This window comes from Kitasatospora sp. NPDC001603 (assembly GCF_040298365.1).
GTDB lineage: Bacteria > Actinomycetota > Actinomycetes > Streptomycetales > Streptomycetaceae > Kitasatospora.
On sequence record NZ_JBEPAA010000018.1, the window covers coordinates 55,742 to 112,924 of the forward strand.

General features: G+C 75.2%; 48 protein-coding genes and 1 riboswitch (2 of these 49 only partly in view). Of the genes, 30 read left to right on the plus strand and 18 right to left on the minus strand.

The annotated features are described in order from the left end of the window. Positions 1-844, minus strand: partial view of a helix-turn-helix domain-containing protein gene (locus tag ABT263_RS14455; protein WP_352290803.1) — the 5' portion only. 17 nt of this gene lie to the left of the window's left edge; 844 of the gene's 861 nt are visible here — the first part of the coding sequence; it begins with the start codon at positions 842-844; the stop codon falls past the left edge of the window. A 185-nt stretch (positions 845-1,029) separates the two neighbouring features. On the opposite strand from ABT263_RS14455, the gene ABT263_RS14460 reads away from it, so the two are divergent. The 4 genes from ABT263_RS14460 to ABT263_RS14475 all read left to right on the plus strand — a co-directional run bounded on the left by ABT263_RS14460 (position 1,030) and on the right by ABT263_RS14475 (position 3,277). After that, positions 1,030-1,473 (plus strand): ATP-binding protein, encoded by a 444-nt coding sequence (locus ABT263_RS14460; RefSeq protein WP_352290804.1) that lies wholly within the window; start codon positions 1,030-1,032, stop codon positions 1,471-1,473. A 5-nt stretch (positions 1,474-1,478) separates the two neighbouring features. After that, entirely contained in the window at positions 1,479-1,808 is a 330-nt protein-coding gene (locus tag ABT263_RS14465) for a hypothetical protein (protein WP_352290805.1), read from the plus strand. 248 nt (positions 1,809-2,056) lie between these two features. Then, positions 2,057-2,320, plus strand: coding sequence for a hypothetical protein (locus ABT263_RS14470; protein WP_352290806.1), 264 nt, complete (start codon positions 2,057-2,059; stop codon positions 2,318-2,320). 147 nt (positions 2,321-2,467) lie between these two features. After that, the gene (locus ABT263_RS14475; protein ID WP_352290807.1) at positions 2,468-3,277 is read left to right on the plus strand and encodes an alpha/beta fold hydrolase; all 810 of its coding nucleotides are present in this window, start codon (positions 2,468-2,470) and stop codon (positions 3,275-3,277) included. 98 nt (positions 3,278-3,375) lie between these two features. Here the strand turns inward: ABT263_RS14475 and ABT263_RS14480 are convergent, their stop codons facing one another. Further along, the gene (locus ABT263_RS14480; RefSeq protein WP_352290808.1) at positions 3,376-3,828 is read right to left on the minus strand and encodes a carboxymuconolactone decarboxylase family protein; all 453 of its coding nucleotides are present in this window, start codon (positions 3,826-3,828) and stop codon (positions 3,376-3,378) included. A 63-nt stretch (positions 3,829-3,891) separates the two neighbouring features. Continuing rightward, positions 3,892-4,542 (minus strand): sigma-70 family RNA polymerase sigma factor, encoded by a 651-nt coding sequence (locus tag ABT263_RS14485; protein ID WP_352290809.1) that lies wholly within the window; start codon positions 4,540-4,542, stop codon positions 3,892-3,894. Positions 4,543-4,619: 77 nt separating this feature from the next. Between ABT263_RS14485 and ABT263_RS14490 the strand changes: the two genes are divergently transcribed. Then, positions 4,620-5,447 carry an alpha/beta fold hydrolase gene (locus ABT263_RS14490; RefSeq protein WP_352290810.1) on the plus strand — a complete coding sequence of 276 codons (828 nt, stop codon included), beginning with the start codon at positions 4,620-4,622 and terminating at the stop codon, positions 5,445-5,447. A gap of 81 nt (positions 5,448-5,528) precedes the next feature. Here the strand turns inward: ABT263_RS14490 and ABT263_RS14495 are convergent, their stop codons facing one another. From ABT263_RS14495 to ABT263_RS14505, 3 genes are all read right to left on the minus strand, one after another. Further along, positions 5,529-6,743, minus strand: coding sequence for a serine hydrolase domain-containing protein (locus tag ABT263_RS14495; protein ID WP_352290811.1), 1,215 nt, complete (start codon positions 6,741-6,743; stop codon positions 5,529-5,531). Between the two features lie 453 nt (positions 6,744-7,196). Then, entirely contained in the window at positions 7,197-8,387 is a 1,191-nt protein-coding gene (locus ABT263_RS14500) for a serine hydrolase domain-containing protein (RefSeq protein ID WP_352290812.1), read from the minus strand. Positions 8,388-8,616: 229 nt separating this feature from the next. Beyond that, positions 8,617-9,024, minus strand: coding sequence for a RidA family protein (locus ABT263_RS14505; RefSeq protein ID WP_352290813.1), 408 nt, complete (start codon positions 9,022-9,024; stop codon positions 8,617-8,619). Between the two features lie 153 nt (positions 9,025-9,177). On the opposite strand from ABT263_RS14505, the gene ABT263_RS14510 reads away from it, so the two are divergent. The 5 genes from ABT263_RS14510 (at position 9,178) to ABT263_RS14530 (ending at position 13,033) form a co-directional block, all read left to right on the plus strand. Further along, entirely contained in the window at positions 9,178-9,558 is a 381-nt protein-coding gene (locus tag ABT263_RS14510) for a winged helix-turn-helix transcriptional regulator (protein ID WP_352290814.1), read from the plus strand. A 180-nt stretch (positions 9,559-9,738) separates the two neighbouring features. Then, positions 9,739-10,725: an aldo/keto reductase gene (locus tag ABT263_RS14515; RefSeq protein ID WP_352290815.1), complete on the plus strand. Its 987-nt coding sequence runs from the start codon at positions 9,739-9,741 to the stop codon at positions 10,723-10,725. Between the two features lie 198 nt (positions 10,726-10,923). Continuing rightward, complete coding sequence (locus ABT263_RS14520) at positions 10,924-11,526, plus strand: TetR/AcrR family transcriptional regulator (RefSeq protein WP_352290816.1); 603 nt, start codon at positions 10,924-10,926, stop codon at positions 11,524-11,526. A 131-nt stretch (positions 11,527-11,657) separates the two neighbouring features. Beyond that, positions 11,658-12,221 carry a DUF4188 domain-containing protein gene (locus ABT263_RS14525; RefSeq protein ID WP_352290817.1) on the plus strand — a complete coding sequence of 188 codons (564 nt, stop codon included), beginning with the start codon at positions 11,658-11,660 and terminating at the stop codon, positions 12,219-12,221. Positions 12,222-12,325: 104 nt separating this feature from the next. After that, positions 12,326-13,033, plus strand: coding sequence for a C39 family peptidase (locus ABT263_RS14530; RefSeq protein ID WP_352290818.1), 708 nt, complete (start codon positions 12,326-12,328; stop codon positions 13,031-13,033). A 127-nt stretch (positions 13,034-13,160) separates the two neighbouring features. Here ABT263_RS14530 and ABT263_RS14535 read toward each other — a convergent pair whose 3' ends face one another. Next, positions 13,161-14,018 (minus strand): SCO6745 family protein, encoded by an 858-nt coding sequence (locus tag ABT263_RS14535; RefSeq protein WP_329486721.1) that lies wholly within the window; start codon positions 14,016-14,018, stop codon positions 13,161-13,163. Between the two features lie 395 nt (positions 14,019-14,413). On the opposite strand from ABT263_RS14535, the gene rpe reads away from it, so the two are divergent. The 15 genes from rpe to ABT263_RS14610 all read left to right on the plus strand — a co-directional run bounded on the left by rpe (position 14,414) and on the right by ABT263_RS14610 (position 37,213). Continuing rightward, entirely contained in the window at positions 14,414-15,097 is a 684-nt protein-coding gene (gene rpe, locus ABT263_RS14540) for a ribulose-phosphate 3-epimerase (RefSeq protein WP_352290819.1), read from the plus strand. A gap of 121 nt (positions 15,098-15,218) precedes the next feature. Then, positions 15,219-16,364: an alpha/beta hydrolase gene (locus ABT263_RS14545; protein ID WP_352290820.1), complete on the plus strand. Its 1,146-nt coding sequence runs from the start codon at positions 15,219-15,221 to the stop codon at positions 16,362-16,364. 161 nt (positions 16,365-16,525) lie between these two features. Beyond that, positions 16,526-17,485, plus strand: a complete 960-nt coding sequence (locus ABT263_RS14550; RefSeq protein WP_352290821.1) for a pirin family protein — start codon at positions 16,526-16,528, stop codon at positions 17,483-17,485. Between the two features lie 261 nt (positions 17,486-17,746). Beyond that, positions 17,747-18,847, plus strand: a complete 1,101-nt coding sequence (locus tag ABT263_RS14555; protein ID WP_352290822.1) for a PP2C family protein-serine/threonine phosphatase — start codon at positions 17,747-17,749, stop codon at positions 18,845-18,847. A 426-nt stretch (positions 18,848-19,273) separates the two neighbouring features. Then, positions 19,274-20,641 carry an MFS transporter gene (locus tag ABT263_RS14560; RefSeq protein WP_352290823.1) on the plus strand — a complete coding sequence of 456 codons (1,368 nt, stop codon included), beginning with the start codon at positions 19,274-19,276 and terminating at the stop codon, positions 20,639-20,641. Between the two features lie 51 nt (positions 20,642-20,692). Continuing rightward, positions 20,693-21,979: an amino acid adenylation domain-containing protein gene (locus ABT263_RS14565; protein ID WP_352290824.1), complete on the plus strand. Its 1,287-nt coding sequence runs from the start codon at positions 20,693-20,695 to the stop codon at positions 21,977-21,979. A gap of 495 nt (positions 21,980-22,474) precedes the next feature. Further along, positions 22,475-25,591: a non-ribosomal peptide synthetase gene (locus tag ABT263_RS14570; protein WP_352290825.1), complete on the plus strand. Its 3,117-nt coding sequence runs from the start codon at positions 22,475-22,477 to the stop codon at positions 25,589-25,591. Positions 25,592-25,605: 14 nt separating this feature from the next. Continuing rightward, a complete protein-coding gene (locus ABT263_RS14575) occupies positions 25,606-26,781 on the plus strand; it encodes an acyl-CoA dehydrogenase family protein (RefSeq protein ID WP_352290826.1) in 1,176 nt (391 codons plus the stop codon). Between the two features lie 24 nt (positions 26,782-26,805). Next, the gene (locus tag ABT263_RS14580) at positions 26,806-28,620 is read left to right on the plus strand and encodes an amino acid adenylation domain-containing protein (RefSeq protein WP_352290827.1); all 1,815 of its coding nucleotides are present in this window, start codon (positions 26,806-26,808) and stop codon (positions 28,618-28,620) included. 64 nt (positions 28,621-28,684) lie between these two features. Further along, positions 28,685-30,508, plus strand: a complete 1,824-nt coding sequence (locus ABT263_RS14585; RefSeq protein WP_352290828.1) for a non-ribosomal peptide synthetase — start codon at positions 28,685-28,687, stop codon at positions 30,506-30,508. After that, positions 30,505-33,327, plus strand: a complete 2,823-nt coding sequence (locus ABT263_RS14590) for a condensation domain-containing protein (RefSeq protein ID WP_352290829.1) — start codon at positions 30,505-30,507, stop codon at positions 33,325-33,327. The genes ABT263_RS14585 and ABT263_RS14590 overlap by 4 nt, the downstream gene beginning before the upstream one ends. A gap of 325 nt (positions 33,328-33,652) precedes the next feature. Beyond that, the gene (locus ABT263_RS14595) at positions 33,653-34,411 is read left to right on the plus strand and encodes a phytanoyl-CoA dioxygenase family protein (protein ID WP_352290830.1); all 759 of its coding nucleotides are present in this window, start codon (positions 33,653-33,655) and stop codon (positions 34,409-34,411) included. Further along, positions 34,408-35,313 carry a helix-turn-helix domain-containing protein gene (locus ABT263_RS14600; protein ID WP_352290831.1) on the plus strand — a complete coding sequence of 302 codons (906 nt, stop codon included), beginning with the start codon at positions 34,408-34,410 and terminating at the stop codon, positions 35,311-35,313. Before ABT263_RS14595 ends, ABT263_RS14600 begins: the two co-directional genes overlap by 4 nt. A gap of 265 nt (positions 35,314-35,578) precedes the next feature. After that, positions 35,579-35,716: a hypothetical protein gene (locus ABT263_RS14605; RefSeq protein ID WP_352290832.1), complete on the plus strand. Its 138-nt coding sequence runs from the start codon at positions 35,579-35,581 to the stop codon at positions 35,714-35,716. A 471-nt stretch (positions 35,717-36,187) separates the two neighbouring features. Further along, a complete protein-coding gene (locus ABT263_RS14610; protein WP_352290833.1) occupies positions 36,188-37,213 on the plus strand; it encodes a chitinase in 1,026 nt (341 codons plus the stop codon). A gap of 22 nt (positions 37,214-37,235) precedes the next feature. Here ABT263_RS14610 and ABT263_RS14615 read toward each other — a convergent pair whose 3' ends face one another. Next, positions 37,236-37,814 carry a flavoprotein gene (locus ABT263_RS14615; protein ID WP_352290834.1) on the minus strand — a complete coding sequence of 193 codons (579 nt, stop codon included), beginning with the start codon at positions 37,812-37,814 and terminating at the stop codon, positions 37,236-37,238. Between the two features lie 188 nt (positions 37,815-38,002). Here ABT263_RS14615 and ABT263_RS14620 point away from each other — a divergent pair, with 188 nt between their 5' ends. The 3 genes from ABT263_RS14620 (at position 38,003) to ABT263_RS14630 (ending at position 40,210) form a co-directional block, all read left to right on the plus strand. Then, positions 38,003-38,392: a BlaI/MecI/CopY family transcriptional regulator gene (locus tag ABT263_RS14620; protein WP_352290835.1), complete on the plus strand. Its 390-nt coding sequence runs from the start codon at positions 38,003-38,005 to the stop codon at positions 38,390-38,392. Next, on the plus strand, positions 38,389-39,333 hold the full coding sequence (locus tag ABT263_RS14625; protein WP_352290836.1) for a M56 family metallopeptidase: 945 nt from the start codon (positions 38,389-38,391) through the stop codon (positions 39,331-39,333). Before ABT263_RS14620 ends, ABT263_RS14625 begins: the two co-directional genes overlap by 4 nt. Before the next feature lie 259 nt (positions 39,334-39,592). Further along, positions 39,593-40,210 carry a winged helix DNA-binding protein gene (locus ABT263_RS14630; RefSeq protein ID WP_352290837.1) on the plus strand — a complete coding sequence of 206 codons (618 nt, stop codon included), beginning with the start codon at positions 39,593-39,595 and terminating at the stop codon, positions 40,208-40,210. 146 nt (positions 40,211-40,356) lie between these two features. Here ABT263_RS14630 and cobF read toward each other — a convergent pair whose 3' ends face one another. Together cobF and ABT263_RS14640 are read right to left on the minus strand one after the other, a co-directional pair. After that, positions 40,357-41,115, minus strand: coding sequence for a precorrin-6A synthase (deacetylating) (cobF, locus tag ABT263_RS14635; RefSeq protein WP_352290838.1), 759 nt, complete (start codon positions 41,113-41,115; stop codon positions 40,357-40,359). A 151-nt stretch (positions 41,116-41,266) separates the two neighbouring features. Continuing rightward, positions 41,267-41,434: a hypothetical protein gene (locus ABT263_RS14640; protein WP_352290839.1), complete on the minus strand. Its 168-nt coding sequence runs from the start codon at positions 41,432-41,434 to the stop codon at positions 41,267-41,269. Positions 41,435-41,476: 42 nt separating this feature from the next. Beyond that, positions 41,477-41,700: riboswitch (cobalamin riboswitch) on the plus strand. A gap of 138 nt (positions 41,701-41,838) precedes the next feature. Here ABT263_RS14640 and metE point away from each other — a divergent pair. Further along, positions 41,839-44,148, plus strand: coding sequence for a 5-methyltetrahydropteroyltriglutamate--homocysteine S-methyltransferase (gene metE / locus ABT263_RS14645; protein ID WP_352290840.1), 2,310 nt, complete (start codon positions 41,839-41,841; stop codon positions 44,146-44,148). Here the strand turns inward: metE and ABT263_RS14650 are convergent. The 8 genes from ABT263_RS14650 to ABT263_RS14685 form a co-directional block, all read right to left on the minus strand. Next, positions 44,042-44,695, minus strand: coding sequence for an SDR family NAD(P)-dependent oxidoreductase (locus ABT263_RS14650; RefSeq protein WP_352290841.1), 654 nt, complete (start codon positions 44,693-44,695; stop codon positions 44,042-44,044). The two genes, metE and ABT263_RS14650, sit on opposite strands and share 107 nt — an antisense overlap. An 18-nt stretch (positions 44,696-44,713) precedes the next feature. Beyond that, the gene (locus tag ABT263_RS14655) at positions 44,714-45,271 is read right to left on the minus strand and encodes a GNAT family N-acetyltransferase (RefSeq protein WP_352290842.1); all 558 of its coding nucleotides are present in this window, start codon (positions 45,269-45,271) and stop codon (positions 44,714-44,716) included. A gap of 159 nt (positions 45,272-45,430) precedes the next feature. After that, positions 45,431-47,131, minus strand: a complete 1,701-nt coding sequence (locus ABT263_RS14660; protein WP_352290843.1) for a peptide-N4-asparagine amidase — start codon at positions 47,129-47,131, stop codon at positions 45,431-45,433. Positions 47,132-47,294: 163 nt separating this feature from the next. Beyond that, complete coding sequence (locus ABT263_RS14665; RefSeq protein WP_352290844.1) at positions 47,295-51,170, minus strand: amino acid adenylation domain-containing protein; 3,876 nt, start codon at positions 51,168-51,170, stop codon at positions 47,295-47,297. 199 nt (positions 51,171-51,369) lie between these two features. Next, positions 51,370-52,128 carry an SOS response-associated peptidase gene (locus ABT263_RS14670; protein WP_352290845.1) on the minus strand — a complete coding sequence of 253 codons (759 nt, stop codon included), beginning with the start codon at positions 52,126-52,128 and terminating at the stop codon, positions 51,370-51,372. Positions 52,129-52,287: 159 nt separating this feature from the next. Continuing rightward, a complete protein-coding gene (locus tag ABT263_RS14675; RefSeq protein ID WP_352290846.1) occupies positions 52,288-52,902 on the minus strand; it encodes a GNAT family N-acetyltransferase in 615 nt (204 codons plus the stop codon). Positions 52,903-53,042: 140 nt separating this feature from the next. Then, positions 53,043-55,784 (minus strand): FtsX-like permease family protein, encoded by a 2,742-nt coding sequence (locus ABT263_RS14680; protein WP_352290847.1) that lies wholly within the window; start codon positions 55,782-55,784, stop codon positions 53,043-53,045. Next, positions 55,781-56,557, minus strand: a complete 777-nt coding sequence (locus ABT263_RS14685) for an ABC transporter ATP-binding protein (protein WP_352290848.1) — start codon at positions 56,555-56,557, stop codon at positions 55,781-55,783. Before ABT263_RS14685 ends, ABT263_RS14680 begins: the two co-directional genes overlap by 4 nt. 440 nt (positions 56,558-56,997) lie before the next feature. Between ABT263_RS14685 and ABT263_RS14690 the strand changes: the two genes are divergently transcribed. Continuing rightward, positions 56,998-57,183 carry the 5' portion of a hypothetical protein gene (locus ABT263_RS14690; RefSeq protein ID WP_352290849.1) on the plus strand. 51 nt of this gene lie beyond the right edge of the window, so 186 of the gene's 237 nt are visible here — the first part of the coding sequence; its start codon is at positions 56,998-57,000; the stop codon falls past the right edge of the window.

Sequence of the window (57,183 nt, forward strand, 5' to 3'; positions counted from 1 at the left end):
ACTTACGTTCAAGGGCGGCGATGGTGTCCTCCGGAGACAACGCGTGGCGCTTGACCCGGGCGAAGGCCCGTTCGGCTCGCCGTACGTCGCGTCCCGTTCTACGCGGGAGCATACCGCCGACGGCTTCGATGAATACGAATCCGTTTTCGGGATCGTCGGGGAAGCGCATCAGAGTGATTCCAGACGACAGGATGCCGGGACGTCCGGCACTCAGAGGCACCATGCGCAGTGTGACGTTCGGGTACTGAGCCACTTGGATGGCGTGCTTGACCTGTTCGGCCAGTACGGCCCGGTCGCCGGCCACGAGCAGGGCGACCTCCCCGAAGTAAGCCTCGAACGTCAGTAGTGGATCTCGTGTCAGTCGTCGCTGGCGCAGGATCCGAACCTCGGCTCCGGCCTCGACACTCTCCTCGTTCGGCGAGTCGAGACCGGCTGCGATCATTTCTTTCGCGTAGGACTCGGTCTGAACCAGGCCGGGGAAGCCGGACGCGAAGTAGTCCAGCATGTGTGAGGCGTCGGCTTCGAGCGCGAGGTACTCGGCGAACGCCGGCGTGATCGCCTCGGCGTAATCGAGGTTGCGCCACCACTGTTTGGGCGGGCCGCTCCCGAGAAGGTTCTCGAAGTAGTCGCGATCCGCCCCGGTGACTCCGTAGTAGTCCAGGAGCGTGGCCAGATCGGCCGAGCCGACCGATTGCTCGGCGCGTTCCATCTTGCTGAGACGAGCCGGACTCCAGCCCTCCAGGTCGTTCGTCACCTGAAGGAGCTTCTTGTTCTGATCCAGCCGCAGGGCGCGCAGCTCGTCGCCGAGCCTGATCTGCCTGATCGCGGACAGGTCCTTGCTCAAGTGGGGCCCTCCCCTCGGGTGTGGACGACCAGTCTTGCCGGACAGAACCGCTTGACTCAAGCCGTTTCAAGATCCACCGATTTTCTAAGGCGTTCTAGTTGCTATTTCGAATCGCCACACTCCACACTCAACGTGACCGCACGAACACGCTCCTGACGGGGTGTTGAGATGCGAAGGGGCGAGCTATGTCCACTTTGAGCAGACCTGTCCTCCAGACCTGGGAAGCAGCCCTCACCGAGCACGCGGGCTCGGTGCGGACGGCTCGCCATCAGGTCCGTCAACGACTCACCGAGTGGGGGTGGCAGGGCGAGCGCGTCGACGATCTCGTCCTGATCACCTCGGAACTCGTCACCAACGCCGTGGTGCACGCCTGCCAGGGCCACGGTGAAGTCCGGATCTACCTCCAGGAGTTCGGCGGCGATTGCCGCCTGGAGGTGTGGGACCCGCGTTACGACCTGCCGCTCCAGGAGCGGCGGCCGCGCCGCTTCAACGAGGGCGGGCGCGGGATCGAGCTGGTCCGGGAGCTGGCCTTCGACTTCGGCGTGGTCGTGCGTCGCGGAGCGGGCAAGCGCGTCTGGGTGCGCGTCCTGCTCGCGGACGCCGATCCTCCTCCCCTTCTCAGGAATTGAGCACCATGCACTGCCGAGCGAAGCACCGCCGCCGTCCCAAGCACCGCCGCCGCATCCTCACCGGACGTGATCACGCCTCGCGCGAAGGTCATCCGGTCCCGCGAGCCGGCTCCGCCGATCGCCCCGCCAACCGCCCCTCGACCGCCGAACTCGTCGCCGTCGCAGTCGTGTTCGTCATCAGCCTCGGGCTCGCCTTCGTCGCCGCGGCCCTGGTCGGCCCCGGTGAGCCCGCCGCCGCCCGCGTCGTCTGGTGGACGACCCTCGCCGCCGCCCTGATGCGGGGCGTCACCTGGTCGGACACCCTCCTCGACCGCCGCCACCAGGAGAGGGGGTAGCCCATGGAGCCGCGCATGTCCGACACGCAGCTGCCCACCCGACACGCGGCGGTCGTCGTCGCCCGTGACTCCTGAGGCCTGGTCGCCGTACCGACCGCCCCGTCTCCTCTGCACGGTGGCGCGTACCTGTTCCTCCCCGGCGGGCGCCAGGAGCGTGGGGAGACCCCTAGGGGTGCGCGAGGCGTGAGCTTCGTGAGGAAGCCGGGATCACCGCCGAAGCGTGGCGCCCGCTCGGCTCGTACGCCATCGTGCCGGGCTCCACGGCGCGGCTCCACCTCCTCGAGGCCCGTGGCCTGACCGTCGGCCCGCAGGAGCCGGTGCCCGGTGAGGGCGGGTTCGAGCGGATGTGGGGGTCGATGGCGGACGCCCGCGGCGCCGTCGGCGAGGGGAGGTTGCTCCTCCAGGGTGGCCCGCCGGCCCTGCTCCTCGCCGACCGGTCGCCGGTGGCGGCCGGGGCCGCTCGCCCGGTGTCCGTCACCCTCGGTGAGAGCTGCGGCGGTGGGCCCCGGTGAGGGGCCACCGCAGGGCGGGAACAGCGCTCCGTCACCGTCTCCCGGTCGGGGCACGGTGTTCGGTCCGCTGATCCGACCGGTGCCCACACGGGTGTGTCAGGCTTGTCGGAGAGGGGCTGGAGCACGACCGCGGTCGGGAGGCTCGCGATGGCCGAGATACAGGTGAACGGGGTGTCGCTGTACTACGAGGCCCGGGGTGCCGGGCCGGGCGTGGTGCTGGTCCACGGGTCCTGGAGCGACGCCGACAGCTGGGCGCGGGTGGTGCCCGGGCTGGCCGAGCAGGCCACCGTGGTCGCCTACGACCGGCGCGGGCACAGCCGCAGCGACGACCTGCTCACCCAGGGCTCGGTCCACGAGGACGCGGCCGACCTCGCCGGGCTGATCCAGGGCCTCGGTCTCGCCCCCGTCTTCGTCTGCGGGGACTCCTACGGCTCGCTGATCACGCTGCGCCTCGCCGCCGCCCGCCCGGACCTGGTGCGCGGCGTCGCCGTGCACGAGCCGCCCGGGACGTCGATGCTGCTGGCCGACCCGGACCTGCGGCCCATCGCCACCGCGTTCGCCGGCCGGATCGCCGACGTGCGGGAGCTGCTGGAGCAGGCGGAGTCGGCGGCCGCGGCGGAGCTGTTCGTGGAGACGCTCGCCTTCGGCCCGGGGGCGTGGGCCCAGCTGCCCGCGCCGATCCGGCACACCTACATCCGCAACGCCCCGACGTACCTGGACGAGCTGCGGGACCCGGACGCGCTGGACCTCGACCTGACCGCGCTGTCCCGTTTCACCGAGCCCGCGCTGCTCACGCAGAGCGATGACAACGCGCCGATGTACGGCGAGGTGCTGGACATGATCGATCTCGCGCTGCCGAAGGCGGAGCGGCACCTGTACGCGGGCGCCGGTCACGCTCCGCATCTGTCGCAGCCGGAGGAATGGGTGCGGGTGACCCTCCCGCGCATCCTGGGGTGAGGTGCGCGTGGGGGGCGTGCACCCGCAGCGCGCCCGCCCCGTGATGGCCGCAGACTCCTCCGAACTCCGCCCCCGTGGGTGGGACTCGGCGGAGCGCCTCACGCGGCTCCGGGCGTCCTGCGGGTAGCGACGTTCATCCGGTTCCAGGTGTTGACCGTGAAGATCAGCGCGATGAGCTGGGCCAGCGCCTTCTCGTCGAAGCGCGCGGCCGCCTCGTCGTAGACCGCGTCGGAGACGCCCTGCGGCAGCAGCGTCACCGCCTCGGTGAGGGCGAGCGCCGCGCGCTCCTCGGCGGTGAAGAGGCTGGAGTCCTCCCAGGCGCTCAGCTGGTAGATCCGCTCCTCGCGCTCGCCCGCCCGGCGGGCGTCGCCGGTGTGGTAATCGATGCAGTAGGCACAGTGGTTGAGCTGCGAGGCGCGGATCTGCACGAGTTCGACCAGGACCGGGTCGAGGCCCTGGCGGGAGGCGGCGTCCAGGGCCAGGACGGCCTTGAAGACCTTCGGGGCGACGGCGGAGAGGTTCATGCGCTGGGGGATCTGAACGGGTGTCATGCGGCCGAGCCTAGGAGCGGATGCGGCCCGCGAGATGGTGCTTTCCGTAGGGGATTCGGTGGGTCAATTCTGCGCGGGATCCCCTGCGTCGCCGCCCCGCAGCCGGTCGCGCTGCACCTGGTGGGCGAGGGCGCGGCGCACCGAGGCGGAAGCGGCGGCGGTCTTCGGCGAACCCGCCGGAGGCGCCGTGCGCGCGGCGGGGACGTCCAGGGCCCGGCTGATCGCGTCGTAGGCCGCGCGGTGGCCGGCGGGCAGCCGCTCCCGGTGCACCCGCAGGTCCTCTTCGAGCAGCCGGCGCAGCTCGTCGACGCCCTGGGGGGTGAAGCGCTTGCGGCCCCGGGCGAGTGCGGTGACGTGCCGGGTGCAGTGGGCGCGGTCGTCGAGGGTCTCGGAGACCTCCTCGGCGAGGCCCCAGAGGCGCCCTTCGAGCCAGGGCGTGTCGTGCTGGTCGAGCGAGACGTCCAGCGGGGGGTGCGGCTCGCCGCTCCCGTGCCTGGCCACCTGCTTGGAGACGGCCGGCTGGCTCATCTCGGTGAGCCGGGCGATCCTGCTCTGGCTCCAGCCGAGGCCGACGAGCACCTGGATCATCTCGGTGCGCAGGGTCCGCATCTCCTCACCGGCCCGGATGACCTCGTTCATGCCGGCGATGATCCGCTCGGCCTGGTCCTCGGTGAGGGCCTCGTACGTCGGGTGGGTGTCGCGCTCGCCTGCCATGACTCGGTTATACACCTGCGGCGGCGCTGCCCATAACCGGGTTGTATAACCTGGTTATGAGTGCCATGATCCCTGCCATGCCCACCTACTCCGCACCCGACGGCACCCGACTCGCCTACCGCGTCCACGGGGCCGGCGACCCGCTGCTCTGCATCCCCGGCGGTCCGGCGGACTCCCGCTACCTCGGCGACCTCGGCGGCCTGTCCGCGCACCACCGGCTGATCGTCCCGGACCTGCGCGGCACCGGCCGGTCCGCCCTCCCCGAGGATCCCGCCTCCTACCGCTGCGACCGCCTCGTCGACGACATCGAGGCCCTGCGCCGCCACCTCGGACTCGACCGGGTGGACGTGCTCGGCCACTCCGCCGGCGCGAACATCGCCACGCAGTACGCGGCCCGCCACCCGGCGAACGTCCGCAGGCTGGTGCTCGTCGGCCCCGGGACGCGGGCCGTCGGCATCGAGATCGACGGGGGGACCCGGCGCGAGGTGGCGCGGCTGCGCAGCGGCGAGCCGTGGTTCCCGGCGGCGCACGCCGCGCTGGAGGCGATCACCGAGGGGACCGGCACCGACTGGGCGGCCGTCGACCCGTTCTTCCACGGGCGGTGGGACGCGGCGGCGCGCCAGGTCCAGGAGGCCGGGCGGCCCGGCAACCCGGAGGCCGTCGCGCGGTTCGCGGCCGACGGCGCCTTCACCCCCGGGGCGACCAGGGCGGCGCTCGCCGCCCTCCCCTCGCCCGCGCTGCTGCTGACCGGGGAGTTCGACCTGAACAGCCCGCCGCGCCCGGTCGCGGAGTTCGCCGCACTGTTCCCCGACGCCGAGCCGGTCGTCCAGCCCGGGGCGGGCCACTACCCGTGGCTGGACGACGCCGACCGGTTCGTGGCGACGGTGGCCGGCTTCCTGGGGTGACGGGCCGGCGGGTGGCGTGGGCCGGGCTTCCCGGGGTGACGGGCCGGCGGGTGGTCCGGGCCGGTGCGGGCCGGGTGCGGGTCAGCGGCAGAGGGCCGTGCGCACCACGTCGTCGACCCGGGACCGGGACGGCTGGTCGGTCAGCTGGACGGTCACCGCCACGTTGGCGGCCCGGCCGTCGGTGGTGACGCCGCCCCGGGTCTCGAACCCGGGGAAGCTGCCGCCGTGACCCCAGTAGACGCCGGGGCCGCACGGCAGCGGCATGCTCACCAGGCCCAGTCCGTAACCGGCGCCGGGGCCGAAGGTCTCCTCGGCGGGAACGGTGTCCTGCATCTGGCGGAGCTGCTCGGGCAGGAGGAGGCGGCCGGGGGTCAGCAGCGCGCTGTAGAAGCGGTTGAGGTCGGAGTTGGTGGAGACCAGCTGACCCGCCGCCCAGCCCCAGGAGGGGTCCATGTCCGTGATGTCGACCAGGGCGCCCGCCTCGTCCCGGTAGTAGCCGTGGGGGTGGGCCTCCCGGATGGTCGCGTCACCGGGGGCGGGGAAGTAGGTGTGGCGCAGGCCGAGCGGCTTGATGATGCGTCGCTCGATCTCCGTGGCGAGCGACCGGTGGGTGACGCTCTCGACGATCAGGCCGGCCAGCACGTAGTTGGTGTTGCTGTACGCCCAGCCCTTCCCCGGGTCGAAGTCGGCCGGGTGCCGGAGCGCGATGCCGACGAGCTCGCGGGGGTCGTAGTAGCGGACGTCGTCGTCGAGGTACTTGCTGTAGTTGGGGAGTCCGCTGGTGTGCTGGAGGAGCTGGCGGACGGTGATGCCGTTCCCGTCGATGCCCGCCCCGGCGCCCTCGCCGCGGACCAGGCCCGGCAGGTAGTCCTCGACCTTGGCGCCGAGGTCGATCCTGTGCTGGCCGACCAGCTGCAGCACGACCGCCGCCGTGAAGGCCTTGGTGTTGCTGCCGATCCGGACCTGTCCGTCGTCGGGCACCTTCGCGCCGGTCGTCACGTCGCCCACCCCCGCGGTGTAGGTGCGGGTGCGGCCGTACCGGTCGGTGACGCTCGCCAGTGCACCGGGAGTGCCGTCCGACCGCAGCAGTGCGGTCAGCCCCTGCTGGACGGCGTCCGGCCGGGACGTCCCGGAGGTCGCGGACGTCCCGGACGCCGCGGAGGCCGCGGGCGCCGCGAGGAGCCCCATCGTCATGGCGCCCCCGGCCACGGCGGCCGCGGCCCGCAGGGCCCTGCGCCGGCCACCGCCCTGCTGCCGGTCGGAAGAACGGAACCTCTGCGATGCCTGCTCGCGCACGGGGCAACTCCTGGGTGGTCGTCGGGAATCCAGCGGTAGGTGCTGGTCCCAGCATGTCCAGGGGCGACCGTCCGGGGCGATCCTGCTGTCCGCCCAGGTGAGGGTGGGGCTAACCCCCCGTCGTCCCGGCCCGATCGGGCAGCGGTGGAGAGGGGGCGGAGGCCAGGTGCGGGGTGGCGGCGTCAGTCGGGCGTGCCGGGCGTGCCGGACGTGGCGGGCTTACCGGGAGTGTCGGGGACGGCGAGGGCATCGGGGACGGCTCGGGTGTCGGGCGTTCCGGGGGTGGCGGCGGCGGTTCCGGTGGGGCTCGGTCTTCTGCACATGAGGGGCTCTCCACGGTTCGACGGCGTGTGCCCGGGACTCTAGTCATGGACGCGTCAGGCCGAAAGGGGGCGTACGGGCGCAGCCGCGCGGGCCCCCGTGCGCCGGGGCCCGCGCGCAAACGTGAGGTGGTCAGTCGCCGAGGCTGTCGCGGACGGCCTCGACCAGGCGATCGGCCCGCGCGTCGCCGTGGCCGATCATGCGGTTCGCCGTGTAGGCGAAGCCGATGCCGAACTCGTCGTCACCGAAGGCGAACTGGCCGCCGGCGCCGTCGTTGCCGAAGCTGCGGGCGCCGAGCATCGGCCGGAACGACGGGGAGGGGAGCAGGACCCCCGAGCCCCAGCGGGCGCCCAGGTCGAAGCCCAGGAAGCCGGCACCGGAAGAGAGTTCACGGACGGCGTCGGTGACGGTCGCCGGGGAGAGCAGCCGCTCGCTCCGCCCGCCCGTGGGGCGCTCGACGCCGGTGACGGCGGCCGCGTACAGGCCGGCCAGACCGGTCGCGGAGGCGACGGCGCCCGCCCCCGGCAGCTCGACGGCGTGCAGCGCCGGGTCGTTCCACCCGCGCGGCTCGTCCAGGCCGGGGAAGACGAGCGCGCCGTTCATCGTCACGATCCGGGTCAGCAGGTGCTCCGGGCCGGGCAGCGGGCGGCGGCCCTCGGCCTCCACCAGCCGTGCCAGGCGGCCGAGTTCGGACGGCGGAAGGCCGAGCCAAGCGGACAGCCCGAGCGGCTCGCCGATGGTCCGGCGGAAGAAGGCGCCCGGGGTGAGGCCGGTGATCCGCCGGACGACCTCGCCGAGCAGGAAGCCGAAGACGTGGCCGTGGTACTCGAAGGTCGTACCCGGCTCCCAGAGCGGCTGCTGCTCCTCGATGGCGCGGACGACGGGCGCCCAGGCGGCGATCTCCTCGAAGGAGAGCGCGGCGTCCAGGGCCGGGAGCCCGGCCCGGTGGCCCAGGACCATCCGGCAGGTGATCGCGTCCTTGTCGTACCGGCCCGTGCGCTTCGGATCGGCGTCCGGGCCCGCGAACTCGGGCCAGTAGCGGCTCACCGGGGCGTCGAGGTCGAGCAGGCCCTGCTGCGCGAGGAGGTGGACCGAGATCGCCACGAGGCCCTTGGCGCAGGAGAAGACCGGGACGACGGTGTCGGCCTCCCACGGCCGGCCGGTGCGCTCGTCCGCGACGCCGCCCCACAGCTCGACCACCTTGCGGCCGCCGGCGAACACCGTGACGGCGGAGCCGAGTTCGGGGAAGTCGGCGTAGTTGCGCGCGAAGGCGTCGGCGACCGCCCCGAACCCTTCGTCGGCCCACCCCTGATGCTGCTGCATCGGTCCGTCCCTCCGCGTGCGACCGCACCCGGCGGCCAAGATCATCGACCGGCCCACGGTACGGCGCGGGGCGGCCCGGCCACGAACGATTTACGGGGGCGGGGGTGGGGGCGGGGGCGGGGGCGGGGGAGCGGGGGGCGGGGTCGGAGCGGGGGCGGGAGCCGGGGCGGGGGAGCGGGGCCGGTCGGCGGTGGTGGCGGGTCGGGGCCGATCCGTGCTGCCGGGCCGGTCAGTCGAGGACGGCGACGGCCTCCACCTCGACCAGGTGCTCCGGCACGTCCAGGGCCGCGACGCCGATCAGCGTGCCGGGCGGCACGGGGGTGGTGCCGAGTGCGGCGGCCGCGCGGCCGACTCCCGCCAGGAAGAGGGGCAGCTTGTCGGGGGTCCAGTCGACGACGTACACGGTCAGCTTCGCCACGTCGTCGAAGGAGGCGCCGGCCCCGGCCAGCGCGGTCGCGACGTTGAGGTAGCAACGCTCCACCTGGGCGGCGAGATCGCCCGCGCCGACGGTGACCCCGTCGGCGTCCCAGGCGACCTGCCCGGCCAGGAAGACCAGCCTGGATCCGGTCGCGATCGACACCTGCCGGTAGGCGCCGATCTCCGGCAGTCCGGTGGGATTCAGCAGGGTGATGGCCATGGTGCCGGTCTCCTTCGCCTTCGTCGCGCAGGGTCGGGCGGGCCTGCCGCGCCCCGGTCCCGCGCCGTCCGTGGTCACTTGTGGTTACTCAGGAACCATAGGAGAGTGAGTTCTGACATGGAAGAACGCACTTTCCAGTGACGGGGGAACCTCATGGTGACCAAGCAGTTCGGCGACTCGGCCGAGGAAGCCGACCTCCGGCGGGCGGACTCCCTGGCGCGGGAGATCTTCTCGGACGTCGCCAACAAGTGGGCGCTCCTGATCATCGAGGCCGTGGGTGAACGCACCCTGCGGTTCAGTGAGTTGCGTGCCGAGGTGGAGGGCATCAGCCACAAGATGCTGACCCAGAACCTGCGCATGCTGGAGCGCAACGGCCTGGTGGAGCGGCGGGTGTTCCCCGTGGTGCCGCCGCGGGTCGAGTACACGCTCACCGAGCCGGGCCTGGGCCTGCGCGACACCGTCCACCGGATGTGCGACTGGACCCGCCGCAACCTCGACCACATCGAGACCGCGCGCAGCAGCTTCGACGCCTGAGGTGTCGCGTCCGGCCCGTGTTGTCCCGGACTGCCCTGGCCGGTGCGGGGTTCGCCCGGCGCCGGGCGCCATACCAGCCGGACCTGCCGGACCCGCCGGACCTGCCGGACCCGCCGGACCCGCTATCCGGTCTGGGGAATGTGCTGGACAGCGGGGCCGGTGCGGCAGATGGTGGGCAGCATGGAGTTCACCCATCTCGGCCGTACCGGCCTGACCGTCTCCCGACTCTGCCTGGGCACCATGAACTTCGGCCCGCACACCACGGAGTCCGACGCCCACCAGATCATGGACACCGCCCACGAGCGGGGCATCAACTTCTTCGACACCGCCAACTCCTACGGCCGCGACGAGGAGGGCAACCAGAAGGGCCGCACCGAGGAGATCATCGGCAGATGGTTCGCCCAGGGCGGCGGCCGCCGCGAGCGGACGGTGCTCGCCACCAAGGCGTACGCGCCGATGGGCGACTGGCCGAACGAGGGCCGGCTCTCCGCGCTCGCCATCCGCCGCGCCGTCGAGGCCAGCCTGCGCCGCCTGAACACCGACCACATCGACCTGTACCAGATGCACCACATCGACCGGGACACGCCCTGGGAGGAGATCTGGCAGGCGATGGAGGTCCTGGTCGCCCAGGGCAAGATCATCTACGTCGGGTCCAGCAACTTCGCCGGCTGGCACATCGCCCAGGCCCAGGAGGCGGCCCGCTCCCGGCACTTCCTCGGCCTGGTCAGCGAGCAGTCCCTCTACAACCTGATCGACCGCACGATCGAGCTGGAGGTCGTCCCCGCCCTCCAGCACTACGGCCTCGGCCTGCTGCCGTGGTCCCCGCTGCGCAGCGGTCTGCTCGGCGGCGTGCTGCGCAAGCTGCGCGAGGGCGCCGCCGTCCGCGGCGCGATGGGCCACGCGAGCGAGGTCCTGGAGGCCAACCGCGAGCGCATCCAGGCCTATGAGGACTTCGCCGCCGAACTCGGCGCCGACCCGGCCGACCTCGCCCTCGCCTGGCTGCTCAGCCGCCCCGTGGTCACCGCGCCGATCATCGGCCCGCGCACCGCCGCCCACCTCGACGCGGCCGTCGCCGCGCTGGACCTCAAGCTCGACCAGAAGACCCTCGACCGCCTGGACGAGATCTTTCCCGGCCACCGCCCCGCCCCGGAGGACTACGCCTGGTAGGACGGGCCGGCCTCTGGCGCGGTGTCACTCGTCCCGTCCCTCTCGTCTCATCCCGCTCATCCCGCTCGTCGCGCCCTTCGCGCCGTGCCCCGGTCCCGGGCGCGGCGCGAAGGGCTTCGGCGCGGCGCGCACGCGTGGACCGCGGGCCTTCGGCGTACCCGCCGGTCACCCCGGTGGGCTGTGGTAACACTGGCTGACATGACGGAAAGGCCTGCCGAGCGCAGTAGTTACCACCACGGGTCCCTCCCCGCGGCGCTGGTCGCGGCGGCGCTGGCGCTGCTGGACGAGGAGGGGCAGGCGAAGGTCACCATGCGGGAGGTGGCACGGCGGGCGGGCGTGTCCCCGGGCGCGCCGTTCCGGCACTTCCCCGACCGGCAGGCGCTGCTGACCGAGCTGGCGGACCAGGTGCTGGCCGACTTCGAACGGTGGCAACTGGCCGAGATCCGGCGGAGCGAGGGCCCCGCGATGAAGGCGATGGGGCTGGGGTTCGTCCGCTACACCATCCATCACCCGCACCGGTTCGAGCTGGTCCGCTCCCGGGTGTTCACCGCCTCCCGGCAGCCGGAGCTGCGGGAGCGGCTCGCCGGGATCGACGAGGCGCTCACCGGCTTCATCGTCGCGGACCAGGAGGCGGGCCGGTTGCGCCCCGGGGACCCGGCCCTGGTGGGCCTGGCCGGGCAGGCGCTGGTCTACGGGCTCGCGCAGATGATCCTGGACGGGTACCTGCCGCCGGAGAAGGCGGAGGAGCTGGCGGTGCAGGTGCTGGACACCTTCGGCCAGGGGATCGCCGGCCGGAGCTGACCCAGCGTCAGTCCTGATCAGCAACGACCCTTCCCGCTAGCGGATTTGATGGCACGCGGAGCCTTGACCGGACTCCCGCTCGCTGATGTAATCACCGATTACATAGGTGGAGCAGAGAGCTGGGGGCACGCATGTTCGCCAAACCGACTCCGGGATACACCACCGCGGCCGTCACCGGGGACACCGTGGTGCTGCTGATCGGGATGCGCATCAACCGCTTCTGGGCCGTCCACCACTGGATGCCGGTGATGGCGGCGATGTTCCGGATGCTCCACGACCTGGCCAAGGAGCCGGAGCGCGGCCTGCGCGGCCGCATCCTCCTGACCGCCTCGCCGCGGACGTACTACATCGTCCAGTACTGGGAGTCCAAGGAGAAGCTGTACGCCTACGCGTCCGCGCCGGACGCCTTCCACCACAAGGTGTGGGGGATGGTGAACCGCAAGATACGCGCCGGGAAGGTCCGCGGGCACGTGGGGCTCTGGCACGAGACGTACATGGTGCCGGAGGGGTCGTACGAGGCGATCTACTTCGACATGCCGCCGTTCGGGCTGGCCGGGGCGCACGGGTCGCTGCCGCTGGAGAGCCGGGGGCGCCGGGCGTCGGACCGGCTCGCCTACCGCTCGGCGGCGGGGGGCCGGAAGGCGCCGGGGGAGACATCCGGGGGCGGGACGGCGTCCGGGTCGGCGCCGCAGTAGTAGGCCGGGCGGCCCCCGGGGGTCCGGCGGGCCACCCGGGCCCCGGCCCGAGCGAGTGTGTGTCGCGGGCCCGTGGCGGCCGGGCGGCGTGAGAGCGTCGGGGGATGGTGGAGAGCGGTGGCCGGGCGGCCGTGGTGCACGAGGTGCCGTACTACGCGCAGTGGGAATCCCCGGAGCTGGTACAGGAGATCATCGACGGATCGGTGGGCGCGGCGGACGACCCGCGCTGGGGGCAGTCGGGGGCGCAGACGCCGGAGGACTACGCGTACTGGTCCTGGCGGCTCTGCGGAGTGGCGTGCCTGCGGATGGCGCTCGACCGCTGGTGGGGGGTGGCGCCGCCGCAGGTCCCGCTGGCCGCGGAGTGCTTGGCGGCCGGTGCGTACGAGCGGGACGGCGAGCGGCTGCACGGGCTGATCCACACGCCGTTCGCCGCGTACGTCCGGGAGCGGTGGGGACTGGCCGCGCAGGCGCGGGAGCTGACGGCCGACGAGGTCGCGGCGGAGGTGGCCGCGGGGCGCCTGGTGATGCTGTCCGTGCACCCCGCGATCCGCGAACCCGAGGGGCCCGAGCCGCACCGGCGCGGCGGGCACCTGGTGCTGGCGGTGGGCGTCACCGGCACGGCGCTGGTGATCCACAACCCGTCCGGGTTCGCGGGGGAGTCGCAGGCCTACGCGCACGTGCCCTGGCGGCTGTTCGACCGGTTCTACGCGGGGCGCGGGATCGTGCTCGGCCCGCCGGCGCACGGCCGGTCGGCCGAGGCGGGAGAGCCGGAGGCGGCGGAGGGGGCGGAGGTGGCGGACACGGGGAGTTGAGCGGCGGCCGGATCGGGCGGCCGGATCGGGCGGCCGGGGAGAACCGGCCATCGGCCCGGCCGTCCGGCACCGGCCGTCGAACTGGCCTGTGCCGGGCGTCCGGTGTCGATAAGTCAGGTCCTCGGTGTCAGGCCGTGGTGGCCGGCAGGCCGATCGGGTTGATCGGGGGCAGCGCACTGCGACAGAGCGCCGAGATCGGCGTGAGCGCGGCGGCTAGCCGGTCGAGTTCGGTGCGCGGATGGCTCTCCCACACCCGGGCGGCGGCCAGGTCGGTGGCGGCCTCCAGGGACTGGTGACGGATCCGGCCGCACTCGGTGATCGTGCCGCGCTCCGTCAGCCAACCGCGTTCCACCAGACGGGCGGTGGCGGCCGCCCACTCCTCGTCGGTCCAGCCGCGCATCGGCTGCAGCACCTCGCGGCGGACGTCCAGCGCGCAGCGCACCACCAGCGCCTCGCAACCGTCCAGCCCGGCGGAGACCAGCGCCGCGACATGGCCGTCGCCGCGGTGCTCGCGCATCACGGTTGCGGCCTGCCAGAGCCGTCCGTACAGGCCGGCCGGGCGGGGGACGGCGGCGTTGGCGGCGGCCAGCACCCGGCCCGCGCAGTCCAGCCGGTCGACGGCCCGCTCCAGCAGGTCGGCCACCCGCTCGACCTGTTCCGGCTCCACGTGCTCCAGCAGCCGGGCGAGCGCCGCCGAGGCGCCCGCGACCCGGGCCGCCAGGGCGCTGTCCGGGTCCGCCCGCTTCCAGACGTCCGGCAGGGCGCGTTCCACCATCGAGGGCGCGAAGTTGAAGAACGCGGCGACCACCGGCGGTGCGTCGACCGCGCCCAGCGGCGCCGCCCGCCCGGCGAAGTAGCCGCGCCAGCCGCCGCGCAGTCCGGCCTCCTCGAACGCCGCGCGGCCCTCGGGGGAGAAGTAGGTGACGGCGTGCACCGGCTCGAAGAGCCACCACAGGGCCCGGGCGGGATGGACCAGATCGGCCAACGGAGGACCTTCCTCGGAGTGAGCACGAAGAGTGCGTGAGGGGGGTGGGAGTGGGGTGCTTCTGCGGAGCTCGGAGGGGGTGGTTCTGCGACTGCGTGAGGCGGCTGGGAGGGGGTGCTACCGCGGAGCGGGCCGGGCCCCGCGGGGGAGTTCCGGTGCGGGATCCGCGGAGGGTGTGTGGCGGAGAAGGGGCGGGAGCGAGGGCGGCCGGAGGTGCGAACGACAGGTTTCACAGGGCTGATGACCACGGCGGCGCTCGCGCTAACCCCCGAGCGGGTGTGATGCGGGTCACGGGGAGGGTTCGCCGTTCAGTTCCCGCCCGCTCCCCGCGAGATGATGGGGCGAGGTGGCCGTTTCGGGCGCCGGGAACCCTCGTAGGAAGCGAAGCATCGGAAATGGCGCAGATCAACCCCAGCATCCTGTCCGCGGACTTCGCCAGGCTCGCCGACGAGGCCGAGGCCGTCAGGGGCTCGGACTGGCTGCACGTCGACGTGATGGACAACCACTTCGTGCCCAACCTGACCCTGGGCGTCCCGGTGGTCGAGGCCCTCGCCCGGGCCACCGGCACGCCGCTCGACTGCCACCTGATGATCGAGGAGCCGGACCGCTGGGCCCCGCAGTACGTCGAGGCCGGCGCCGGCTCCGTCACCTTCCACGTCGAGGCCGCGGCCGCGCCCGTCCGGCTCGCCCGGGAGATCAAGGCCAAGGGCGCCCGCGCGTCCATGGCGCTGCGGCCCGCCACGCCGATCGAGCCGTACGAGGACCTGCTGCCCGAGCTGGACATGCTGCTGATCATGACGGTCGAGCCGGGCTTCGGCGGCCAGGCGTTCCTGGACATCATGCTGCCGAAGATCCGCCGCACCCGGCAGCTGATCGACAAGCACGGCCTGGAACTGTGGCTGCAGGTGGACGGCGGGGTCTCCGCGAGCACCATCGAGCGCTGCGCCGAGGCCGGCGCGGACGTCTTCGTGGCCGGCTCGGCGGTGTACGGCGCGGAGGACCCGGCCGAGGCCGTCGCCAAGCTGCGCGCGCTCGCGGACGCGGCGACCGCGGACTCCTGGTGGGCCTGCAAGCACTGAGTCGTCGGGGACACCGCCCCCGGGCCGCGGTGACGAGTTGTTGATCAGCTGTGACGGACACGGTGCGGCCCGCGGGCCGGGCCCGACGTACAGTGCCGGCTGACTGTCGGAGGGGAGAACCGTGGACCTGGACCAGCAGGGGAGTGGACACGCCGGAGCGGTGGGTGCCGGAGCGGTGGGTGTCGGGGTGGCGGGCGGCGTTCCGGTGCCGCCGCCCCCCGTCGCCCCGCCGCCGCCCGTGATGGCACCGCCGCCCGCCGTGCCGCCCGTGATCGGCGTCACCGGCCGGGCCCGCACGGGCTTGTTCGGCCCGGGGGCGTTCGCCCCCGGGACGCTCGGGCGGCGCCGGCTGCTCAGGGCGGGCCTCGGCCTCGGCGGCCTCGCCGTCGTCGGCACCGGTACCGCGGTGGCCCTGTCCGGCGGTTCGGACGGCTCGGGCAGCCGGTCCGGCGGCTCCGGTGGCCCGGGCGTGCCCTCCGCCGCCGGTACGACCCCCGCCACGGCGCCCACCGGTACGGCGGGACCGTCCGGCGCCACGGCCGTCGTCCCCTCGCTCCGCAGCGAGGAGCAGCACTCGGCGGCCCGGAACGGCGCCGCGGTGAAGATGATCACGATCATCCCGGAGGGCATCGCCCGCCCGGCCGACCTGCCGGTCTGCGTCGCCCTGCACGGGCGCGGCGCCACCGCCCAGGCGTGGACCGACCTCGGGCTGCCGCAGATCCTGGTCGCCGCCATCGCGGCCGGCGTCCCCCCGTTCGCGGTGGTCGCCGTCGACGGCGGCGACGCCACCTACTGGCGGCGCACGCCGTCCGGCGACGACCCGCAGAAGATGCTGCTGGAGGAGCTGCCGGGCTGGCTCGCCAAGCAGGGGCTGCGCGCGCCCGACGCGGCGATGGGCATATCCATGGGCGGCTTCGGCTCGCTCCGCTACGCCCGCAACCGGGGCGCCGGCTTCGGCCCGGTCGCGGTGCTCAGTCCGGCGCTGTTCCGCAGCTGGGGCGACGCCAAGGCGGTGGGCGTCTTCAAGGACGAGGCCGACTGGCGCGAGAACGAGCCGCTGCTCCACCAGGACCAGCCGCACGGCCGCCCGATCGGCGTCTGGTGCGGCACCGAGGACCCGTTCTGCGACGCGGCCCGCAAACTGGCCGGCGACACCGTCCAGGCCCGCTTCACCCCCGGGGTCCACGACGCGGCGTACTGGCGCAAGGTCCTGCCGGACGCGGTCGCCTTCCTCGGCCGCGCGCTGGCGGGCCGCGGCGCCGGCTGACGGGGCGGGGCGGGTGGCCGGCTGATCGGCTCAGCGGGGGCCGGCCGTCCGGAGTGGGTGGAGCGCCGTCCCCGCATGGTGGATGATCATTGTCGACGCCCCTCCGGCCCGGCCCGCACGGCCCCGGCCGGCCCCGACCCGTACGGTGGTGGATCCGCGACATGAGCAACCTCGACCAGAAGCCCGCTCCGACCCCCTGCGGCGGCGAGTCCGGCGCCGGACCGGTCCGCGAACTGCTGACCGGACGCCAGGTCCCGCTGGGTGAGAGCACCGTCGTGCGCCGCCTGCTGCCCAACCTCGGCCGCCGGATGGTCGGCGCCTGGTGCTTCGTCGACCACTACGGCCCGGACGACATCGCCGACGAGCCCGGCATGCAGGTCCCGCCGCACCCGCACATGGGCCTGCAGACGGTCAGCTGGCTCCACCAGGGCGAGGTCCTGCACCGCGACAGCCTCGGCAGCCTGCAGACCGTCCGCCCCTACGAGCTGGGCCTGATGACCTCCGGCCGTGCGATCTCCCACTCCGAGGAGTCCCCGCGCGCGCACGCCCGCTTCCTGGAGGGCGCCCAGCTCTGGGTCGCCCTCCCGGACGCCCACCGGCACACCGCCCCCGCCTTCGAGCACCACGCCGACCTGCCCGTCGTCACCGCCCCCGGCCTGCGCGGCACCGTCATCCTGGGCAGCCTCGACACCGCGACCTCCCCCGGCACCGCCTACACCCCCCTGGTCGGCGCCGACCTCGCCCTGACCGAGGGCGCCGACCTCAAGCTCCCCCTGGAGCCCGGCTTCGAGTACGCCGTGCTCGCCATGTCCGGCAGCGTCGACGTCGACGGCGTCCGCGTCGAACCGGGCTCCATGCTCTACCTCGGCACCGACCGCCGCGAACTCCCCCTCCTGGCCCGCACCGACGCCGCCGTCCTCCTCCTCGGCGGCGAGCCGTTCGAGGAGAAGCTGGTCATGTGGTGGAACTTCATCGGCCGCTCCGGAGAGGAGATCAACCAGGCCCGCGAGGACTGGATGACCACCACCCGCTTCGGCGAGGTCCACGGCTACGACGGCGCCCGGCTCCGCGCCCCGGAACTCCCCGCGCTGCCCCTCAAGCCACGCGGACGGGTGCGCTGACCCGCTGCCACGGGTACCGCCGGGAGCATCGGTTCGCCGCTCCGACGACCCAACCAGTGGGTCAGTGGCTGCGGTCAGGCAGGGTGGCGCGCACGCGGAAGCCGCCGCCGGTGGTGGGGCCGCTGGTCAGGGTGCCGCCGAGGCTCTCGGCGCGTTCGTGCGGGCCCCGGCGACGTCATCCGTCGTGCGAGTTCCGCCGGCACGTGGCTACGATCGGAGGGAGCCCTTCCGGATGGTGGTGAGACGGAAGCCAGGTCGCCGATGCCCCCGAGGTCCGTGCCGTGGCCGCCGTATGTGCGGGTCGCGCCGTGGTTGCTGATCGTCGGCGGGCTGGTGTGGAATTCGCTGGATCCGGCCGACTACTGGGGTGACCCGTTGCTGGCCGCCGCCGCCGTGTTGTCCGGGGCGCTGCTGACCCTGCGGGACACCTGTGCGGTCGGACTGGCAAATGTGACCGGGATCCTGGTGCTGTCCACCCAGGACGGGTCGATCGGGACCGCCGACGGGTTCCTGGAGCTGGCCAACACGGCCTTCGCCGCCCTGCTAGGGGTCGGGGTGAACCGTGTGGTGGCCCGGCACGGGCGGCGGCTGGCGCGGGTGCGGTCGGTGGCGGAGGCGGCGCAGCGGGCGGTGCTGCCGGAGCCGCCGGGGCGGGTGGGGGAGCTGTCGGTCGCGGCCTCCTACCACGCGGCCCAGGACGAGGCGCTGATCGGCGGGGACGCCTACGCGCTGCAGACCACCCGCTTCGGCGTCCGGGTGCTGATCGCGGACGTGCGGGGCAAGGGGCTGCAGGCGGTGGGGGCGGTCTCGGTGCTGCTGGGGGCCTTCCGGGAGGCCTCGCACCGGGTGGCGGACCTGGCGGCGCTCGCGGACGCGCTGGAGGACTCGCTGCTCCGGGAGGCCGACCAGATGAGCGAGGAGCTGCGGATGGAGGGGTTCATCACGGCGCTGCTGGTGGAGCTCCCGCTGGGGGAGGGGGTGGTGCGCACGCTCGACTGCGGGCACCCCGGCCCGTACCTGCTGAGCGCCGACGCCCGGCTCGCGCCGCCCGTGCTGCGGTTGGACGCGGCCGACCCGGGGCTGCCGCTGGGGATGGGCGGCCTGGGGGTCGCGCGGCCCGCGCCGGAGAGCCGGCCGTTCCCGCCCGGGTGCACGCTGCTGCTGGTGACCGACGGGGTGACCGAGGCCCGGGATGCGGCGGGGGAGTTCTACGACCCGGTGCTCGGGCTGGCCGGGCTGGGGCCGGTCGCCGGGCCGGGCGAGGTGCTGGACGCGCTGGTGGCCGATGTCGAGCGGTGGACCGGCGGTCCGCGGGACGACGACATGGCGGTGCTGGCGATCACCCGTCGGTCGGAGGGCTGAGGGCGCGGCAGCTCGGGTGGACGGGTCGACATTCGGACGGGTGGACATGCGTACGGGTCGACAGGCGGACGGGTCGATGGTTCGACGCGGCCACCGTCGGTCACGCCCATATCACGGTGGGGTGACGTCCTCGCGGTACTCCACGGAATCCGGCCAAGTTGAGTGGTGGCGTCCGATGGCCGGAAAGTAGGGGTCCGAATATCGGACGGAGAAATGGACGGCCGACCGCCGACGGCCCCCGGGTGCTCCTCGGCCCGTGCCGCCTAGGCCGACCGGCCGCGGCGGCCCCGCGCCCGGGCCATAAGGGCGCGTAGGAGGCCTGCAAGGGGTGGTCGGGGGAGTGGCGGGATCCGGCCGACCGGCGGTTCGTCCGGAAACGGACCCGGTGGTTGCCCGGTGTCGAAGGGGTGACGGAAAGTCGAACCAATGAACGAGAAGCCTCACCCCCGTCGGGCCCGTCTGTTCGGCCACCGCGACTTCCGGCTCCTGCTGACCGGCGCCGCGGCGGCCCAGACGGGCAGTCAGGTCACGCTGGTCGCGCTGCCGTTGGTGGCGGTGGTGGTGCTGGACGCCACCCCGTTCGAGGTCGGCCTGCTGACCGCCGCCGAGACCGCCGCCTTCCTGCTGGTCGGACTGCCGGCCGGAGCCTGGCTGGACCGGATGCGCAAGCTTCCGGTGCTGATCCGCGCCGACCTCGTGCGCTGCCTGGCGGTCGGGACGATCCCGCCGGCGGCGGCGCTCGGGGTGCTGACCATGCCGCAGCTCTACCTGGTGGCGCTGGTCACGGGGGTGGCGACGGTGTTCTTCGACGTCGCCCACCAGTCCTTCCTGCCCGCCGTCCTGCCGCGCGAGCAACTCGTCGACGGGAACGGGGCGTTGGAGACGGTCCGGTCCTCGGCGCAGATCGCCGGGCCGGGCCTGGGCGGTGGACTGGTCCAACTGCTCGGCGCGCCGCTCGCCATCGTGGCCGACGCCTTCGGCTACCTGGTCTCCGCACTGCTGCTCGCCCGGATCCGGGTCGAGGAGCCGCTCGCGGAGCCGGAGCCCGGACGCTCGCTGCGCGCCGAGGTGGGGGAGGGCGTGCGGTTCGTGCTCGGGCACCCGCTGCTGCGGGCGATCGCGGCCGCCACTGCGGTGTCCAACCTGTTCGCGGCCGTGCTGATGGCCGTGCAGACCGTCTTCTGGGTGCGGGTGCTCGACCTGGCACCGGGGGCCATCGGCGTGCTGCTGTCGGTCTCCGCCGTCGGCGGGCTGGCGGGCGCGCTGTGCGCGGGCCGGCTGGCGCGGTGGGTCGGACAAGCCCGGCTGATCTGGCTGTCCACGCTGGTGACGGCGCCGTTCGCGGTGCTGTGGCCGCTGTCCGACGGCGGCCTGGGCGTGGTGCTGTTCGGCCTCGCCTCCGGGGTGGTGCTGTTCGGGGCGGTCGCCTACAACGTCGCCCAGGTCAGCTTCAGGCAGAGCGTCTGCCCGCCGGAGCTGCTCGGCCGGATGAACGCCACCATGCGCTTCCTGGTGTGGGGCACGCTGCCGATCGGCGCGCTGGGCGGCGGCATCGTCGCCGACTCGGCCGGGCCGCGGGCCGCGCTCTGGCTCTGCGCGGTCGGGTTCCTGCTCGTGCCGGTGCCGCTGCTGCTGTCGCCGCTGCGGCGGATGCGCGAACTGCCGGGCGGCCCGGACGGTATCGGGTCGACCGCCGCCGGCGGGGACGCCACCGCGACCACAACCGACAGCGCCGCCGGGGGCAGCCCCGATCGCGCCGCCGAGGAGCCCGCCGTGAGCCCCAGCACCCACTGACCGACCCCAGACCTCCTGCCGAGCCGCGACCGGAAACCGGAGACCGTTCCCGTGCACGCCAGCATCACCTCCGCCTACCTCGCCCGGTACCGCAGCGCTGCCGCGGACTCCCCGGCCGACCTGCTCCCGCTGACCGGAGCCCAGCGACGGTTCCTGATCACCCGTCGACTCGCGCCGCACGACCGCTCCGACGTCGTCCCGCTGTTCTTCGCCTACCCGCGGGGCACCCTCGACGTGGAGCGGCTGGCCCGCGCCGCGGCCGCCGTCGCCGCCCACCACCCGGCCCTGTCCGGCGGCTTCGCGACCGTGCGCGGCACACCCGTCCTGCGGGTCGGCGGCCCCTCGGCCGAGGCCGCCCGGATCACCGTCGCCCCCGGCGACACGGCCCGCGCGGCGCTGCGCCGGGCCCTGCTGGACCGCCCCGCCGGCGGCCCCGCGCTGCGCCTGCTGGTGGCCCGGGACCCGGACGCCGAGGAGGAGCTGCTCGCCCTCGCGCTCGACCACGCGGCCTGCGACGAGCAGTCGCTCGGGGTGCTCACCGCCGAGCTGAGCGAGGCCTACGAGGGCGGTGACGCCCCGGCGGCGGGCCCCGGCCCGCAGGCGCTGGCCGACTACCGCCAGGCCGTCGAACTCCAACTGGCCGCCGAGGACGCCGCCGGCGGGACCGCCGCCCAGGCCCACTGGGGCCGTCGGCTCGGCGCCCTGACCGGGGCCGGCGGCGGCGCGGCCACGTCCACCGGGATGCTCACCGAGCGGCTGCCCGCCGCCGAGGGCGCCGCCCGCGGCGCGGTCTTCCCGGCCCTGCTGGACGCCGTCGGGGCCGCCGCGCACCGGCTGCACCCCGTGGACGGCCCGCTCGCGCTCGGCTACCCGTGGGGCGGCCGCCCGCCCGGCGCGCCCGCCGCGCTCGGCTGCTTCCTCAACACCCTGGTGCACCCGGCCGGTCCGACCGCCACCGACGACCTGGACGCCCTCGCCGACGCCTGGTGGGACGACCTCGACCACGCCGGCACCCCGTTCGACGAGGTGGTGCGCGCCGCACGGACCGCGGGGGCGGCCTGGTCGGGCACGCTGGACGCCATGCTCACCCTGGAGGACCTGCACCGCCGCCCGCCGCTGGTGCTCGGCGGCACGCCCGGCCGGGAGACCCACCTGGCCGGACGACCGCTCGCCGCCCCGCTCGCCGTCTCCGCCTCGCACGGCGACGACCTGCTGGTCCGGCTCGCCTGGGACAGCGACCGCTTCGCCGAGACCGACGCCCACGCCGCCTTCGCCGACCTGCTCGCCGTCCTGCGGCAGCACCTCTACGCCCGGCCCCGCCCGGGCGCGCTCGCCTGATCCGCCTCCGGGGTGGAGCGTCTGACGGTCCGTCGGGCGCCGGCGCCTGACCTGCCGCCGGTATCCGGCGGCCGACCTGGCGCGGGGCTCCCACAGCCGGGCCACCGGGCCCGAACGCGCCCGCCCCGGCCGGGGCTCGCGCCGCACAGCTCCCGTGCCCACAGCTCCCGTGCCGCACCGCTCCCGCGCCCCACCGCGAGGGCCCGACCTCCCGCGCCCCACCGCGAGGGCCCGACCTCCCGCGCCCCACGCCGCGGGCCCCGACCTCCCGCGCCCTCCCGCGCGGGCCTGAGCTCCCCCACCGGATCCGCCTCGCCGGATCCACCGCGCCTGGACGCGCGGGCCCCGACGGGCCCGACCGTGCAGATGCCCCGACCCGGGACCGCACCGTCACCTCGGTGCGCCCCGGTTGACAGCCGGAACGGGACCACCCCACGCCCGCCGCCGGCGCCACCACCGACGTGCCGACAAGCCCACCACACAAGGGAACCGCCCATGTTCGCACTCTCTCCGTCGCAAGAGATCGTCTGGCTGCACGAACAGATGCTGCCGGGCAGCCGCGCCTACAACTTCACCGCCGTCCTCGACCTGTACGGCACCCTCGACCGGGACGCGCTGCACGCGGGTCTGGCCGCCGTCCTGGACCACCACCCGGGCCTGCGCCTGGAGTTGGTGCCCCGGCCCGAGGGCCTGCCCGGCCAGCGGGTCGCCGAGGGGTGTCGACCGGAGCTGCGCCACAGCGACTTCACCGCCGAGGACGACCCGGACGCCGCCTTCCGGCGACTGCTCGCCGCCGAGGCCGAGGAGCCGGTGGACACCGAGCGGGCGCCGGTGCTGCGCTGGCACCTGGTCCGGATCGCCGAGGAGCACCACCGGCTGATCCACGTCGAGCACCACCTCGTCCACGACGGCCACTCCTTCGCGATCCTGCTGCGCGACCTGTTCACCGTCTACCGCGCCCAGGTCCTCGGCGAGCCCTACGGGCTGCCCGCCGCCCCCTCGTACGAGGAGCACGCGCGGACCGCCGCCGACGTGTCCCGCGAGCGCGCTCTCGAGTTCTGGACCAAGGAGCTGGCCGACGCGCCGCGCGAGGTCACGCTGCCCGGGCTGGCCCGGCCGGGCGCCGAGCGCCGCCACCGGGGCGGCCAGCTGCGCCAGTCGATCGGCGCCGACCTGGCCGAGCGGCTGCGCGAGCGCAGCAAGGCGGACGGCCACACCCCGTTCAGCACCATGCTCGCCCTGCTCGCCGAGCTGCTGCGCCGGCACAGCGGGCACCGCGAGCTCGTGGTCGGCACCGCCGTCGGCAACCGCCCGGAGGGCTTCGAGGGCACCGTCGGCATGTTCGTGAACACCGTGCCGCTGCGCCTGCGGCTCGATCCCGCCGCGCCCGGCACCGAGGCGGTGGACGAGGTGACCGACGTCCTGATGCGCGCGCTGCCGTACCAGGACCTGCCGGTGCAGGAGCTGACCCGCCGCCTGGGCCTGCACACCAGCGGCGCCGACAACCCGCTGTGGAACGTGATGTTCAGCGCGCACGACGCGGCGCTGCCGGACGTCCAGGCGCCCGGGCTGGAGGTCTCGCTGTACGAGGGCTTCAACACCGGCACCACCCGCTTCGACCTCGACCTGGTGCTGCTGCCCGACGACCGCCGGGTGGTCGGCGAGAAGCACGGCGTCGCCGGCATGACCCTGGTCTGGGACTACGACGCGGACCTGTTCCGCGAGTCCGAGGCCGTGCTGCTGTCCGAGCGGCTGCTGGAGCTGCTGCGCTGCTACCTCGACCGCCCGCTGGCGCCGATCGCCGAGCTGGCCCCGGCACCCGAGACGGAGCCGGCCGCCGCCGTGCCCGCGGACGCCCCGGCCGTGCCCACCGACGCCCCGGCGCTGCTCGACCCGGCCGCCGCCCACGATCCGAGCGCGCTCGCCCTGCTGGCCGGCAGCGAGCGGATCAGCTACGGCGAACTCGACCGCCGCGTCGCCGCGCTGGTCGAGCGGCTGCGCGCCGCCGGGGTCGCCCCCGGTCAGCCGGTGGCCACCGTCCTGCCGCGCGGCGCGGACAGCGTGGTCGCCCTGCTCGCCTGCCTGCGCCACGGCGCCGTCTACGCGCCGCTGTCCACCGAGGACCCGGCCGGCCGGCTCGGCCTGCTGCTGGAGCGGCTGAGCCCGGCCCTCGTCCTGGCCACCCGGCAGAGCGCCCTCGCGCTGCCCGCCGAGGGCGTCACCCCGGCGCTCCTGGACGGCCCGGCGTTCCCGAAGGCCGAGCCCGCCGCGGTGCTGGACGGCGCCGCCTACCTGATCCACACCTCCGGCTCCACCGGTGTGCCCAAGCCCGTCCGGGTCGGCCGTGAGGCGCTCGCCGGCTACGTCGCCGCGATCGCCGCACGCTACGAACTCACCTCCGCCGACCGGGTGCTGCTGTTCGCCCGGCCGTCCTTCGACGTGGCGCTGGAGGAGGTGCTGCCCGCCCTCGCCGTCGGCGCCGCCCTGGTCGTGCCGCAGCGCGAGGTGCCCACCGGGCCCGAGCTGGTGGCCGTCCTCGCCGCCCGCGGCGTCACCGTCGCCAATCTGCCGACCAGCTACCTGCTCGCCGTCCGCGAGGAGCTGTGCGAAGCGCTGCGCGACGACCGCTGGTCGCCCCGGCTGCTCGTGCTCGGCGGCGAGCGGCTGCCCGCCCGGGCGCTCGCCGACCTGATCGAGCACACCACCGTGCTGAACGGCTACGGCGTCACCGAGGCCACCGTCACCTCCACCGTGTACCAGGTGACCGCCGCCGATGTCGCCGCGGACGCCGAGGTCCCGCTCGGCACCGAGCTGGACGGCGTCCGGATGTACGTCCTGGACGACACCCTGCGCCCGCTGCCGGCCGGCTGCGTCGGCGAACTCGTCGTCGCTGGGCCGATGCTGGCCGACGGCTACCTCGGCCTGCCGGAGCCGACCGCCGCCCGCTTCGTCAGCGTCCCCGCGCTCGACGGCGCCCGCGTCTACCGCACCGGCGACCGCGGCTACCGCGACCTGGACGGCCGGCTGTGCTTCCTCGGCCGCGCCGACAACCAGGTCAAGCTCCGCGGCCACCGCATCGAGCTGGAGGAGATCGAGGCCGCCGCCTCCGCCGAACTCGGCGGCCGCTCCTGCGCGGTGGTGCTGCACACCGACCCGCAGACCGGTCCCCGGCTGCTCGGATTCCTGGAGGGCGCCGACCGCCCCGACCAGGCCGGCCTGCACGAGGCGCTCGCCCGCCGGCTGCCCGGCGGACTCGTCCCGGCGAGCTGGACCGCCGTCGCGGCGATGCCGACCCTGCCCGGCGGCAAGCCCGACCGCGCCGCCCTCGCCCGGCTCGCGGACGAGGCCGAGGAGGCCGCCGACGCGGAGACCGCGCCGAGCGCCTTCGCCGACCCCGCCCAGGAGTTGATCGCCGCCGCCTGGCGCGAGGTGCTCGGCCACGACCGCTTCTCCGCGGACTCGCACTTCTTCGAGGTCGGCGGCCACTCGCTGCTCGCCGCGCAGCTCGCCGCCCACCTGGAGCCGCACCTCGGCAGCCGCCCGCCGCTGCGCACCCTGTTCCGCCACGCCGTGCTGGCCGACCAGGCCCGCGCCCTCATCGGCCAGAAGTGAAAGGCGGCCCCGAAATGACCGCGCCCTCCGCCGTCCTGGAAGACGGCCACCGCGAACTCGTCGAGGCCTTCGAGAGCTTCGTCCGACGCGAACTCGTCCCGCTGGCCGCCGAGTTGCCCGAGACCGCCGACCAGGTGCCGGGCGACCTGCGCAGCTACGTCCGCAAGCGCTCCGCCGCGCTCGGTTTCTACGCCGGCGACTACCCCGAGGAGCTCGGCGGCTCCGGCATGCCGTTCACCGCCGTCGTCCTGCTGCACCACGCCGCCGGGCGCAGCGGCTGCGTCCTGGCCCAGTACGCGCTGGCCGGCTCCGACGGTCCCAGCCCGCTGCTGCGCCACGGCACCCCCGAGCAGATCGAGCGCCACCTGATCCCGCTGGTGCGCGGCGAGCAGACCCGCTGCCTCGCCCTCACCGAGCCGCACGCCGGTTCCGACGCCTTCCGGCTCACCACCACCGCGCGGCGCGACGGCGACCGGTGGGTGCTGAACGGGCGCAAGACCTTCGTCAGCAACGCCGAGCACGCCGGGATCGCGCTGGTCGTGGCCGCCACGGACCTCGGCGACGGCGCCGGTCCCACGACCGGGTCCACCGCCTTCGTGCTGCCGATGGACCAGCCCGGGCTGCGGATCGGCCAGCGCTACGAGGGCATGTCGGGCGAGCCGCTGTTCGAGCTGCTCCTCGACGGGGTCACCGTCGGCCCGGAGGCCGTGATCGGCGGCGAGGAGGGGGTCGGCGCGGCCACCGCCCTCGCCATGGACAGCCTCTCGCGCGGCCGCCTGGTGGTCGCCGCGATGTGCAACGGCATCGCGGAGTACGCGCTGCGCATCGGCGTCGAGTACGCGAGGGACCGGCGTGCCTTCGGCCGGGTGATCGGCGAGTACCAGCACGTCCAGGAGCACCTGGTGTCGACCCGGGCCGAGGTCGAGTCCTCCAAGCTGCTCACCCTCGCCTGCGCCCGGCTGGTCGACGAGGGCACCGAGTCGCCCGAGAACGCCGCGCTCGCCAAGCTCACCGCCTCCGAGACCGCGGTGCGGGCGGTCGACCGCTCGCTCCAGGTGCACGGCGCCACCGGCTGGGTGCGGGGCCACCCGCTGGAGTTCCTGTACCGCTACGTGCGGATGACCACGATCATCGAGGGCACCTCCGAGGTGCAGAAGGTCATCATCGCCCGCTCCATGGGCCTGAACTGACGGTTCGTCAAGACTGAGGAGACCATGATGGAATCCCTGAGCGTCGCATCCGGCCGTCCGTACCGGGACGGCGCGATCCTCGACCTGTTCACCAGCTGGGCGCAGCGCACCCCGGACGCCCCCGCGCTGATCGACGGCGAGCGGACCTACAGCTACGCCGAGCTCGACCGCCTCGCCGACAGGACGGCCGAAGCCCTGCGCGGCAAGGTCGGCCCGGGCGACCTGCTCGGCGTCTGCCTCGGCCACTCGGTGTCGCTGGTGGCCGTCACCCTGGCCGCCGCCAAGCTCGGCGCCGTCCACCTGCCGCTCGGTCCGCGCCCCGGCGAGCGCCGGCTGCGGGCCGTCGCCGAGCAGCTGCGACCGGCCTGCCTGGTCGGCGAGCCGGACCTGCTGCCGCCGGGCGGCGAACGCCTCGCGCTGGACCTGCCCACCGGGGGCGTGGTGGCCGCCCTGGCGTCCGGCACGCAGGTGCCCGTCCCGGCCGGCACCCACTACGCGGTGCTCACCTCCGGGTCCACCGGCACCCCGAAGGCCGTCGCCGTCACCGGGCCCGCGCTCGGCGCGATGCTGCGGTGGTACCGCGAGCTGACCGGCCTCGGTCCCGGCGAGCGGCACAGCCTGCTGATCGGCGTCGCCTTCGACCCGCACGTGATGGAGCTGTGGGCCGGCCTCACCTCCGGCGCCGCCCTGGTGGTGGCCCCCGAGACGGTCCGCTGGGACTCCGGCGCGCTCACCGACTGGTGGGGCGAGGCCGGCATCACCGTGGCCGTCCTGCCCACTCCGCTGGCCGAGCCCGTCCTGGGCCGCCCCTGGCCCGCCGGGCTGGCGCTGCGCCACCTCACCGTCGGCGGCGACCGGCTGCGCCGCGCCCCCGGGCCGGACGTCACCGCCACCGTCCACAACGCCTACGGCCCCGCCGAGGCCACCGTCACCACCACCGTGCACACGATGGCCCCCGGCGGCGGCCACGGCGACGGCGCACCGCCGATCGGGCTGCCGATCGCGGGCGCGGTCGTGCTGGTCACCGACGAGGACGGCCGGCCGGTGCCGCGCGGCGTCTCCGGTGAGCTGCGGATCGGCGGGCGCGGCCTGGCCGCCGGGTACCTCGACCCCGAGCTGACCGCCCTCCGCTTCCTCGACGCCCCCGAGGGCGTGGACGGCACCGACCGGGTCTACCGCACCGGCGACCGGGTCGTCATGCGTGCGGACGGGGTGCTGGAGTTCCAGGGCCGCCTGGACGACCAGGTCAAGGTCAGCGGTGTGCGGATCGAACCCGCCGAGGTCGAGGCCGCGTTCGAGCGCGACCCGCGGGTGCGCCGGGCGGTCGTGGCCGCCGAGCAGGCGCCCGCCGGTGGCGTCCGGCTGCTCGCCTTCGTCCAGGTGGGCGACGGCGGGGAGGCCGGCGGGGCCGCCTCCGGGGGCGGCATCGACCCGGCGCGGCTGCTGGACGCCGTCCGGCCCTGGCTTCCCGAGCAGGCGGTGCCCTCCGCCGTCCGGTTGGTGGACCGCTTCCCGCTGGACGCCAACGGCAAGGTGGACCGCCGGGCGCTGCTGGCCGCGGTGCCACCGGAGCCCGCGGCGGCGGAGGAGGGCGACACCCCCACCGAGCGCACCGTACTGAAGCTCTGCCGTGAGCTGATCGGCCGTGCCGACCTCGGCCTCGCCGACAACTTCCTGGCGTCCGGCGGCAATTCGCTCGCCGCCGCCCGACTGCTGGAGGCGCTCGAAAGCGCGTACGGGATCCGGCTGCGCGCACCCCTGGTGCTGCGCCAGCCGGACCTGCGGGCCGTCGCCCGCCTGGTCGAGGAGCGGGCGGCCGCCCCGGCCGCGACCGCCTGACCCTCCCGCACCGCCTCACTGGGGCGCCCCGGCCGTACCGCCGGGGCGCCCGGAAGGGAACACCATGACCATCGCGACCTTGCCCGCGCTGATCGCCCAACAGGCCGAACGGCAGCCCGACGCGCTCGCCGTGACCGACGGCACCACCATCCTCACCTACCGCGAACTCGTGGACGCCGCAGCCAGGTTGGCCGCCGTTCTGACCGCCCGGGGAATCGGCCCCGGCAGCGCCGTCGGCCTGCTCTGCGCCCGCTCCACCCGCCTGGTCGTCGCCCAGCTCGCGATCTGGCGCACCGGCGGCCACGTCCTCCCGCTCGACCCGGCCTACCCGCGCCCGCGCATCGCCGAGATGACCGCCGACGCCGGAGTCCGGCTCGTCCTCGGCGACAAGGCGCTGCTCGCCGAGGCCGGCCTCACCGAGGACCGGACCCTCGTGCTGACCGAGCACGGCACCGACGCGACCGGGGCGGTGGCGCCCGACGCCGCCGACCCGGCCGCGCCCGCCCTGGTCTTCTACACCTCCGGCTCCACCGGGCGGCCCAAGGGCGTGCTCGTCCCGCACGCCGCCGTCACCGACCTGGTCACCGCCCCGGACGCCATCGCGGTCGGCCCGCGCGACCGGGTGCTCTTCCACTCCGCCGTCACCTTCGACGCCTCCACCTTCGAGCTGTGGGCCCCGCTGGCCCGCGGCGCCGCCGTCGCCGTCTCGCCGGCCGACCGGCCGACCGCGGAGGACCTGGGCCGCGACGTCGAGCGGTTCGGCGTCACCACCCTGCTGCTCACCAGTGCGCTCTTCCACCACCTCGCCGCCCGGCAGTCGCGGATCTTCGGGGTGCTGCGCACCCTGGCGGTCGGTGGCGAGGTGCTGTCGCCCGAGCACGCGGGCTCGGTGCTGCGCGCCTTCCCGTGGCTCGAACTGGTCAACGTCTACGGACCGACCGAGGCCACCACCTTCACCACCCTGCACCGGGTCACCCAGGCCGACTGCGCCGGCGCCGTTCCGATCGGCCGGCCCTTCGGCGGTGCCCGCGTCCTCGTCCTGGACGAGCGGCTCGCGCCGGTCCCGCCGGGCACCGTCGGCGAGCTGTGGATCGCCGGTGAACGCCTCGCCCAGGGCTATGTCAACCGGCCCGAGCTGACCGCCGAGCGCTTCCGCGAGCTGCCGGACGTCGGTCGTGCCTACCGCAGCGGCGACCTGGTGCGCGAACTGCCCGACGGCACGCTGGAGTTCCACGGCCGTACGGACGAGCAGGTCAAGGTGCGCGGCTTCCGGATCGAACCGGGCGAGGTCGAGCACGCGCTGCTGCAGCTCCCCGAGGTCGCCGAGGCGGCCGTCGTGGTCCGCAGGGCCGGGCAGGACGACGCCGCCCTCACCGCCTGCGTCGTCCTCGCCGAAGGCGCCGGCCAGGCCGTCGGGACGCTGCGCGCCCGGCTCGCCGAGCGACTGCCCGCCCATCTGCTGCCCACCGCCTGGGCGGTGCTCGCCGCGCTGCCGCTGACCGGTGCCGGAAAGGTGGACCGGCGGGCACTGGCCGCCGCCGACGAGGTCGGGCAGCGCCCCGCCGAGCGCGTCGCGCTCACCCCGATCCAGCAGGTCGTCGCCGAGGCCTGGAGCCGGGCCCTGGAGCGTCCGATCACCGACCCGGCCGCCGACTTCCTCGCCGAGGGCGGCCACTCGCTGCTCGCCATGTGGGTCGTCGACGACCTGCGGGAGGACCTCGGCGTCGAGCTGTCGCTCGGCGACTTCCTCGACCACCCGACCGTCGCCGGGCAGGCGGAGCTGCTCGAACGGGGCCTGCGGGCCGCCGACGGCGTGGGCGGTGCGGGAGCTCCCGCCGCAACGGGCCCCGCCGCCGCTTCGGACGAGGCACCGGGAGCGGGCCGGTGACCGCCGTCGACCAGGCCGACCTGCTGCGCCGCGCCCGTGGCCGGCGCAGCGCCGCCGCCCCGCCGCGCCGCCCGACCGTGCCCGACGGCCCGGCCCCGCTCTCGCACGCCCAGCAGCGGATGTGGCTGATGGACCACCTCGGCCAGGGCGGCGCCCTGTACAACGTCCCGATCGCCGCCCGGCTGCGCGGTCCGCTCGACCGGGCGGCCCTCGCCGCCGCGCTCACCGGGCTGACCGAACGGCACGCCGTCCTGCGCACCCGCTACCCGAGCCGCGCCGGACAGCCGTACCAGCAGACCGACCCGGTCGCCCCGGTGCCGCTGCCGGTCGTGGACGCCACGACGGACGAGGCGGCCGCGGTGCAGCTCGCCGCCGAGGCCGCCCGCCCGTTCGACCTCGCCACCGGACCGGTGCTGCGCGCCCTCCTGCTGCGGTACGGGCCGCAGGACCACACCCTGGTCCTGACGATCCATCACATCGCCGTCGACGGGGGCTCGCTGCCGGTCCTGGCCGCCGACCTGGCCGCGCTGTACGAGGCCGGTCGCGACGGGACGCCGCCCCGACTCCCGGCGCCGGGACCGTCGTACGCCGAGTACGCCCGCCAGGAGCGCGCCCGGGACGCCGAACTCACGGCCGCCGCCGACGCGCTCGCCGCCCGGCTGACCGGTGCCCGCCCGCCGGCGCTGCTGCGGCCCGTCCCGCCCGGCGCCCGCGAACGCCGGGCCGCGCTGCACGCCGCTCCGCTGGACCCCGCCGTCCTGGACCGCCTGCGCGGCCTCGGCGCCCGGCACGGCGCCACCCTGTTCACCGTCGTCCTGGCCGCCGCGTTCGCCACCCTGCGGACCGCCGCCGGGCAGGACGACCTCGTCCTCGGCTGCGCCAGCGGCCACCGCGCCCGGCCCGACCTGCGGCACACCGTCGGCCTCGCGGTCAACACCCTCGCCGTCCGGGTCGACCCGGACGGAGACCCGTCGTTCGCGGAACTGCTGGCCGCCGTACGGGGCGAACTGCTCGACGCCCAGCGGCACCACGACGTGCCGTTCGACCTCGTGGTCGAGCGGCTCGGCGCGGCCGCCCGCGGCACCGACGGCACCCCGCTGCTGTCGGTCACCTGCGACCTGATCCAGCCCGCCGCACCGCTGACGCTGCCGGGCCTGACCTCCGAGAACGTCGAACTCGACCTGGGGCTGGCCAAGTTCGGCCTGGCCCTGATCGTCGAGGAGGGCCCGGCGCCGCGCTGCCTGGTGCAGCACGACCGGGACGCGCTGGACGAGGCCACCGCCGTCGACCTGCTCGACGCCTTCGCCGCCGTGCTCACGGCGGTGGCGGGGGAGGCGGACCCGCGCCTGTCCGAACTGCCGGGACGCCTCCTGGCCGCCGCCGAACACCCGGTGGTGGAAGGCCTGCTGGCCGACCCCGGCGTGGTGGAGGCGGCCGTGATCGAACGCGCCGACGGCCCGCCGCTCGCCTACGCGGTGGTCCGCGGACCGGTCGCCCCGACCGGCACCGAGCTGCGCGCCGCCCTGCGCGGACGCCTCCCGGCCGCCGAACTCCCGCACGCCGTCACCCTGGTGGACCGACTGCCGCGCCACCCCGACGGCGCCCCCGACCCCGCCCGGCTGCCGGGCGCCGCCACACCTCCCGGTGACGGACTGCCTCCGGACGGCCCGGTGGACACCGTCCGGGAGGCGTTCGGCGAACTGCTGGGCGCCACCCCGCCCGCCGACGGCGACTTCTTCGCCCTCGGCGGCCACTCCCTGGTCGCGGTCCAGCTCGCCGAACGCCTGCGCATCCGCACCGGGCTGCCGCTCACCGGCCTCGACGTCCTGGAGCAGCGCACCCCGCGCGCCCTCGCCGCGGTGCTCGCCACCCGCGAGGACGAGCGCCGCGCGGCCCTCGCCCGGACCTCCGGCGCCCGCCCGCGCACCCGCTCCCGCACCGGCACCGTGCTGCTCACCGGCGCGACCGGCGGGGTCGGCGCGGCGGTCCTCCAGGAGCTGATGGCGCAGGGCAGGCCGGTCCGCGTGCTGGTCCGGCCCGAGTCCGCGCACCTGCCCGCCCTGAGCGGTGCCGAGGTGGCGGAGGGCGACCTCGCCGACCCGGACAGCCTGCGGCGCGCCGTCGAGGGGGCGGACGCCGTGATCCACTCCGCCTGCACCTTCACCGACCACGCCACCGACCTCGCCGCGATGCGCGCCCTGGTCGACGGCTGGCGGGGCGGCGGCCCGTTCGTCTTCGTCAGCAGCATCGACGCGTACGGCCGCCCGACGGGCACCCAAGTCCCCGAGGGCAGCCCCAGCGGCGCGGCGGTCACCCCGTACGGGCAGGCCAAGCTGGACTGCGAACGGATCCTGTTCGAAGCCGCCGCCACCCGGAGCGGCCAGGCCACCGCCGTGCGCGCCCCGATCGTCTGGGGCCCGCACCACCGCCTGCGCGACCAGCTCCGCTGGGGCTCCACCGGAGCCCTCTACCAGGCCGCCCTGGCCGGCCGCCCGATCGCCCTCCCGGTGGCCGACCACTGGTACGGCGCCTCCTGGGTGCACGCCGCCGCCCTGGCCCGCGCCCTCGCCGCCTGCACCACACCGGGCCACCCGGCGGCCGGCCGGGTCGTCAACGCGGTGAGCGGACACGTCTCCTGGGCGGAGTTCACCGCCGAACTGGTCCGCCTCCTCGGCACCGACAGCCCGATCACCACCGCCCCCGACACCGACGAGGAACTCCGCCGCCCCTGGCACTACCTGACCGGGACCCTGACCGCCCCCCTCACCCCCGAACCGGGCGAGGACTGGCGCACCGTCCTGGCGACAATGGTCGGCTGAGCCGGCCCACAGCATGTCAAGGAGCCCCGCCAGAAATCCTTCTGGCGGGGCTCCTTGGATCTGTTCTACGGCCGACGACCCCCGGTTCCTGGGCAACGCCGACCGGGTCGCCCACCGCGACGAAGTCGACGCCGTCGTGCGGGAGACCACCCCGGGCCTGAGCACCGCGGACCTCGTCGACCGGTTGGACGAGGCCCCGGCAGGCGTGTCCGTCCCGCGAACAGAGCCGTCCGCCACGTGTCTGTCACGGCCGCGGGCGAGTGCCTACCGTCGATCCCGAACCGGGCGGGAGCCTCCCGCCCGGGCGGGACGAAGGAGTGAGAGCGTGACGGTGACCGAACTCGCGGCCCTGGCCGAGCAGTACGCGGAGAACGGCTACGTACTGGTCAAGGGGCTGCTCGACCGAGCGGAGGCGGCGGAGCTGCGCCGCGGCGCCCACCGGCTGCTGGCCGCACTGGACACCGGCGAGGACCCGACCTGGGGTGCGGCGGCCGACCTCGCGGGCGGCCGGCCGACCCGCATCCAGCACCTGCACGACGCGCAGTTCCACTCCGCGGCCTTCTCCCGACTGCTGGTGGACGAACGCTTCACCTCCGTCGCGGCGGCCGTGCTGGGCGGTCCGAACGTGCAACTGCACCACACCAAGCTGTTCGTGAAGCCCCCGGAGAACGGCTCGCCCTTCCCGCCGCACCAGGACCACCCGTTCTTCCCGCACACCCACCACCGGGTGGCCGCCGCGATCTTCCACCTGGACGACGCCCCGGAGGAGAGGGGCTGCGTGCGGATCGTCCCGGGCAGCCACCGGCTCGGCCCGCTGGAGCACGTGGCGGAGGGCAGTCACCACCTCCCGCAGGTGCCGTTGGCCTCGGCGCTGCCCCTGCCCGCCGAGGCCGGGGACGTGCTCTTCTTCTCCTACCTGACGATCCACGCCTCCGGGGTCAACACCAGCGAGGAGGCGCGGACCACCTGGCTGGTGCAGTTCCGCGACCCGGCGGATCCGCCGGCGGTCCGCACGCATGACCAGTCGCTGGGCCAGGGCATGATGCTGGCCGGGGTCGACCCCACGGGCAGGAGGAACGCTTGACGCTGGAACAACTGGCGCACGCCGGGGCGTTCGGCGAACTCACCGGTGTCCTGCGGAGCTGCCCGGTCGACGACTTCCGAGCCGACTTCGTCCACCTGGGGTTCTACCCGACCTCGCCGTGGCGCAACTACTGGCACCGGCACTCCTTCTACGAGGTCTGCCTCGCCTACGGCGGCGCCGGCCGGTTCAGCACCGGCCAGGAGCACCACGAGATCGGAGCGGGGGACGTCTTCGTCGCCCGCCCCGGCGTGGTGCACGAGATCGAGTCGAGCCGCGCCGAGCCGCTCGGCATCGTCTACTGGGGGTTCACCCTGCGGGAGGGGCGGCCCGGGCCGCTGCCGGGCGAGCGCGGCTGGTGGTCCGGACTCACCGACCTGGCCGGGCCGGCGGTGTCGCGGAGCATCGGGTCGCTGGCCTCCCTGGTGGCCGCCCTCGCCGAACAGGCGGTCCCGCTGCGCTCCGGCTACCAGGCGGGGCTGACCGGTCTCGGCACCGCCCTGGTGGTGGAGACGGCCCGGGCCTTCGCCCCCGAGGAGGACCTGCGGGTGGCGGCGAGCCCCGGTACCCGCCTCTCGCCACCGGTGGTGCTGATGCGGCGCTACCTGGCCGACAACCTGGCCCGACCCGTCACCGTCCGCGACGTGGCGGCCGCCGCGCACCTCTCCGCACGCCATGCGGAACGCCTCTTCCTGGCCGAGACCGGTTCCTCCCTGATGGCCTCGCTGCGCCGGATGCGGCTCGACCTGGCGGCGATGCTGCTCCTGGACTCCGCCACCGGCATCGCCGACATCGCCCGCTCCTGCGGCTACCTCGACACCCGCGCCTTCACCACCGCCTTCCGCCGCCACCACGGCCACCCACCCGCCGCCCACCGCACGCTCCGGGGCACCCTGCACCTCTGAGCCGCCCGGCGGCCCGGCGGCCCGGCGCCCCGGCGGGCCAGCCGGTGGCCCAGCGGGGCGTTCACCATCCGCGCCACCACCTCCTACGGCGACATCACCGCCCGCAGCCTCTGAACCGCCCGCAGCCCGGTCAGGAGGCCGGTGGTCGTGACGTCCCATCAGGTGAATTTCGCCGCGGCCGACCCCCGCCGACTCTTCGCACGGGAACGAATCGACGCAATCGAGGCCGGTACCGCCCGCCTCACGCTGTCGAGGGAGCACCCCCGTGTCACGTTTCCCGCACGCCAAGAGGTCCGCCGCCGTGCTGTGCGGCTCGCTGACGCCGGCCGGCGGGTGCTTCGTCGGGATCCCCAGCGGGGTGGGGGACAGGCCCGGGGTGGAGTTCCCGGCCACCCGGGACTGACGCCCGTCGGCGCCGGCGCCCTGCGTCCGCCCGGGTGGGGCCGTCCACGGTCCCGCCTGCGAGGACCGAGGGTCTCGCCCGCCACCTCCGCCCCCCCGCACGACACCCGCTCCGGCGTCCGGCCCTGAGCCGGGCGGCCTCCTCGGCAGCCTCGGGGACCACCGATCCAGGATCAGAAGAGAGAGCAGCGCCTTGCCCAGCCCCTTCCGTCCGAGTTCGTTCCTCCCCCCGCTGGCCCTGGGCGCGGCTCTGCTGCTCGTCGCACCGGCCCATGCGACCGCCATGCCGGGCCTCGCGGTCGGTTCCCTGCCTCTCGGCCCCGCGCCTCTGGGCTCCGCGTCTCTCGGTACCCCGGCGGTCGGCGGTCACCCTGCCGCTACCCCCGCCGTCGGAGCTGCGCCGCTCGGTTCCACGCCGCCGGGTGCCACGGCTGCCGGCCCCCCGCCCCCGGCTCCCGTGCCGCTCGGTGTCGTGCCCGCGAGCGCCGTCTCCCGCGGCTCCCCGGGCCCGGTGCGGCCGCCGATCCACCACCGCCCCGGGTTCCCGGCCCACTTCACCGCCCCCTACCTGGAGACCTGGAACTCGCCCGACACGCTCGCCGAGGTCCGCAGGAACACCGGCCTGAGCTACTTCACCCTCGCCTTCGTCGTCAGCGACGGCGGGTGCAACGGTGCCTTCGACGGCACCATCCCCGTCGACGACCCGGAGTGGCTGTCGGCCCTGCGGGGTCTGCGGACGGCGGGCGGCGACGCGATCGTCTCCTTCGGCGGGGCCGGTGGGCGTGAACTCGCTCAGGCCTGCGACACGGTGAGCGCCCTGAAGGCCGCCTACCGGCGCGTCGTGAACACCCTGGGCGTCACCAGGATCGACCTCGACATCGAGGGCGCGGCGCTGGACGACCAGCAGTCCGACGACCGCCGCAACCAGGCGCTCGCCGAACTGCAGCAGGAGTACCGCCTGCTCGGCCGCCCGCTCGACGTGGACTACACCCTGCCGGTCAACCCCTGGGGCCTGTCCGACAACGGGGTGTGGCTGCTGACCAACGCGCGGCAGCACGGACTGGACGTGGACGTGGTCAACGTCATGACGATGGACTACGGGCCCGACCTCGACATGGGCGCCGCCGCGATCGGGGCGGCGACCGGACTGCACGAGCAACTCGGGCGGCTCTGGCCGGAGAAGAGCCCCGAGCAGCTGTGGGCGATGCAGGGCAACACCCCGATGATCGGGGTCAACGACGCCGTCAACGAGGTCTTCTCCACCGAGGACGCCGCCCGCCTGGCGAGGTTCGCGGCCGAGAAGGGCATCCGGCTGCTCGCCTTCTGGTCGGTCGGGCGGGACCGGCCCTGCGCGGTGGCGGGCACCCTTTCGGAGCGGTGCAGCGGCACCGCCCAGGATCCCGCCCACTTCTCCCGCATCCTCGACCCGTTCCCGCGCACGCACTCCCGGCCGTGGACCGCCCGCACCCCGGACGCCTTCCGGAGGACCCCCCGGTGACGGTGGCGGTGGCGGCGGGCCGTTACTCCCGGCCCGCCGCGGCGATCACCGGGCGGAGCAGGTCGAGCACCCGGGTCCAGTCGTACGCGGCGCCGGCCCCCTCGGCCTTGGGCTGGTGGGGGGCGGCGTCACCGATCAGGACGCCCATCGACCGGAGCCGGGTCAGGCTCTCCGCGTAGGCGGGGTGGGCGGCCTGGGCGGCGTTGAGGTAGGGCTGGACGGCCACCGGGATGCCCAGGCCGTACGCCTCGCAGAGGATGCCGAGGGCGAGGGTGTCGGAGATGCCGGCGGCCCACTTGTTGATGGTGTTGAACGTGGCGGGCGCCACCGCGATGGCGTCCGCCGGGGGCAGCGGCCGGGGGTCGCCCGGCGTGCGCCAGGCGGAGCGGATCGGGTAGCCGGTCCGGGCTTCGACGGCCTTCCGGTCGATGAACCCGAGTCCGTTCGGGGTGGCGATCACGCCGACTCCCCAGCCCTCGGCCCGGGCGGCGGTGATCAGCTCGTCCACTCCGCCGGCGATGCCCGACGCGCAGACGACGATGTAGAGGAACGGCTCGCGATGCGCGGTCACACCTGAACTCCCGACTCTCCCGGCCACCATGGTGAAGCCCCAGGGCGGCGCCCCTGCGGCCAGTCTGCCCTGCCGGTGGGGCCAGTACAGTTGGGTGAGGCATACCTTACGAACATCCGACCGGATCGTCTACGACCATGTAGTCGGCCGTGGTGAGGGCGCGGGCGTCGCCGGGTTCGCTGTACGTCTGCCCGGCGGCGCGGCCGTGGACGGGAGACATGGTGGACGACAGCCGGGACACGAGGCGGCCGCACGGCGAGCTGGTCGCGGACGTACTGGCCGTGCTGTGGGCGGCCGAGCGGCCGCTGACGGCGCAGGAGGTCAACGAGGCGCTCGACCGGGGGCTGGCCCGGACGACGGTGGCGACGGTGCTGGGCCGGCTGCACGAGAACGGGACGCTGGAGCGCAGCCGCCCGGGGCGGGGCTTCGCGTACGCGCCGGTCGCCGACGCCGCCGGTCTGGTGGCCGGGCGGATGCGCCGTGAACTGGAGAGCGACCCGCACCGTGAGCTGGTGCTGAAGCGGTTCGTGTCATCGCTGTCCGAGGGGGACGAGGAGGTGCTGCGGCGCCTCCTGCTGGAGGCCCCGGACGGAGAGGGCCGCGGATGACCCTGGCCCTCGCCCTGGTCGCGCTGACGCTGCTGGCTCCGTGGGGCGCGGCGCCCGCCGCCCGCCGGCTGGCCGCGCTCCTGCCGCCGCGCGAGGCGTGCGTGGCGCTGACGGGTGCGGCCGTGCTGCTGGCGGGCGGCACCGCGGCGGCGCTGGTCGCACTGTTCCACGTGCCGTTCCTCGCCTCGATGGAGCGGGTGCCGCCGGCGCGCGTGCTGGAGCGGTGGCCGGCCGTCGTGCCGGTCTCCGGCGCGGCCGGGGTGGTGCTGGCGGTCCAGGCCGTGCTGCTGGCGCGCCGCTGGCTGGCCCATCGCGCGCTGCTCGCGAAGGCCTGGGAGTCCACCGGTGACGGGGTGGCCGACGGCGACGTGCTGGTGGTGCCGGGCGGCGACGCGGAGGCCTTCGCCCTGCCCGGCTTCCGCGGGCGCCCCGGGCGGGTCGTGGTGACCTCGGGCATGGTGCGCGAACTCGGTCCGGCGGAGCGCGAGGTGCTGCTCGCGCACGAGCGGGCCCACCTGGCGGGGCGCCACCACGTGCTGTCCGTCGTCACGGACCTCGCGGCGGCGGTGCACCCGGCGCTGCGGGGCCTGCGGGAGGCGCTGGGCTTCCACCTGGAACGCTGGGCCGACGAGGCCGCGGCCGGGTCGGTGGGGGACCGCCGGCTGGCGGCGGCGGCGATCGCGCGGGCGGCGCTGGCCGGGTCCGCCGCCACCCGGGCGGGCGGGAGCCGGAACCCGCTGCTGTCGGTGGGCGCCGGTCCGGTGCCGCGGCGGGTCGAGGCGCTGCTGGGGTCGGTGCCGGTCCTACCGCGCGGTCGCGCGAGGCGGGTGGGCGTGGCCTGGCTGGTGGCGGTGGTGGCGGTGTCGGTGCTGATCCCGGGGCTGGCGTACGGGCTGCACGAGTACGTGGAGTACGCCGCGCGGGCCATGCCGGGCCGGTGACGGGTGCCGTTGTCGGTGCCGGCCGCCGGCGGCGGGGGAGCGGGTGTCGCGGACGACATCGATGTAGACCGATCGGCGCGGCGCGGCTATCGTTGGCCTCGGTGCGCCGTGCGGCGCGATGCGGCGCCGTGCCCGGCGCGGCGCGCGAGCGGGTTTCGCGGCCCTCCGGTGATCGGCGTTCGGCAGCGTGGCATGGCGTCGGTGGTCCCGTGACCCCCGCCGGAGGTGGTGCAGCCCTCCACCAGCGATTGGATGCGACGTGTACGACAGGGGGAAGGGATCGTCGAGTCCCTTCGAGCAGACCGTCCACCTCCTGTCGGCGGCCGGCCGGGCGGCGGACGCCCTGCTCGCGGCGCGCCTGGAGTTCCGGGGGATGAGCCCGGCGCACCTGTCCGTCCTCTCCACGCTGGCCCGGCTGGGCCCGCACGCCCGGCCCGATCTGGTCGCCGGGATCGACGGGGGTACGGTCGACACCGCGCAGACTCTCGACGATCTCGTCGCGGCGGGCCTGGTGCAGTCCCTGTTCGTCCAGGTCGGCGGTCGGCACGAGGTGCTGACGCTCACCTCCTCGGGGCAGCTCGCGCTGGAGATCCTGCACAGCGACGCGTCGGCCGTGCAGGACGACCTGCTGGTGTCCCTGACGCGCGGTGAGCGCACCCAGCTGAACTCCCTGCTGCGGCGGGTGTGCGCCGCCGCCGCCCGTGGCGGTTCGGCGGGCTCGGCTCCGCGCCGGGCCGCCGACTGGGTGCTGACCCGCGAACGCCGTACGGAGTGGGCCGTCGAGCGCGAGGGCGCCGGCGGGGCGGCCGGGGTGGCCGGCGAGCGGTCCGAGGACGTGGCCGACCGGGAGGAGGGCGGGGCCCCGGCCGGTTCGTAGCCGTCCGGTGATGCCGGCGGGTCGGCGTCCTCCCCGGTCCGTCGCGGTGGCCGGCGCTTCCCGTGGCACCGGCTGCCGGTAACCGCCTCACCAGGTGAAACGGGCGCCGCGCGCTACTGATCGGTCGGCCCGGGGGCGGGTGTGGGTCAGCTCCCGGAGCGGCGGAGGAGGTAGGTGTCCATGATCCAGCCCTTGCGTTCGCGCGCCTCGTCGCGGAGCGCGCGGATCCGGGGGGCGGTTTCGGCGAGGGGGCCGGCGGCGAGGATCTCGTCCGGGGTGCCCAGGTAGGCGCCGTAGAAGATCTCCAGCCCCTCGGGGTCGATCCCGGTGAACGCGGCCCGCCCGTCCAGCATCACCACCACGTCGTCCACCTGCTCGGGGAAGCCCTCGGCGAGGCGGCGGCCGGTGGTGATCTGCAGCGGGCGGCCGACCCGGGTCAGGGTGGTGCGGTGGCGGGCGGCGAGCGCCGAGACGCTGCTGATGCCCGGGACCACCTCGTACCCGAAGGTGGCGCCGCCGCGGGCCAGGACCTCGTCGATCACGGCGATGACGCTGTCGTAGAGGCTCGGGTCGCCCCAGACCAGGAACGCGCCGGTCTCCTCCGGGCCGAGGTGTTCGGCGACCAGCCGCTCGACCAGGTCGGCCCGGCGGGTGCGCCAGTCGTCCACGGCCGCGGTGTACGCCGGGGTGGCGCGGTCCCGCTCGGCGTCCGCGACCTCGATGACGCGGTGGCCCGGGCGGCCGTGCTCGGTCAGCAGCTGCCGGCGCAGCCGGATGAGGTCCTGCCGTTCCTCGTTCTTGTCGAGGATGAAGAAGACGTCGGTGCGGGCGAGGGCCTTGACCGCCTGCAGGGTGAGGTGGTCGGGATCGCCCGCCCCGATGCCGATGAGAAAGATGTGCCGCATGACAGTGATTGTGCCGCGCGGCTCCCCGTCCGCCGGGCGCGGCCGGTCCCGGGCGAACCGCCGGGTGGGCCGCGGGCGACCGGTCCGGCGGCGCTGTGACGTCATGCACGCGCCCTCGACCCGGCCTTTCGGCCGTCACCACGACGGGCCGTCATGTGCTGATTCCGCCGTCGGGGGAAGCCGGCGCGGTGTGCGCGGCGGCGAGCACCTCGGCCAGGGTGACCAGCACGTCCTTGTTGACGCGCTCGTCCTCGACCACCGCCTCGACCACCACCTGAACTGCCCGGGCGGCCGGGGCCGCCGGGGCCGTCCCGGCCATCCGCGATCCGGACAATCACTGACGCGCCGCCGGCGATGGGCCTAGGGTGGGCGGTGCAGTCGGTTCGCCGTGTCCTCCAGCCACGGCGTCGCAAGAGGGAACCCGGTGGGAATCCGGGACTGCCCCGCAGCGGTGAGTGGGAACGACCGCCGTCACACGCACTGGGCCCAGCCGGGCCCGGGAAGCGACGGCCAGTAGGTGTCCGGCCTGGAAGCCAGGCGGACGTGCCCGCGAGTCCGAAGACCTGCCACTGCCCGCGTGCACCCCGCACGCGGTGATCTCGGTGACCTCGAGGGCGGGTCGGCGGAGCGGGCGGGCCCACCCCGGTGCCGTGCCCCCACTGCCGTACCTCCACGCCGTCGTGCTCTCCCGGGATCGCAGCGCGACTCGCGAAGGAGAGTTCCGTGTCACCGAGTTCCACCACCCCGCAGGCCACCGTGTACGGCTACCCGAGGCAGGGTGCCGACCGGGAGCTGAAGAAGGCCGTCGAGGGGTACTGGGCGGGCCGCGTCGACGCCGCCGCCCTGCACGCCACCGCCGCCGTCCTGCGCCGCGCCAACTGGCGGCAGCTGGCGGACGCGGGCATCACCGAAGTCCCCACCGGCGACTTCTCGCTCTACGACCACGTCCTGGACACCACGGTCGCGGTCGGCGCGATCCCGGCCCGCCACCGCGCCGCCGTCGACACCGACCCGCTGGACGGCTACTTCGCCATGGCGCGCGGCACCCAGGACGTCGCACCGCTGGAGATGACCAAGTGGTTCGACACCAACTACCACTACCTCGTACCGGAGTTGGGCCCGGACACGGTCTTCGCCGCGAACTCCGCCAAGCCGGTATCCGAGCTCCGTGAGGCGCTCGGCCTCGGCCACCGCCCCCGGCCCGTGCTGGTCGGACCGCTGACCTACCTGCTGCTCGCCAAGCCCGCCCCAGGCGTGGCCGCCGACTTCCGGCCGGTCACCCTGCTGGACCGGCTGCTGCCCGTCTACGCCGAACTCCTCGCCGACCTGCGGGCCGCCGGCGCCGACTGGGTCCAGCTGGACGAGCCCGCGCTCGTCCAGGACCGCACCCCGGCCGAACTGAACGCCGCCACCCGCGTCTACCGCGAACTCGGTGCGCTCACCGACCGCCCGCAACTGCTGGTCACCAGCTACTTCGACCGGCTCGGCGAGGCCCTGCCCGTCCTGGCCAAGGCCCCGATCGAGGGCATCGGCCTGGACTTCACCGGCCCCGGCGCCGCCAACCTCGACGACCTCGCCGCCGCCGGCGGAGTGCCCGGCAAGCGCCTGGTCGCGGGCGTGGTGGACGGCCGCAACATCTGGATCAACAACCTGGAGAAGTCCCTCGCCACCCTCGGCACGCTGCTCGGTCTGGCGGACCGGGTCGACGTCGCACCGTCCTGCTCGCTGCTGCACGTCCCGCTCGACGCCGACCTGGAGCGCGACCTCGACCCGCAGGTCGCCCGCTGGCTCGCCTTCGCCCGTCAGAAGACCACCGAGATCGCCACCCTGGCCCGCGGCCTGGCCCACGGCACCGACACCATCGCGGCCCAACTGGCCGCCAACCGGGCCGACCTGGCCTCCCGCGCCGGCTCCGCGCTGACCCGCGACCCGGCCGTCCGGGCCCGGGTCGCCGCCACCGCCCCCGAGGACGCCCGCCGCGCCCCGGCCTACCCCGAGCGCGCCGAGGCGCAGCGGGCCCGGCTCGGTCTGCCGCTGCTGCCGACCACCACCATCGGCTCCTTCCCGCAGACCACCGAACTGCGCACCGCCCGAGCCGACCTGCGCGCCGGCCGCATCGACGACGGAACCTACCGGGACCGGATGCGGGCCGAGGTCCGCGAGGTGATCGCCTACCAGGAGAAGGCCGGCCTCGACGTGCTCGTCCACGGCGAGCCCGAACGCAACGACATGGTGCAGTACTTCGCCGAGCAGCTGACCGGCTACCTGGCCACCCGGCACGGCTGGGTGCAGTCCTACGGCACCCGCTACGTCCGGCCGCCGGTGCTGGCCGGGGACATCTCCCGCCCGCACCCGATGACCGTCGACTGGTACCGCTACGCGGCCGAACTGACGGACCGTCCGGTCAAGGGCATGCTCACCGGACCGGTGACCATGCTCGCCTGGTCCTTCGTCCGGGACGACCAGCCGACCGGCGACACCGCCCGGCAGGTCGCGCTCGCCCTGCGCGACGAGGTCACCGACCTGGAGGCCGCCGGCGCCGCCGTCATCCAGGTCGACGAGCCGGCGCTGCGCGAGACCCTGCCGCTGCGGTCCGCCGACCGGGCGGCCTACCTGGAGTGGGCCACCGAGTCCTTCCGGCTCTCCACCTCCGGGGTCCGCGCCGACACCCAGATCCACACCCACATGTGCTACGCCGAGTTCGGCGCGATCATGACCGCCATCGACCAGCTCGACGCCGACGTGATCTCCCTGGAGGCGGCCCGCTCGCACATGGAGGTCGCCCACGAGCTGGCCGGGGCAGGCTACCCGCGCGAGGTCGGCCCCGGCGTCTACGACATCCACTCGCCCCGGGTGCCGAGCACCGAGGAGGCGGCCTCGCTGCTCCGCGCCGGGCTGGCCGCGATCCCGGCCGAGCGGCTCTGGGTCAACCCCGACTGCGGCCTGAAGACCCGTGGTTGGACGGAGACCCGGGCCTCGCTGGAGCACCTGGTCGAGGCGGCCAGGCTGGTCCGCGCCGAACTGGGCGGCTGACACCGCGCCGGGGTGGGGGGGGGGGGGCGCCCCCCCCCCCCCCCCCCCCCCGCCCCCCCCCCCGCGCGCCCCCCCCCCCCCCGGGGGGCGGGGCCCCCCCGGGGGGGGGGGGGCGGGGGGCCCCCCCCGGCCCCCCCCCCCACCCCGGTCCGGCCTCGGGTCCGCCGCCGCCCGGGCTGCTGGTCCTGCCGCGCCGGGCGGGCCCGCGGGCCCGGTGCGGCACGATCGGCGACCTCTCGGCGACCGCCCGCTCCGGGCCGTCCGCGGCGGTGAGGTCCACCTGGAGCGGCGGGAGGTCGGTCGTGCGGCCGAGCGCGGCGAGGTCGTCGGTCACGGTCCGGGAGGCGGCCGGCACGCTGACGCCCTCGGCGGCGAGGGCCCGGGTGACGGCGAGGCCGATGCCCTTACGCGCCCCGGTCACCACGGCGGCCTCGCCCGACAGGTGCGGGTCCATCGTCGACTCCTCCAGCGCGCTGCCCGGCCGCCGTCCGCCCCGGCCGGGCGCGGCCCAGGCCGGAACCGTCGCAGCTCTGCCCCCGAGCCGCATCCGGGCCTCGGGGGCGGGTCAGACCCGGTCGGAGGCCACGTCGGCCGGGGCGGTCCACTCCTCGGCGAGCAGGCCGAGCACGACTTCGTCGCGGTGGGCGCCGTAGGCCCAGGCGGAGCGGCGCAGGGTGCCTTCGAGGGTGAAGCCGGCGCGGGTCGCGGCGGCGATCATCGGCAGGTTCTCGGCGAGGGTGTCGATCTGGAGGCGGTGCAGGCCGCGGACGGTGAAGCCGTAGTGGCACAGCAGCGCGACGACCTCGCGGGCCAGGCCCCGGCCGCGGAGGGCGGGGCGCAGGGCGAGGCCGAGATGGGCGGTGCGGTTGTGGGTGTCGATGCCCCAGAGGAGGGCCTCGCCGGCGAGGTCGCCCGAGGGGAGGGTGGTGACGGAGAAGCAGGCGGCCTCGTCCGAGGGGGCGGCGACCGCGTACGGGGACCAGGCGGTGCCCGGTGAAACGGGCTGCCAGGGCCGGGAGTCGGCCCGGGAGCGGGTGGCGACGTCGTCGTACAGCTCGGCCTGCAGTACGGGGACGTCGGCGTCGTGTCTGGCCCGGAGGGCGACTTTGGAGTTGTGTAGCATGTCACATTGCTATCAGGGCCGGTGCCGTTCGCACCAGCGGATTCCCGTGCAGCGGGCGGGTGGTGGCGTTCCCGCCGGGGCTCGCCGGAGCCTGAAAGGCGCCCGCCGGGTCGAACCGTCCGCCCGGTGCGGCCGGAGCGGTGCGACCCGGCGCCGGGTTCACCCCCGGTCGGTCGGCCAGCCGTCCACGGTGGTGAGGGAGCGGTGGTACGGGCCGTCGGGCCCGGTGCTGCGGTAGTCCTCGACGGATCCGCCGGTGCGGACGGTGCGGTCGCCGTCGTGCCGGTGGGCGGTCGGGCGCAGGGTGTGGTCGACGCCGGAACGCTCGGTGGTCCGGCCGCCGACCGTGCCGGTGGTGTCCCGGTGGTAGCCGAGGTTCATGGTGGTGACCTGGTCGCTCGCGCCGGCCGCGTCGTGGGTGACGCGGTAGTCGACGTCCAGCGGCTCGCCCTCGTGCACGGTGGTGGTGCGCCGCGGCCCGTCGCCCCAGGTGCTGGTGGTGCGGGTCAGGTCGGTGCGGTTGCGCAGCGTCAGGTCGTTGCCGCTGTCCCGGAACCGCTGGGCGGAGCCGAAGACGAGGGTGTCGCGGACCTCGGTGGTGATCCGGCCGTGCGAGGTCTGCACCCAGCCGCGGGCCCGGTCGTGCCGGCCCGCGGTGACGGACCAGTCGCCGCTGCCGCCGCCGTGGTCGGTCAGCGCGGTGGAGACGGCGGCCTCCGGGGCGACCGCGTGGTCGGTGAGCGCCCCGGTGGTGCGGGCGGCGCCGTGGTCGACCTCGGCGAACAGGTTGACCTGGCCCGTCCAGACGTCGTTGCCCTGGGCCTCGGCGGCGTTGACGGTGATGCCGACGGCGTGCGGGCGGCCGTCCAGCAGCAGGCCGACGTACGGGGTGAGGTCGAGCCGGTAGGCGGGCAGGTCGAAGGCGAAGATGCCGGGGGTGGGCCGCCAGAGCAGCGGGTCCCAGCCGCCGGTGTAGATCACGGGGTACGGCCAGACCGCCCCGGCCACCCGGCCGTCCACGGTCAGCCGCAGCTCGCGGAACGGGCCCTTGCCGCAGGCGCCCAGCCCGGGGTTCGCGCCGACGAACGCGTCGGGCGCGGAGGCGTACGCGAACTCCTCGCAGGCGCCGCCGCCCCGGGCGTACACCTCGGCGGTCAGGCGTTCCAGGTTCGGCGGGAAGGCGAGGTCGCGGGTGGCGGTCGGGGCGGCCTGGGTGAGCCCGAACGGCCCGGTGGTGAGCAGCCGGTCGGCGGTGCGGGCGGCGGGCCACCGGGCGGAGGTGGTGTAGAAGGTGAGCTCGGCGGTGATCCGGAAGACGCCGGTGTAGGTGGCGTCGGTGACGTTGGCGAGGTCGAAGGCGAACGGCTGCGGGCCGCCGGCGAACAGCGGTGCGTACCGGGTGACGTCCCGTTCGACCGTCCATCCGATGCCGTCGGCGGAGGGCTCGGGGGTGGAGGAGAGCAGGACCTCCACGCCGCCGATCCGGACGGTGAACAGCCGGTCGAACTGCCGCCCGGCGACCTGCCCGTGCAGGGTCAGCACGACTGCCGACCAGGGTCCGGCGCAGGCGGCGGGCGGGGTGACGGTGGCGGTGTACGGGGTGTCGGGCGGGTTTCCGTAGCCGTCCCGGAACGGCTGGTCGTGCATCGCCTCGACGGTGCAGGCGCGGGTGTCCGGCCGGGTGAGCGGCTTCGCGGCGGTGAGCGGGTCGTGGTAGTCGGTGCCGAAGTCGGCGTGCGCGGGGCCGGCGGCGGTCAGCGCGCCGGTGAGGGCGAGGACGACGGCGCCGAGCAGGCGGGCGGCCCGGCGGGCCGGGCCGCCGGGCCTCGGCCCGCGGCGGATCAGCGGGGGTACGGCCAAGGGTCTTCCTCTCCTCGGCCCGGACGGGCGGTCCGGGCGGCGCCCCCGACAATGGCATGTCATCGTCAATCGGTGAAGAGGGGCGGCCGGCGGGACGGTCCGGCACGGCGGCGCCGGTCCGCCGGCGGCCCTCCCGCTCCGCCGGAACGGGAGGGCCGAGCGCTCAGCCGGCCAGCCGGGCCCGGATCGCGGCGACGAGTTCGCCGACGCCCCGCTCCCTGAGCACGCCGTAGTGGTCGCCGCTCACTTCGACGACGACCGGCGGCGCGGCCGAGTACCCCGAACTCCCCTCGATGAAGGAGTAGTCGTCACCGGCGGCCTTGACGATGGTCACCGGCGCGGCCAGCCGCCGCTGCGCGAGCTCGCCGAAGGTGTAGTCGAACTCGTAGGTCTCCCCGACGATCCGGGCGATCCGGCGGATCAACTCCTCGCCCAGCTCCGGCAGCAGGCGGTGCACGAAGGCCGTGAAGCCGTCCTCGTCGTGCGCCTCGGCCAGGCAGGCCTCCAGGCCGGGCCCGCGGACCGAACCGGCGAACACCGAGTAGAGGATCGCCACGTAGGCCGGGTCGCGGTACGAGGCCTCGCGTCCGTGCCGCTCGCCGCCGCCGCGCCGCAGCTCCGGGTTGCCGGGGCAGATCAGCAGCAGGTCCGCGACCCGCTCGCCGGCCTGCTCCAGCTGCCAGGCCGTCTCGAAGGCGACCCGGGCGCCGAAGGAGTAGCCCCACAGGGTGTAGGGGCCCTCCGGCCGCACCCGGCGGATCTCGGCGAGGTCGGCCGCGGCCATCTCCCGGATCGTCGGGTACGGCGTCTCACCGGCGTTGATGCCGTGCGCCTGGATGCCGTAGAACGGGCGCCCCACGGTGCTCCCGAGCAGCCGCAGGTTCATCGGGTAGCCGCCGAGCCCCGGCCAGCAGAACACCGGGTCGCCGGTGCCCGCGCGGTGCAGCGGCACCAGCCGCGAGCCGGGCTCACCGGTGTCCTCGTCGATCCGGGCGGCCAGGTCGGCCAGCCGCGGGCTCTCGAAGAGGACCTGCAGCGGCAGCCGGGTGCCGAACTCCCGGTTCAGCCGGTTGATCAGCGCCACGGCGATCAGCGAGTTGCCGCCGGCGGCGAAGAAGTCGTCCCGCACCGAGACCTCCTGGTACCTCAGCGCCCCGCCCCAGGCCGCCGCGAGCCGGTGCTCGGTCGGCGTCGACGGCGCGACCATCGGCCCGCCCGCGTCCGCCGTCCGGACCGCCGCACCGGCGGCCAGCGCCTTCGCGTCGACCTTGCCGTTGGCGGTCAGCGGCAGCTCGTCCAGGACGAGCACCCGGTTGGGGAGCATGTAGTCGGGCAGGACGGCGGCCAGTTCGTCCCGGACGATCTCGGCCGGACCCTTCATGTGGACGGCGTCCTCGATCATGCCCTCGCTGCGGATCTGCTCCTCGCTCACCTTCCCGCCGAGGAAGAAGTACGACGGGCCCGGCGCGATCCCGCAGGAGGCCAGCACCGCGTCGATCCGCCGGGCGGACGGCAGCGGGTGCCCGGTCTTCGAGCTGTAGCCGGAGGACATGAACCCGAGGCCGAGGGCGAGGCCGCCCCGCTGGAGCCGGTGCAGGGCCGTGCCGAGACCGAGGTACTCCAGCCACGGCTCCTCGGCCCGGCCGACGGCGGTGATGCCGAAGCCGGCCCGCTCGTACACCTGCTGGTTGATCGCGATCACGTGCCGCGACCGCACCAGCTCGTCCGAGATCCGCGCCAACCCGCCGTCCGTCCAGCGGTACTGGCCGGCGGCCAGGCCCTCGACGCCACCGGGGTGGGCCTGGACGTAGTACTCCGTGCGGTCCGCCGCCGGCCGGCCGTCGGCGGGCACGATCGCGAAGGTGCCGAGGTAGTGGTCCTCCTCGGCCACGTCCAGCCCGGCCCGGACGGACGGCAGCAGGCCGACCGGCCGGACGGCCAGCCCGTGGGCGGGCAGCACCTCCTCGAACACGCCCAGCATGTGACCCGCCTCGAACTCCAGCACCTCCAGGATGTTGTTCCGGTAGACGGGCGCGATCGCGCGCCGCTTGCCGAGGAAGTGCACGGTGAGGCCCGGGCCCCCGGTACCCTCGCCGACCCGGACCAGGGTGTGCTCGACCGGGTGGTAGTAGTACACGCCGGCGTCGAGGCCGTCGGTCCCGCCGGTCTCCAGGTACAGCTGGGTGGCGTAGAGCGCGCCCGGGGAGGCGTACGCGTACTTCGGCAGCAGCCGCTCCGCGCTGTGGAACTGGCCGAACCACCGCAGGATCACGCCCAGTTCGGCGAGGTCCGGCTCGCCGGTGCGCGGCGTGACGGGGCCCGCCGGGGCGGCCGGCGGTGCGAGCAGCGCCAGCAGGTCGTCGCGGGTGACCCGGCCGCCCTCGTAGAAGCGGTAGGTCTTGCGGGCGAAGGTCTCGCGCCGCTGCCGCTCGCTCTCCCGCCCGCCGGGCAGCGCCACCACCGGCCGGCCGGCCAGTTCGGCGGCGTCCCGCACCCCGGGGTCGGACAGCTGCGCCCGGACCTGGAGCCGGCTCGCCTTGGACTGGTGGTGGCCGCCGTGGTTGCCCTGGTCCATCAGGGCCGCCTCCTTGGGGTTCAGTTGGACGCAGGCCACCAGGTTCCGGTGGCCCGTCCGGGGGTCGTCGGTGACGATCGCCGCCGCCCGGCGGACCCAGGTGTGCTCCTCGATGGCGAGCGCGATCTCGTCCAGCTCGACCCGGTAGCCCCGCAGCTTGACCTGGTTGTCCACCCGGCCGGCGCACTGGAGTGTGCCGTCCGGGTTCCAGTGGGCGAGGTCCCCGGTGCGGTACAGCCGCTCGCCCGGGAGGTGGGGCGAGGCGACGAAGCGCTCCGCCGTCAGGTCGGGCCGGTTCAGGTAGCCGCGGGCGAGCTGGACACCGCTCAGGTAGAGCTCGCCGGTGGCGCCGGGCTCCACCGGCGCCAGGTCCCCGTCGAGCACGAAGCACTGGGTGCGGTCGACCGGCACGCCGATCGGCACCGACCCGGCGTCCTCACCCACGGCGGCGGGGTCGACGAGGTGGGCGGTCGCGTTGATGGTGCACTCGGTCGGCCCGTAGAGGTTGACCAGCGCGGCCCGCGGCAGCTCGGCGGTGAGCGCCCGGGCGAGCCGGCGCGAGAGCGCCTCGCCGCCCGAGTACAGCCGCCGCAGCGTGCCGCAGTCGCCCAGCCGCTCGGTGTCCAGCAGCGCCTGGAGCAGGGTGGGCACGCACTGCAGCGTGGTCACGCCGTACTCCCGGACGGTGTCGATCAGGGCTTCCGGGTCCCGGTAGACGCCGGGGGCGCCGAGCACGACCCGCGCGCCGCCGGCCGGTGCCAGGATCTCCCACTGCGCCGCGTCGAAGCTCATCGGCGTCTTCTGCAGCACGGCGGCGTCCGGCCCGAGGTGGCCGCCGGCGACCAGCCAGCGCAGCTGGGACACGATGCTCCGGTGCTCGATCATCACGCCCTTGGGGCGGCCGGTGCTGCCGGAGGTGTAGATGACGTAGGCGAGCGACTCCGGCCGGGGGCTCGCCGGGCCCCGGCTCTGGTGCGGGAACGGGTGCGCGCCGTCGGCTCCGGCCGCGCCGGGTGTCCCGGGCGCCCGGTCCGGGCCGGCGGGGACGAGGATCCGGGTGCCCGGCGGGACGAGCCCGGCCAGCCGGGTGCGCAGGTGCTCCTGGGTGACGATCACCCCGGTCCGGCTGTCCTCGATCATGTAGCGGATCCGGTCCTCGGGGTACTCCGGGGAGAGCGGCAGATAGGCGGCCCCGGCGTAGAGGATGCCCCAGGCGCCCACCATCAGCTCCGGCGAGGGGTCGACGTAGAGGCCGACGCAGTCGTCGGCCGCCACGCCCAGCTGGTGCAGGTGGACGCCCAGGCCGGCGGCGGCGACGCGGAGGTCCCGGAAGCTGAGGTGTGCGTCGTGGCCGGTCACGGCGACGGCGTCCGGGCGCTCGGCCACCTGCCGGTCGAGCAGGTCGGGCAGGCAGCGGGCGCGGCGGGTGTCGTGGAGGGTGAGCTGCGCGGACTGTGCGGACATGTGGGTTCCCCATCGGGTGGCGAGGACGGATGACGTCGCCCGTCGAGGCGGGCTTGTCATCCAAGCTCCGCCACCCGGTGTCCCGGCCGCCTGGGGCACCGGCCGTCTCTTCCGCCCGGCCGCCGTCCGGCCGCGTCCGGGTCATGTCCCGGGCGTCGCGCCCCGGCCCGGGACCGGCGGCCCGCCGGTGGGTGCTCGGTCAGCCCGGTACGTCGCCGTGGCCCACCGGGTCCGGTACCGCGTCCAGCAGGGCGGCGCCGTTGTTGCGGACGCTGTTGACGGTGGTGGAGACCGCCCGGACCGCGAGTTCGTCCCCGGCCGGGGTGTGCAGGAGCCGCCGGAGCTCCACCGGGTCGTCGTGCTCCGGGTCGAGCCAGGCGTCCAGGTCGGCCGGGCCGATGGTGAGCGGCATCCGGTCGTGGACGCGGCCGGCCGCGTCGGTGGCGTCGGTGGTGATGATCGTGGCGGTGGTGAGCCAGGCCGCCGGGTCGTCCTCGGGCAGCGAGCGGTCCCGCCAGAACTCGTACAGCCCGGCCATCACCAGCGGGCCGCCGGCGCGGGGGTGGAGGTAGTAGGGCTGCTTGTAGGCCTTGCGGTCCTCGGCGGCGGGCACCCGCACCCACTCGTAGTAGCCGTCGGCGGGCAGGACGCAGCGGCGCTTGGCGAAGGCGGAGCGGAAGGCGGGCTTCTCGTGCACCGTCTCGGCCCGGGCGTTGATCAGCCTGGCGCCCGCGGCCGGGTCCTTGGACCAGGAGGGGACCAGGCCCCACCGCACCGGGCGGAGCCGGCGGGCGAGTTCGCCGCTCTCGCGGTCGACCCGTTCCAGCACCGTCCACACCGGGTCCGTGGGGGCGACGTTCCAGCTCGGCGCGAGGGTCTCGGCCGGGTTCCAGCCGGTCACCCCGAGCAGGCCGAGCAGGTCCTGGGGCGTGGTGGTGGAGACGAATCGGCCGCACATGGGCGCCACTCTGCCACCACCGGGCCCCCGGGGCCACAGACGCGGGCCCGGCCGGAGGCGGTGGTGTCAACCCGGGGCCGGCGCCCGGGCGCCGGGCCGTCCGGGCGCCGGCGGGCCCGGTTCCGGCGCGGCGCCCGCCCGCCCGCGCCGGGTGGCGGCTCAGTGGCGGGCCGGGCGCCACATGGTGGAGACGGTGTGGCCGGACGGGACGGTGATCCGGTCGAGTTCGGTGAAGCCCGCCCGGGCGTAGCGCTCGTTGTTGGCGGGGTTGCAGGACTCCAGGTAGGCGGCCGCGCCGAGGGCGTCGATCCGGGCCAGGTTCTCGGCGAGCAGGCCCATGCCGAGGCCGTGGCCGCGGTGGTCGCCGTGGGTGGCCAGCAGGCTCAGGAAGAAGTGCGGTTCGCTTCTCGGGTGGGCCGCTTCGAGGTCCGCGAGGATCGCGAGCAGGCCGTCGGCGGTGGCCCGGTCGGTGATGCCGACCAGGAAGTCCTCCAGGCCCTCCTCCTCGTCGGGGCTGAGGTCGTTGCCGCCGGGCGGGATCCACAGCGCGGCGGACTCCACGTTCGGCGTCACCAGGGTCCAGGGGTAGCGCAGGGCGGAGGTGGCGAACAGGCGCCACATCGCGGAGGCCTGGGCCGCCCGTCGCTCGCGGTCGGGGAACGCCGGGCCCCAGAGCGGGTCGTCGAAGAACGCGGAGGTCAGGGTGGCGACGATCGCGTCGACGTCGGCGGAGGTCGCGGTGCGGGCGGTCACGGGTGCGGTCGGTCGGTTCAAGACGCCACCTTCGGGAGGCCGGGAGAGGGTGATCGTCAGCGTACGACGGTGCCGGGGGCGCCGGGCGGGACGGGTCGCACGGACGGGCGCCGTCCTCCCGCGCGGTGCGGGGGAACGGCGCCCGGGGGGCCGGTGCGGGCTCAGCCGAGCCGGCGGGTGAGCGGCGCGTCGGCGCGGGTGAACAGGACGGCCAGCAGTCCGGCGAACAGCGGGACGGCGACGGTGGTGAGCCCGATGTTCGCCCAGGGCACCACGATCGTGCTGCTGCCCGCCTGGTTGGCGACGTCACGGGCCATCAGCAGGGCGACCGCCGGGACGAAGCCGTTGATCGTGCCGAGGGCCGCGCCCAGGACGGCGATCAGCGCGCACTGGATGCCGGAGAGGGTCCGGCGGATCCCCGGCGGCGCGCCGACCGCGGCGAGGGTCGCCTGGTCGCGCCGGGAGTCGGCGGCGGCGAGGCCGGTGGCGATGCACGCGGCGCCGAGCACGACCAGGGCGGCGAAGCCGGTGAGGGCGATGGTCGGTACGTCGCTCTTCGGCTCGAACCCGCGCTCCACGTCGAGCAGGGCGCTCGGCAGGATGCGGTCGGCGGTGGCCGCGGCCCGCTGCGTCGCCTTGCGGTCCGGCGCGGTGGACGGCAGCCAGACCGAGCCGCTGGGCTTCGTCGTGAGGCCCAGTCCGGTGATCGTCCGGGTGCCGATGACGCCAACCCCGTACCGGGCGGCGGTCGGGTTCTCGACCACGACGGCGTCGACGGGGATCTCCCGGATCTCCTGCGCCGGGGCGGCGCCCGGCTGCGGCGGGGCGGTGAAGCCACCCGTCAGCTGGAGCACGAGCTTGTCGCCGCTGAGCAGGGAGCGGTCGAAGACCACGGCCTTGCCGGCGGCCAGCGCCTGCTCGGCGGCCGGGTCGCGGACGGCGAAGGCGTTGTGCAGGACGGTCGCGTCGCCGACGACGAGGGCCCGGGAGCCGAAGCCGACCCCGCCCTTGACGGTGACGTTGCTGGAGCACTCCGCGCACCACGAGTAGACCGCGGTGCCGAGGTCGGCGCGTTCCCCGAGCTCGGGCAGGTCCTGCTCGATGGCCGCGCGCACCTGGGGGAGCAGCGGGCTGTCGGTGAGCACGCCGAGCGAGACGGAGTTGACCGGGCTGTGCGGCCGGTAGGAGGCGGCGTCCATGACGTCGCTGCTCGCGGTGTAGAGGCCGATCGCCACCGAGCCGGCGACGGCGGCCATCACGGCCGCGATGGCCGGGGCGGTGCGGCCGCGGTGGCGGGCCGAGTCGCGCAGGGCGAGCCGGCCGCCGAGCGGCAGGAACCGGGCGAGCCGGCCGCAGAGGGCGATCAGTACCGGGGTGAGGGCGAGCAGGCCGAGTTCGGCGGTGGCCGAACCCGCGAGCACCATCAGGGTCATCCTGTCCAGGCCGGCGAAGACCGGGATGCCCCGGCCGGTGCCGTCGTTGGTTCCCACGGCGAGCAGCGCGACGGCCGCGCCGGAGACGAAGAGCACGATGCCGGCGGCGGTGGTCCAGCGGCTCGGCGGCCTGACGGTGTCACGGCCGGTGAGGCCGGCGGTGACGCTCTGCCGGGCGGCCTGGAGGGCGGGCAGCGCGGCCGCGAGCAGCGCGGTGACCACGCCGACGACCGCGATGGCGAGCAGGTCGGGCGCCTGGACGCCGAAGTGGCCGAACCGGCTGCCGCCGGTCTCCTCGATCCACGACCGGGTCAGGGCCACCAGGCCGGTCCCGAGCACCACACCGGTGACCGCGCCGACCGCGCCGAGCACCAGGCCCGAGCCGAGGACGACGGAGGCGATGTGGCCGCGGTCGCCGCCGCTCGCGCCGATCAGGGCGAGCTGCCGGCGGGACCTCCGGGCGCCGACGGCGAAGGCGGGCCCGGCGAGCAGGGCGACCTCCAGCAGGGCCATGCCCGCGACGGTGCCGACCACCACGGCCTTGTCGGAGCGCAGCGGGCTGCTGGAGCCGAACTCCAGCCGCTGGTAGGTGATCTGGGACTCGGACGGCGGGTCGAGCGCCACCGCGCGGGAGGTCGCGGTGAAGCCGTACCGGTTGAGCTTCTTGACGCCCTCCCAGTCGAGGGTCGCCCCGGCGGGCAGTTTCAGCAGCCAGGCCGGCTTGCCCGGGGTCGAGCGGTCGCCCGCCCCGGTCGGGGGCTTGGCGGCGGCCGGCGCGGCCGCGGCCAGCGGGGCGAGGACCTCGCCGGGGCGGCCGACGAACTCGACCTTGGCGAGGTCGTCGGGGTGCTCCACGACGCCGGTCAGGGTGAACGGCGTCTTCTCCAGCCCCTTGAGGGTGGTGGTCTGACCGAGGCGCAGGCCGGACTCGGCGAGGAACTCCCGGGTGACGGCCGCCTCGTGCGCGGCGTTCGGGGTGCGGCCCTCGACCAGCTCGAGCCGGCCCTTCCAGACCGGATCGGTGAGGTCGGCCTCGGCGGTCTCGGTCCGGACCAGGCCGTTGGGCGAGCCGGCGCTGGCGTTGAGACCGGCGGCGGCCGGCAGCAGGGTCGAGCCGGGCAGCAGCTCCTTCAGCAGCGCGGCCGGGTCGGCGCCGGCGCTGCGGGTCTGCTCCGGGGTCGGTCCCTGGTTGGCCCGGACGCCGATCGCGAGCGCGCCGTCCTCGGCGAACGGGCGCTGCTGGACGGTGCTGCCGAGCTCGTAGGCGGTGACGAGCGCGTCGGCCCCGCCGGCCAGCCGTTCGACCCGCTCCACCGGGGCGAGCTGGCCGCTGCGGTAGACGATGTCGGCGCCGGCCACGCCGAGCACGGGCAGCGAGATCATGGCGATGACGAGGGCGCTGCGGCCCTTGGCGCGCAGGGCGTCGCGGCGGGCGATCCGCAGCGCGACCTTCAGTGGTCCGAGCTTCATCCGGTGGCCTCGATCCGGTTCCCGTGGCGGGCGGCCATGGTCTGCAGGCTCTCGACGCTGCGGCCGAAGCCCTCGTCGACGATCAGCCCGTCGCGGAGGAAGACGACCCGGTCGGCCCAGCTGGCGTGCCGGGGTTCGTGGGTGACCATCATCGCGGCGGCGCCGGCGTCGCAGCGGGCCCGCAGGACGCCCAGGACGGCTTCGCCGTTGGCGGAGTCGAGGGCGCCGGTGGGCTCGTCGGCGAGGACGAGGCGGCGCTCGCCGACCAGGGCGCGGGCGATGGCCACGCGCTGCTGCTGGCCGCCGGACATGTCGTCGGGGTAGCGGCCGGCCAGCTCGGGGATGCCGAGTTCCTCCAGTGCGGCCAGTGCCTCACGGCGCGTCACCCGACCGGAGATCCCGTCGAGTTCGCGCGGCAGCGCGATGTTCTCGGCGGCGGTGAGGGCCGGGATCAGGTTGTAGTCCTGGAACACGTAGCCGATCGAGCGCCGCCGGGCCGCGGCGAGCTTCTTGCGGCTCAGGCCGCCGAGTGCGACGCCCTCGACCAGGACCTGGCCGGTGGTGGGGGTGTCCAGGCCGCCGGCGAGGGTGAGCAGGGTCGACTTGCCGGAGCCGGACGGGCCCATCACGGCGACGAACTCGCCGGCCTGCACCTTGAGGTCCACGCCGCGCAGCGCGTGCACCTCGGCCGCGCCGCGGCCGTGCACCCGGGTGACGTTGTCCAGGTGCAGCACCGGGGCGCCGCCGTTCCTGGACGGACTGGTTTCGAACATGGGTCCCCCTTTGAGACAGGGCATCAGGAAGCCTTCGGCGGGTGGGGCGGGGCGCCTCCGGCCGGACCGGCTTTGCATACCCCGTATGTATATCGCACCTGCCGAGCAAAAGTATATGCAGGTTGCCGACATATCTTGTCCGCTGGACGGTCACGATTCTGTCCGGGCCCGGTCCGACCCCCGGCGGGGCGTCCGCGACCGCCCCGCCGGACCGGGCGGGACGGCTCGCGCCGACGGGGGAGCGAGGCGGCAGGAGGAGGCAGCAGGAGCAGGAGGGGCAGCCACCGTTCGGGCCGGCGGTCGTCAAGGTGCCGTCAAGGAAGGCCTGTTGTGCGTACGCCCCGCGTCAAGGCCGGCCCCGGCCGGGGCGGACGGGGCTCCACTGGAGCTGCGGGCCCGCACCCCGGCGGCCCGCCGGCACTTCGGAAGGAACGTCCACCATGAGCGACACCCAGGTCCTCTTCGGCCACCCCGGCACCACCGCGGGCACCGCCGTGGGGCGCCCGCTCGCCGTCGTCGAGCGCGACGCCGTGCCGCCGCGCCGCCGCGGCCCCGCCCCGGTGCCCGACGTCCTGGCCGGGGCGGACGAGGAGGGCGACGAGCCGTCCGGGGCGGCCGGCCGGCAG

What these genes read in the sequence shown, in the direction of transcription:
- ABT263_RS14460 (WP_352290804.1), top strand. Translation starts at nt 1,030, where the DNA reads ATGTCCACTTTGAGCAGACCTGTCCTCCAGACCTGGGAAGCAGCCCTC.
- ABT263_RS14465 (WP_352290805.1), top strand. Translation starts at nt 1,479, where the DNA reads ATGCACTGCCGAGCGAAGCACCGCCGCCGTCCCAAGCACCGCCGCCGC.
- ABT263_RS14475 (WP_352290807.1), top strand. Translation starts at nt 2,468, where the DNA reads ATGGCCGAGATACAGGTGAACGGGGTGTCGCTGTACTACGAGGCCCGG.
- ABT263_RS14480 (WP_352290808.1), bottom strand. Translation starts at nt 3,828, where the DNA reads ATGACACCCGTTCAGATCCCCCAGCGCATGAACCTCTCCGCCGTCGCC.
- ABT263_RS14485 (WP_352290809.1), bottom strand. Translation starts at nt 4,542, where the DNA reads ATGGCAGGCGAGCGCGACACCCACCCGACGTACGAGGCCCTCACCGAG.
- ABT263_RS14490 (WP_352290810.1), top strand. Translation starts at nt 4,620, where the DNA reads ATGCCCACCTACTCCGCACCCGACGGCACCCGACTCGCCTACCGCGTC.
- ABT263_RS14500 (WP_352290812.1), bottom strand. Translation starts at nt 8,387, where the DNA reads ATGCAGCAGCATCAGGGGTGGGCCGACGAAGGGTTCGGGGCGGTCGCC.
- ABT263_RS14505 (WP_352290813.1), bottom strand. Translation starts at nt 9,024, where the DNA reads ATGGCCATCACCCTGCTGAATCCCACCGGACTGCCGGAGATCGGCGCC.
- ABT263_RS14510 (WP_352290814.1), top strand. Translation starts at nt 9,178, where the DNA reads ATGGTGACCAAGCAGTTCGGCGACTCGGCCGAGGAAGCCGACCTCCGG.
- ABT263_RS14515 (WP_352290815.1), top strand. Translation starts at nt 9,739, where the DNA reads ATGGAGTTCACCCATCTCGGCCGTACCGGCCTGACCGTCTCCCGACTC.
- ABT263_RS14520 (WP_352290816.1), top strand. Translation starts at nt 10,924, where the DNA reads ATGACGGAAAGGCCTGCCGAGCGCAGTAGTTACCACCACGGGTCCCTC.
- ABT263_RS14525 (WP_352290817.1), top strand. Translation starts at nt 11,658, where the DNA reads ATGTTCGCCAAACCGACTCCGGGATACACCACCGCGGCCGTCACCGGG.
- ABT263_RS14530 (WP_352290818.1), top strand. Translation starts at nt 12,326, where the DNA reads ATGGTGGAGAGCGGTGGCCGGGCGGCCGTGGTGCACGAGGTGCCGTAC.
- rpe (WP_352290819.1), top strand. Translation starts at nt 14,414, where the DNA reads ATGGCGCAGATCAACCCCAGCATCCTGTCCGCGGACTTCGCCAGGCTC.
- ABT263_RS14550 (WP_352290821.1), top strand. Translation starts at nt 16,526, where the DNA reads ATGAGCAACCTCGACCAGAAGCCCGCTCCGACCCCCTGCGGCGGCGAG.
- ABT263_RS14555 (WP_352290822.1), top strand. Translation starts at nt 17,747, where the DNA reads ATGCCCCCGAGGTCCGTGCCGTGGCCGCCGTATGTGCGGGTCGCGCCG.
- ABT263_RS14560 (WP_352290823.1), top strand. Translation starts at nt 19,274, where the DNA reads ATGAACGAGAAGCCTCACCCCCGTCGGGCCCGTCTGTTCGGCCACCGC.
- ABT263_RS14570 (WP_352290825.1), top strand. Translation starts at nt 22,475, where the DNA reads ATGTTCGCACTCTCTCCGTCGCAAGAGATCGTCTGGCTGCACGAACAG.
- ABT263_RS14575 (WP_352290826.1), top strand. Translation starts at nt 25,606, where the DNA reads ATGACCGCGCCCTCCGCCGTCCTGGAAGACGGCCACCGCGAACTCGTC.
- ABT263_RS14580 (WP_352290827.1), top strand. Translation starts at nt 26,806, where the DNA reads ATGATGGAATCCCTGAGCGTCGCATCCGGCCGTCCGTACCGGGACGGC.
- ABT263_RS14585 (WP_352290828.1), top strand. Translation starts at nt 28,685, where the DNA reads ATGACCATCGCGACCTTGCCCGCGCTGATCGCCCAACAGGCCGAACGG.
- ABT263_RS14615 (WP_352290834.1), bottom strand. Translation starts at nt 37,814, where the DNA reads ATGGTGGCCGGGAGAGTCGGGAGTTCAGGTGTGACCGCGCATCGCGAG.
- ABT263_RS14620 (WP_352290835.1), top strand. Translation starts at nt 38,003, where the DNA reads ATGGTGGACGACAGCCGGGACACGAGGCGGCCGCACGGCGAGCTGGTC.
- ABT263_RS14625 (WP_352290836.1), top strand. Translation starts at nt 38,389, where the DNA reads ATGACCCTGGCCCTCGCCCTGGTCGCGCTGACGCTGCTGGCTCCGTGG.
- cobF (WP_352290838.1), bottom strand. Translation starts at nt 41,115, where the DNA reads ATGCGGCACATCTTTCTCATCGGCATCGGGGCGGGCGATCCCGACCAC.
- ABT263_RS14640 (WP_352290839.1), bottom strand. Translation starts at nt 41,434, where the DNA reads ATGGCCGGGACGGCCCCGGCGGCCCCGGCCGCCCGGGCAGTTCAGGTG.
- ABT263_RS14650 (WP_352290841.1), bottom strand. Translation starts at nt 44,695, where the DNA reads ATGCGGCTCGGGGGCAGAGCTGCGACGGTTCCGGCCTGGGCCGCGCCC.
- ABT263_RS14655 (WP_352290842.1), bottom strand. Translation starts at nt 45,271, where the DNA reads ATGCTACACAACTCCAAAGTCGCCCTCCGGGCCAGACACGACGCCGAC.
- ABT263_RS14665 (WP_352290844.1), bottom strand. Translation starts at nt 51,170, where the DNA reads ATGTCCGCACAGTCCGCGCAGCTCACCCTCCACGACACCCGCCGCGCC.
- ABT263_RS14670 (WP_352290845.1), bottom strand. Translation starts at nt 52,128, where the DNA reads ATGTGCGGCCGATTCGTCTCCACCACCACGCCCCAGGACCTGCTCGGC.
- ABT263_RS14680 (WP_352290847.1), bottom strand. Translation starts at nt 55,784, where the DNA reads ATGAAGCTCGGACCACTGAAGGTCGCGCTGCGGATCGCCCGCCGCGAC.
- ABT263_RS14685 (WP_352290848.1), bottom strand. Translation starts at nt 56,557, where the DNA reads ATGTTCGAAACCAGTCCGTCCAGGAACGGCGGCGCCCCGGTGCTGCAC.